At 53.8% G+C, this 57,671-nt stretch carries 38 protein-coding genes, 2 tRNA genes, 1 other RNA gene and 3 pseudogenes (2 of these 44 only partly in view); 12 read left to right on the top strand and 32 right to left on the bottom strand.

Annotated features, from left to right (window positions below):
* The 3 genes in view from PREMU_RS11560 to PREMU_RS11550 are tightly spaced (each overlapping or abutting the next) and all read right to left on the bottom strand, a layout consistent with a single transcriptional unit that may run on beyond the window.
* Window positions 1–326: the beginning of a nucleotidyltransferase family protein gene (locus PREMU_RS11560; protein WP_007575536.1), read on the bottom strand. Its footprint begins 784 nt before the window's first position; the window shows 326 of its 1,110 coding nt (coding positions 1–326); the start codon lies at window positions 324–326; the stop codon falls past the left edge of the window.
* Entirely contained in the window at window positions 289–816 is a 528-nt protein-coding gene (locus PREMU_RS11555; protein WP_050796429.1) for a dihydrofolate reductase, read from the bottom strand. The genes PREMU_RS11560 and PREMU_RS11555 overlap by 38 nt, the downstream gene beginning before the upstream one ends.
* Window positions 747–2,174 carry a methyltransferase RsmF C-terminal domain-like protein gene (locus PREMU_RS11550; RefSeq protein WP_007575533.1) on the bottom strand — a complete coding sequence of 476 codons (1,428 nt, stop codon included), beginning with the start codon at window positions 2,172–2,174 and terminating at the stop codon, window positions 747–749. The genes PREMU_RS11555 and PREMU_RS11550 overlap by 70 nt, the downstream gene beginning before the upstream one ends.
* A 168-nt stretch (window positions 2,175–2,342) precedes the next feature.
* Here PREMU_RS11550 and PREMU_RS11545 point away from each other — a divergent pair, with 168 nt between their 5' ends.
* Window positions 2,343–3,260, top strand: coding sequence for a GYF domain-containing protein (locus tag PREMU_RS11545; protein ID WP_007575532.1), 918 nt, complete (start codon window positions 2,343–2,345; stop codon window positions 3,258–3,260).
* Between the two features lie 388 nt (window positions 3,261–3,648).
* Here PREMU_RS11545 and PREMU_RS11540 read toward each other — a convergent pair whose 3' ends face one another.
* Window positions 3,649–5,043: a C10 family peptidase gene (locus tag PREMU_RS11540; RefSeq protein WP_007575531.1), complete on the bottom strand. Its 1,395-nt coding sequence runs from the start codon at window positions 5,041–5,043 to the stop codon at window positions 3,649–3,651.
* Between the two features lie 178 nt (window positions 5,044–5,221).
* Here PREMU_RS11540 and PREMU_RS14665 point away from each other — a divergent pair.
* Window positions 5,222–5,449, top strand: a pseudogene (locus tag PREMU_RS14665) (IS66 family transposase); the annotation flags it as partial.
* A gap of 508 nt (window positions 5,450–5,957) precedes the next feature.
* On the opposite strand, the gene PREMU_RS11530 reads toward PREMU_RS14665, so the two are convergent.
* Window positions 5,958–7,077 (bottom strand): IS5 family transposase gene (locus PREMU_RS11530; RefSeq protein WP_007575530.1). Its coding sequence is split into 2 segments (ribosomal slippage): window positions 5,958–6,836 and window positions 6,838–7,077, totalling 1,119 coding nucleotides; the frame shifts between segments, so codons are not numbered across the junction.
* Window positions 7,078–7,502: 425 nt separating this feature from the next.
* On the opposite strand from PREMU_RS11530, the pseudogene menC reads away from it, so the two are divergent.
* The 3 genes and pseudogenes from menC to PREMU_RS11515 form a co-directional block, all read left to right on the top strand.
* Window positions 7,503–8,522 (top strand): annotated as a pseudogene (gene menC, locus PREMU_RS15750) (o-succinylbenzoate synthase); the annotation flags it as partial.
* A gap of 12 nt (window positions 8,523–8,534) precedes the next feature.
* Window positions 8,535–9,543: pseudogene (locus PREMU_RS15745) on the top strand (AMP-binding protein).
* A gap of 233 nt (window positions 9,544–9,776) precedes the next feature.
* Complete coding sequence (locus tag PREMU_RS11515) at window positions 9,777–10,988, top strand: MFS transporter (protein WP_007575528.1); 1,212 nt, start codon at window positions 9,777–9,779, stop codon at window positions 10,986–10,988.
* 161 nt (window positions 10,989–11,149) lie between these two features.
* Here PREMU_RS11515 and PREMU_RS11510 read toward each other — a convergent pair whose 3' ends face one another.
* The 8 genes from PREMU_RS11510 to PREMU_RS11475 all read right to left on the bottom strand — a co-directional run bounded on the left by PREMU_RS11510 (window position 11,150) and on the right by PREMU_RS11475 (window position 23,957).
* A complete protein-coding gene (locus tag PREMU_RS11510; RefSeq protein WP_040558364.1) occupies window positions 11,150–11,896 on the bottom strand; it encodes a peptidylprolyl isomerase in 747 nt (248 codons plus the stop codon).
* 102 nt (window positions 11,897–11,998) lie between these two features.
* Entirely contained in the window at window positions 11,999–13,636 is a 1,638-nt protein-coding gene (locus tag PREMU_RS11505) for a beta-N-acetylhexosaminidase (RefSeq protein WP_007575524.1), read from the bottom strand.
* 16 nt (window positions 13,637–13,652) lie between these two features.
* Window positions 13,653–16,163 carry a family 20 glycosylhydrolase gene (locus tag PREMU_RS11500; protein WP_007575523.1) on the bottom strand — a complete coding sequence of 837 codons (2,511 nt, stop codon included), beginning with the start codon at window positions 16,161–16,163 and terminating at the stop codon, window positions 13,653–13,655.
* A gap of 19 nt (window positions 16,164–16,182) precedes the next feature.
* Window positions 16,183–17,547, bottom strand: coding sequence for a DUF5125 domain-containing protein (locus tag PREMU_RS11495; protein ID WP_007575521.1), 1,365 nt, complete (start codon window positions 17,545–17,547; stop codon window positions 16,183–16,185).
* Between the two features lie 30 nt (window positions 17,548–17,577).
* Complete coding sequence (locus PREMU_RS11490; RefSeq protein ID WP_007575519.1) at window positions 17,578–19,050, bottom strand: RagB/SusD family nutrient uptake outer membrane protein; 1,473 nt, start codon at window positions 19,048–19,050, stop codon at window positions 17,578–17,580.
* A gap of 12 nt (window positions 19,051–19,062) precedes the next feature.
* Window positions 19,063–22,251, bottom strand: coding sequence for a TonB-dependent receptor (locus PREMU_RS11485; protein ID WP_223918662.1), 3,189 nt, complete (start codon window positions 22,249–22,251; stop codon window positions 19,063–19,065).
* Window positions 22,252–22,372: 121 nt separating this feature from the next.
* Window positions 22,373–23,359: a FecR family protein gene (locus tag PREMU_RS11480; protein WP_007575515.1), complete on the bottom strand. Its 987-nt coding sequence runs from the start codon at window positions 23,357–23,359 to the stop codon at window positions 22,373–22,375.
* A gap of 70 nt (window positions 23,360–23,429) precedes the next feature.
* The gene (locus PREMU_RS11475) at window positions 23,430–23,957 is read right to left on the bottom strand and encodes an RNA polymerase sigma factor (RefSeq protein ID WP_007575513.1); all 528 of its coding nucleotides are present in this window, start codon (window positions 23,955–23,957) and stop codon (window positions 23,430–23,432) included.
* Between the two features lie 167 nt (window positions 23,958–24,124).
* Between PREMU_RS11475 and PREMU_RS11470 the strand changes: the two genes are divergently transcribed.
* On the top strand, window positions 24,125–25,243 hold the full coding sequence (locus PREMU_RS11470) for an IS5 family transposase (protein WP_007575509.1): 1,119 nt from the start codon (window positions 24,125–24,127) through the stop codon (window positions 25,241–25,243).
* Between the two features lie 256 nt (window positions 25,244–25,499).
* Here the strand turns inward: PREMU_RS11470 and PREMU_RS11465 are convergent, their stop codons facing one another.
* Window positions 25,500–27,470 carry an alpha-L-arabinofuranosidase C-terminal domain-containing protein gene (locus PREMU_RS11465; RefSeq protein ID WP_040558362.1) on the bottom strand — a complete coding sequence of 657 codons (1,971 nt, stop codon included), beginning with the start codon at window positions 27,468–27,470 and terminating at the stop codon, window positions 25,500–25,502.
* Window positions 27,471–27,770: 300 nt separating this feature from the next.
* Entirely contained in the window at window positions 27,771–30,359 is a 2,589-nt protein-coding gene (gene xyl3A, locus PREMU_RS11460) for a xylan 1,4-beta-xylosidase (RefSeq protein ID WP_007575505.1), read from the bottom strand.
* A 239-nt stretch (window positions 30,360–30,598) separates the two neighbouring features.
* Here xyl3A and PREMU_RS11455 point away from each other — a divergent pair, with 239 nt between their 5' ends.
* Window positions 30,599–31,996 (top strand): carboxylesterase/lipase family protein, encoded by a 1,398-nt coding sequence (locus PREMU_RS11455; protein ID WP_083819249.1) that lies wholly within the window; start codon window positions 30,599–30,601, stop codon window positions 31,994–31,996.
* 104 nt (window positions 31,997–32,100) lie between these two features.
* Here PREMU_RS11455 and PREMU_RS11450 read toward each other — a convergent pair whose 3' ends face one another.
* The 5 genes from PREMU_RS11450 to xylE form a co-directional block, all read right to left on the bottom strand.
* The gene (locus tag PREMU_RS11450; protein WP_007575502.1) at window positions 32,101–32,409 is read right to left on the bottom strand and encodes a nucleotidyltransferase domain-containing protein; all 309 of its coding nucleotides are present in this window, start codon (window positions 32,407–32,409) and stop codon (window positions 32,101–32,103) included.
* Entirely contained in the window at window positions 32,409–32,834 is a 426-nt protein-coding gene (locus PREMU_RS11445) for a nucleotidyltransferase substrate binding protein (protein WP_007575501.1), read from the bottom strand. The genes PREMU_RS11450 and PREMU_RS11445 overlap by 1 nt, the downstream gene beginning before the upstream one ends.
* A 125-nt stretch (window positions 32,835–32,959) precedes the next feature.
* The gene (locus PREMU_RS11440; RefSeq protein ID WP_007575499.1) at window positions 32,960–34,444 is read right to left on the bottom strand and encodes an L-fucose/L-arabinose isomerase family protein; all 1,485 of its coding nucleotides are present in this window, start codon (window positions 34,442–34,444) and stop codon (window positions 32,960–32,962) included.
* 72 nt (window positions 34,445–34,516) lie between these two features.
* Entirely contained in the window at window positions 34,517–36,010 is a 1,494-nt protein-coding gene (locus PREMU_RS11435) for a xylulokinase (protein WP_007575497.1), read from the bottom strand.
* 12 nt (window positions 36,011–36,022) lie between these two features.
* Window positions 36,023–37,498, bottom strand: a complete 1,476-nt coding sequence (gene xylE, locus PREMU_RS11430; protein WP_007575495.1) for a D-xylose transporter XylE — start codon at window positions 37,496–37,498, stop codon at window positions 36,023–36,025.
* A 475-nt stretch (window positions 37,499–37,973) separates the two neighbouring features.
* On the opposite strand from xylE, the gene PREMU_RS11425 reads away from it, so the two are divergent.
* Both PREMU_RS11425 and PREMU_RS11420 read left to right on the top strand, forming a co-directional pair.
* Window positions 37,974–38,846: a DUF362 domain-containing protein gene (locus PREMU_RS11425; RefSeq protein WP_007575493.1), complete on the top strand. Its 873-nt coding sequence runs from the start codon at window positions 37,974–37,976 to the stop codon at window positions 38,844–38,846.
* Between the two features lie 59 nt (window positions 38,847–38,905).
* On the top strand, window positions 38,906–39,424 hold the full coding sequence (locus PREMU_RS11420) for a hypothetical protein (RefSeq protein ID WP_040559001.1): 519 nt from the start codon (window positions 38,906–38,908) through the stop codon (window positions 39,422–39,424).
* Window positions 39,425–39,476: 52 nt separating this feature from the next.
* On the opposite strand, the gene PREMU_RS11415 is transcribed toward PREMU_RS11420, so the two are convergent.
* The 6 genes from PREMU_RS11415 to PREMU_RS11395 form a co-directional block, all read right to left on the bottom strand.
* Complete coding sequence (locus PREMU_RS11415) at window positions 39,477–40,175, bottom strand: hypothetical protein (RefSeq protein ID WP_007575490.1); 699 nt, start codon at window positions 40,173–40,175, stop codon at window positions 39,477–39,479.
* A 119-nt stretch (window positions 40,176–40,294) separates the two neighbouring features.
* Window positions 40,295–42,241, bottom strand: a complete 1,947-nt coding sequence (locus PREMU_RS11410) for a SusD/RagB family nutrient-binding outer membrane lipoprotein (RefSeq protein WP_169311321.1) — start codon at window positions 42,239–42,241, stop codon at window positions 40,295–40,297.
* A 16-nt stretch (window positions 42,242–42,257) separates the two neighbouring features.
* Window positions 42,258–45,704 (bottom strand): SusC/RagA family TonB-linked outer membrane protein, encoded by a 3,447-nt coding sequence (locus PREMU_RS11405; RefSeq protein ID WP_007575486.1) that lies wholly within the window; start codon window positions 45,702–45,704, stop codon window positions 42,258–42,260.
* 465 nt (window positions 45,705–46,169) lie between these two features.
* Window positions 46,170–47,429: an Nramp family divalent metal transporter gene (locus PREMU_RS11400; RefSeq protein WP_007575485.1), complete on the bottom strand. Its 1,260-nt coding sequence runs from the start codon at window positions 47,427–47,429 to the stop codon at window positions 46,170–46,172.
* A gap of 189 nt (window positions 47,430–47,618) precedes the next feature.
* Window positions 47,619–48,022, bottom strand: a transfer-messenger RNA (tmRNA) gene (gene ssrA, locus PREMU_RS14655).
* A 186-nt stretch (window positions 48,023–48,208) separates the two neighbouring features.
* On the bottom strand, window positions 48,209–49,078 hold the full coding sequence (locus PREMU_RS11395) for a sigma-70 family RNA polymerase sigma factor (RefSeq protein ID WP_007575481.1): 870 nt from the start codon (window positions 49,076–49,078) through the stop codon (window positions 48,209–48,211).
* Window positions 49,079–49,256: 178 nt separating this feature from the next.
* On the opposite strand from PREMU_RS11395, the gene PREMU_RS11390 reads away from it, so the two are divergent.
* The gene (locus tag PREMU_RS11390) at window positions 49,257–50,675 is read left to right on the top strand and encodes an MATE family efflux transporter (protein ID WP_007575479.1); all 1,419 of its coding nucleotides are present in this window, start codon (window positions 49,257–49,259) and stop codon (window positions 50,673–50,675) included.
* Between the two features lie 85 nt (window positions 50,676–50,760).
* On the opposite strand, the gene PREMU_RS11385 is transcribed toward PREMU_RS11390, so the two are convergent.
* The 5 genes from PREMU_RS11385 to PREMU_RS11365 all read right to left on the bottom strand — a co-directional run bounded on the left by PREMU_RS11385 (window position 50,761) and on the right by PREMU_RS11365 (window position 54,773).
* Complete coding sequence (locus PREMU_RS11385) at window positions 50,761–52,092, bottom strand: alpha-L-fucosidase (RefSeq protein WP_007575478.1); 1,332 nt, start codon at window positions 52,090–52,092, stop codon at window positions 50,761–50,763.
* Window positions 52,093–52,612: 520 nt separating this feature from the next.
* Window positions 52,613–52,686: transfer RNA gene (locus tag PREMU_RS11380), tRNA-Arg, on the bottom strand.
* 38 nt (window positions 52,687–52,724) lie between these two features.
* Window positions 52,725–52,798: transfer RNA gene (locus tag PREMU_RS11375), tRNA-Arg, on the bottom strand.
* A gap of 77 nt (window positions 52,799–52,875) precedes the next feature.
* The gene (locus tag PREMU_RS11370; protein WP_007575476.1) at window positions 52,876–53,325 is read right to left on the bottom strand and encodes a hypothetical protein; all 450 of its coding nucleotides are present in this window, start codon (window positions 53,323–53,325) and stop codon (window positions 52,876–52,878) included.
* A complete protein-coding gene (locus PREMU_RS11365) occupies window positions 53,322–54,773 on the bottom strand; it encodes an aminoacyl-histidine dipeptidase (protein ID WP_007575474.1) in 1,452 nt (483 codons plus the stop codon). The genes PREMU_RS11370 and PREMU_RS11365 overlap by 4 nt, the downstream gene beginning before the upstream one ends.
* A gap of 132 nt (window positions 54,774–54,905) precedes the next feature.
* Between PREMU_RS11365 and PREMU_RS11360 the strand changes: the two genes are divergently transcribed.
* Together PREMU_RS11360 and PREMU_RS11355 are read left to right on the top strand one after the other, a co-directional pair.
* Window positions 54,906–55,100 carry a hypothetical protein gene (locus PREMU_RS11360; protein ID WP_007575472.1) on the top strand — a complete coding sequence of 65 codons (195 nt, stop codon included), beginning with the start codon at window positions 54,906–54,908 and terminating at the stop codon, window positions 55,098–55,100.
* A 74-nt stretch (window positions 55,101–55,174) separates the two neighbouring features.
* Complete coding sequence (locus PREMU_RS11355; RefSeq protein ID WP_007575471.1) at window positions 55,175–55,777, top strand: OmpH/Skp family outer membrane protein; 603 nt, start codon at window positions 55,175–55,177, stop codon at window positions 55,775–55,777.
* A gap of 91 nt (window positions 55,778–55,868) precedes the next feature.
* On the opposite strand, the gene PREMU_RS11350 is transcribed toward PREMU_RS11355, so the two are convergent.
* Window positions 55,869–57,671: the 3' portion of a glycoside hydrolase family 3 N-terminal domain-containing protein gene (locus PREMU_RS11350; RefSeq protein WP_007575468.1), read on the bottom strand. 534 nt of this gene lie beyond the right edge of the window; the window shows 1,803 of its 2,337 coding nt (coding positions 535–2,337); its start codon lies beyond the right edge, outside the window — the gene reads right to left on this strand; the stop codon is at window positions 55,869–55,871.

Genomic DNA, 57,671 nt, shown 5'->3' with positions numbered 1-57,671 from the left:
GCGTAACCTTTGAACAACAACATCTTTATGCCATGACGGGCATAGAAAGATGCCAGCGAAGCGATGCCCGATGTATAGTTGGCGTAGTCTCGTTCCATGACCATGGCAGTGCCGATCCACAGCAAGAGAACCTTTCTGGGCGGGCGCTGCTCCTTGGAAAGACGCTCGAAAGCATCGATCATCACGGCGGTAAGGCCCTGCTGACTGGCAATATCGAATATCTCTTTCCATTCAGGCGAAGCGGGCAGAGCCGTGTCGGAGGATGTGCCTAAGCCCAACCGGAGGAGTTTAAAAAACGGAATGAGGGGGCTGATATCTATTTTCATCTTTTCTTAACCATAATGTGAAAGCGAATCCTTGACGCTGGTCCCGTTCCGTCTCGTGCCAGCCATCTGACTCAAAAGAGGGAAAGAAGGTGTCGGCCGCACGGGGCTCGGCGGATACAAGGGTGATGTAAAGCCTGTCGGCCAAGGTCAGTGCCCAGCGGTAAAGACTGGCTCCTCCAATGACAAAAACCTCTTCCGACGCATCGCAATGCCGCAATGCTTCTTCAGGCGAAGCATAGACCTCGCACCCCGGCAACTGGCAGACAGTCCGGCTCACAACGATGTTTCGGCGCCCAGGCAACGCACCATGGGGCAATGACACAAAGGTCTTCCGGCCCATGATGACGGTGTGGCCCCATGTCAACTCACGGAAACGGGCCAGGTCTTCAGGCAGATGCCAGGGCAGCTTGCCACCGCAGCCTATCGCGTGATGGGGCGACATGGCAACGATGATGCTGAGTCGGGGAGATGCGTGCTTTTGATTTTCCATTCCTGTGGATAGAGGTTGTTGGCGCGGTTACCAATGTTTTTCTCGAAGCCAAGCGGCTGTTGCCGGTAGCTGACGAGCACAAATCCGCGGGGCGTGTCAGCGGGCAGGGCCACCGCCTCCTTACGCAGGAAGCGGACGGCATCGGCATAGGTCAGGTCCACCTGAGGGAATGCCGACCGCTTCAAGGCTGTGCTCAGAGCCAGCGACGCGTCAGGGATGAGATCGCGACCCTTCATCATTCCCAGTCCCACTCCGGCGTGGACGACGTGCAACAGCTCCCTCACACGACTGTATAAAGGCTGCCACCAGGCGGGTATAGCCCGCAGGCAGCCCCTGTCCTCTGCCTCTACGAAGTCACCATCCAGCCAAAGCGCCGCATGCTCATTCCGTGAAGGCGCGCCCTGCTGACGGCCTTTCCGCTTGCTGGAAAGGGCGACGGGGCCACGGCGGGGATTGTCGCCGCGCTTCCTGAGCACCGCCATGAAGAACCCCTCGCCGCGCGTGCGGCCGGGGATAAAGCGGTAACAGGGCGATGAACCGGTGAGTGGACCTGTAATATTCCATTCCGGCCGAGTCTTCAACTCAACGAAGTCGGCTCCCAACGTCGTGGCAATCCAGGCCACATTCTCCTCGTCTTCATGGGCGTTGAAGGTACACGTGGAATAGATGAGCACCCCGCCCGCGCGCAGACAAGGCCAGATATCCTCTATGATCGAGCGTTGCAGCTGCCAGCATTTCTCCACATTGCCGGGGCTCCATTCAGCAATGGCACCGGCATCCTTGCGAAACATGCCCTCGCCTGAACAAGGCACGTCGGCAACAATCATGTCGAACGACAGGCCTGCACGCTGGTAATCGCGGGGGAAATTATTGGTCACGATGGTGTCAGGATGCCCGAATTTGATGATGTTCTCCTTGAGGACGCTGGCCCGTGTCTTCACCGGCTCATTGCTGAAAAGCAATGCCCCGTAAGGCAATACGGAGCGAAGTGCCGTGGATTTGCCCCCCGGGGCGGCGCAAAGGTCAAGGACTTGTCCGTGGGAGGCGCCCTCCTGCTCCAGGCCCAACATCGGCAGACACTGGCGGACAGCCTCGCAAACGAACATCGACGACGCCTCCTGTACATAGTAAAGACCGGCGTGCAGAAACGGGTCGAACGTAAAAGCGGGGCGGCCGTTCAGATAGTAGCCCATGGAGCACCAGGGCACCGCCTCCACGCCATCAAGGTGTGGAGAGACCTTAAAAGGGTTGAGACGGACGCTGACGGGTGCCTCCTCAGCAAGACCTTGCTCTAATTGGGAATAGAGCTCCGCACCCATCAACTGCCGTGTGTATGCTGTGAAATCTACGGGTAACATGCTTTGTGGCAGGCCTGTGCCTGCTCCGTATATGCAAATTTAAGGCTTTTCTATCTCTTACGCAAGCATTTAAGAGATAAATAACAGTCCATACGCTGCATATATTCATGAGAATTGCTAACTTTGCGCCATTAAAAGAAGAATCACATACCATTCAAGCAGAAAACAATGAAGTACTTTATTATTGTCAACAACGCGCAGCAAGGACCTTACGATCTCGAAGAGTTGCGTATGCGACAGATCTCTTCCGACACTCTCGTCTGGGCGGAAGGCATGGCGGACTGGACACCAGCCTGGAAGGTGGAAGAACTGAAGCCGCTGTTCTATGCCGACAGCACACCGAACCCGACAGCTACGCCATCCGCCCCGCCTATACCACCCTATGACAATGCACTGACAGCGGGCAACGGCGCTCCTTCCGGCGAAAAGGCACCGGCAAAGAACCATCGCAAGGCCTGGACAGTGGCCGGCATCGTCGCTGTTGTCGTATTGCTTGTCATGGCCATGACCAACCCGCCGAAAGACGAACACAAGCGGATCATCAAGGAAAACATCACGCAAGGACTCGCCAAACTGTCGGATGACGGCAGCGGCGACCCTTTCAAGGCCATCGGTTCGACCATACTCGGCACCATCGCCATGCCGATCATCAACACAGCCATCGACACCATGCTCGACTATCACAACTATCTATTCTGGTCGACAACAACCATGAAGCTGAGCGACGACAGAGAGGTGCGCACCTCTTTCGGTATCTTCGGCAAGGTGTTCTCGGCCGATGAGACCGACGTTGCACAGGCCGTATCGAAGCTGATAGAGTCGCATGTCAGTGAATCGATGCGGTCGACAGCGACTGATGACAATAGCGACGACAGCAACTACAGCGACATCGACAAGGCTGCCAACCAGGTTGCCGACAGCGCCATGGCGATAGGCGCGAAGGTCAGCAAGCATGTCATCAACCAAGTCAGCAGCGAAGTGAGCAAGGAAATGAAGAAAGAGATCGACCAGAACACAGACAGCACCACCGCAAGCGGGATCGGAAAGATCATCGATGAAGTGGAGAAATTCCTCAAAGGACTGTAAAACGCTTGCACCGACAAATAGGGGAAAGGAGGATGTACCATCATCCGATTTTATGGTAAATCCTCCGCAACCACTCCTCCCGTTGCTCTTTCATGAGGGTACTCGGGCATTCATAAGCCCTCGTGTCTTTTTTTCGGGCTTGCGACTTCATCCTTCTCTTACCTTGTTCTTTTTGTTTATTCATTTCTTGTTCTTTGTCTTTCAATTGCGTACTCACAGATTAGGCTCGACCTTGTCACGATCGGAGTTAATTTCTTCTTGTCTGCTTTTATAGGCTAAAGTACATAAATAAATAGGGGAGAATAATATATAAAAATTTAAAATATATGAGCATAGATTTCAAATTTCTATGCTCATATATGACTATGTGTCTGTAATAGTAACTATTTTATTTTTTTCTAACGCGTGTAAATAATCGAAGATTCTGGTTATACTTTCCGTTATAGAATGTTTCAAATGTCAAATTGGTTGTGTTTCGATCAACAAGATAATAGCCATCTTCATCTCCTCCCCATCCAAAATTTGCATGAACATATACGTCGTTAGCTTTAACAACGGCTCTGGTCATGGCAGGTCTTGTTCTCATTTGGCAGCCATCTAATATCCAACAATGGCCTTCAGAATTAGAGGATGAACTTCTCGTTCCAGCTTCGGCTTGTCCTGTAACGAAGACAGGGTAGCCTAAATCTAAAGATTCTACGATGCGCACTGCATTCATATCAAATCCTTCGTATTTATCCCCTGTGTCAAATGTAATTCCATTGTTGTTAAGGAAATTATATGAGTTCTTCATATTAGCACCTCCTTCGCCCCCATCACTCCATTTGGTTCCTATTCCTATTGCTACAAATTTACAAAGGTTTGCCACTTGCTTTTTAACATCCTCAGACGAGTAATATGTCGTAATTTTTGGGTTAGCTTTGATTTCTTCCCAATTAAATGAAACCCCATATGCCGAGGGTATTGTCTGATACAAAGCCACAATTTGAGAAACAGCAGTCCCTGTACATCCAACGGCATTTCTACCACCATAGTAAAAAATATTTTCACTATCAGGCGACTTTGTCGCTTCTAATGAATCATTGTATGGTGAATTCTGATTCCACTTGGTTGAAATTAAAGGTTTTACTTCCTTCCATAGTCTTCCCTCTGTTGGATTCTCAATTCCGGAAGCTCGTGTTCCTCCTATAATTCTTATTCTGTTTTTTATCTGTTCAAAATCTACCTTGTCAACTTTTAATTGTTTTCTTATTTTTTCGATAGTTCTCTCTCTTAATGAGTCGCTTATGTTTTTATACTCGCAAAGTCTTCTTTGTAAAGAAAGTTCTGCTTCTTTAAGCATATACTTAGCTCCTTCGTTTTTTGTAGTATCATTGATATTACCTTGCTCTGAATACATTAATACACAAGGATTTCTGGCATCACCAGAAACAACAGAAAAGCCACTATTTGTATTATTACTAAGTGAAACAACATAAATAGGAATTCTATTTTCCGCTTTACTATAACTTCGCGTCAAGCAATAATTATTATTTATATAATACTTATTAACGATATGTCCTGGAGGCACGCTCAAGGCTTGCGTGCTTATACCTTTTGAAAAATCATTTACGAGTTCAACTGCTTTGTCTTCTCCTATATCTGTTGAAGTCTGATCAAATGCAAGGCTAATGTATTCTGCAGGAGATAGATCTACTGTTTGATTGCTATTTACATACTCTTTATCATCAGAGCAGGCAAATACTAATAAGGCTAATGGAAGTAAAAATAATAGTTTCTTCATATTCTATATAATGTTAGTTACACAAATGCAAATATATATAATACTTGATATAACTGCAAATATATGATAGAAAATTTATCATTGTATATTATTTTTTACAGTTCTATAACATTTCATGTGGGTAATGGTAACTATATAGCATATATAGCAATACAACTTCCTTGCAGACTTTCAACATTGGGCATGGATAGCACAGACGGCATACGTAACGCTCTGCTTCCGCGCCACGGGGCGGGCCTCAAAGGTCCTTGAGGACAGGTTCGGAGACTCGCTGAAGAATATGGTGGCTGTGACCGACCGTCACAGCGCATACTTCGTCCTCGACTTCCTCGATCATCAAGTATGCCTTGCACACCTGCTACGGGAACTGGAGTACCTGACAGAGCTGGACAAGAAACAGCAATGGTGCCTATTCTATTGATGTGTTCTATTGCTTCAATCAGAAAAAAGACCATGGCTCTTACCGCGTTAAGTCTGACTCGATCTTCTTTGAATCTGATGGCGAAGGATTCCCCATCGGCACGAACCGCTTCAAATATGGTGTGAACGATTCTGTATTGTGGATGAGGATCCCCGGAAGTCTGTACCAGACTTCCTCAGACTATGACCTTCGTCTTAAAAAGAACAAATAGGAGAGTGTGTCAAAACTCTTACAATCAACTAAAAGAAATAGAGGATGCACCATAAATTCTAATTATGATACACCCTCCTTTTGCGATTAAAACCAAAAATAAAACCTACTAACCTAATACTTAAGGTAACTTCTATTAATTCATAAATTCGAGTGGAAGCTATCCCGTCCGAATCTTTCAATCGGGATTGCCTTCCTCAACAGGGAGGTTCAGCTAGCGATAGAGGTCGTTTATCCACTCATTGACTTGTTGTTTTTGACGATTTGACACGTTTGGGCGCAGTTATCCCTGCACAGAAGCCAGTGCTTCCTTGATAAGGCCAGGCTGGCAACGGCAGAACTGCTCATATCTGAAGATGTTATAGACGAGGTCTGTTAGAGCTGTGGCGGCAGCGGCGCGGAGCATTCCGATGCTTCTCACGATAGAGCCGTTCATCGCTCCCTCTACGAAGCCGAAGATGTGCTCTATGCGGCATCTCGCCTTTGACTTCTCGCGGTTGTTCGACTTCTGCTCCTCGGTCAGAGGATGGTTCCTCATGCCTTTCTCGCAGATGATGGGATTCATGCCGTGGTCCTCGACTTCCTGGTCCTTCCCGACATAGCCTGCATCCAGATAGAGATCCTGTCCTTTGTCCTTGTCTTCCAAGAGCTGACCGACAACCTTTGAGTCATGGACATTGGCGGATGTTGTGAAGTGCTTTTCGATGAGCTTGGTCTTCTTGTCTGCCTTGACATGGTCCTTGTAGCCGTAGTGAACCTCACCGCGCTTCTTTGTCCAGCGGGCTTCTATGTCCTTGTGGGACTTGACGTAGCGCTTGTGCTTCCTCTCTTTTGCAGTGTCCCCATCCTCGGGATTCCAGAGCTCATCGCCCCGGCCTTCCTTGATGGTCTTGTTCACCTCGCGGGAGTTGCGCTGCTTGGGAGCCTCTACGAACGTGGCATCGATGATCTTGCCTTCGTTGAAGGAAAGTCCCTTCTGGTCAAGAAAGGCACGGAACTCATCAAACAGCTTGTCGAATGTGCCGTTCTTGCAGAGCTTCTCCTTGCATGCCCACACCGTCTTCTCGTCAGGAACCTCAGCCACAGTATGGATGCCAAGGAACTGGCGGAAACTGGTACGGTCGACTATCTGGAACTCTATCTGGTGGTCGCCCAAGCCATAAATAACGTTGAAGGAATATGACTTTGAACATCAACACTACATCAATGGGCTTGCGGCCGGCCTGGGACTTGCATTCCTTGGTCAGCAGGGCCTCTTCCAGTATCGGGCGGAACATTTCGAAGTCGACGAGCTTCGAGAGGCGCTCAAGGGGATTTCCGAGTTTGGACAATGCGTCTAAGGTGAACTCCTTCTCAAAGAGGCTCTCACTCATCGGCTCGCGGTATATGGTTTCCTTCTGCATGATTTCGTCTGTTCCTACTTACAAAGGTGCGAAATTTTGTCGAGATATACAAATAAAACATTGATAATTAATGAGTAAATTTATAGAATATCCCATTAACTAAAACGTTGGATCATATGGTGCTCCACTTCATGCCCATAGCCTGCTATGCCTACACCGTGGCCAACAATACATTGAAGAGTACACGTGCATCTTACGGCTTATAACTATATAGAAAAATAAGAATGATGATTCATGCTTAATTTTCTTACACCCCATAAGTATATGATTAACAGTATATTATAATTGGGAAATAAGTATGAAAAGGATATAAAAGAGACTTTTAAAAGTCTTATTTTACCTTTTAAAAGTCCACGGCGGCAGCTCTGTTCGTCCTGTTACTCTGTCTAAAAAATAAGTTATAATGTCCAAAAAATAATGATTCTATGTATAAAATAACGATAACCGACCGCACACTCCACTTCAAGCAACCCGCTGGAACATCACGGGGAGTGTATTTCACACGCCATTCCTACTTCCTCACGCTCACCGACAGTGAGCAGCCTGGCATCAAAGGAGTGGGAGAGTGCGCCCCCTTACCCGACCTGTCGTGCGACGCCATCCCCGAATACGAGCGCATTCTGCGGGAGCTCTGTCGGCTCACGGAGCAGTTGGGCCACATCCCTTACGACACGTTGAGGCCCTATCCCAGTATGCTCTTTGGCCTCGAGACGGCCTTCGCACAGCTGCAAGCACAGGGCAGCAGCAGGCTTTTCGACACCCCCTTTGCCCGTGGCGAGGAAGGCATTCCCATCAACGGACTCGTGTGGATGGGCAATTATGAGGAAATGCTGCGGCGCTTGGAGGACAAGATGGGGCAGGGGTTCCACTGTGTCAAACTGAAGATTGGCGCCATCGACTTCGACCATGAATTAGCGCTCGTGCGCCACATCCGGGAACGTTTTGGCCCTAAAGAGATTGAGTTGCGCCTCGACGCCAACGGTGGTTTCACGCCCCAGGAGGCCCTGCAACGCCTTGAGACTCTCGCCCGCTACGACATCCACTCCATCGAACAGCCTATCCGGCAACACCAGTGGGCCGACATGGCACGGCTGTGCTGCGAGTCGCCCATCCCCATCGCCCTCGACGAGGAACTCATCGGCGTGAACACCACCGACATGAAAGCCTCGATCCTCGACACCATTCGCCCCCAATACATCATCCTCAAGCCCTCGCTCCACGGCGGCATGCGGGGCTCGGAGGAATGGATTGGCATGGCTCGGGAGCGTGGCATCGGCAGTTGGATGACCTCGGCATTGGAGAGCAACATTGGTCTCAACGCCATCGCTCACCTCTGTGCCAAGGTTTACGGCCCCGCCATCAGCCTCCCGCAAGGGTTGGGCACGGGCCTGCTCTTCACCGACAACATCGCCATGCCCCTCAAAATCAAGGGCGACCGGCTGTGGACGGAGGACAGCATGGACTCGTTTTTGGAGGAATGGCACGACGACAGCCCCACGGTGACAGTGCGCACAAGCGGCAGCACGGGGCACCCCAAGCCGTTGCGGGTGGAAAAAAGTCGCATGTTGGCCTCGGCCCGAACGACCTGTGACTACCTCCAACTGCAACCCGGACAGACCGCTCTGCTCTGTATGAAGATGGGATACATCGCCGGCAAGATGATGGTGGTGCGCAGTTTGGAACGCCGCCTCAAGCTCATCACCGTCGCCCCCGACGGCCATCCCTTGGCCACGCTCGTAGGACAACCAGCACCCCACTTCGCCGCCATGGTGCCCCTGCAGGTCTACAACTCGCTGCAAGTGGCCGAGGAGCGCCAGATGTTGCGCCAAATAACCCACCTCATCATCGGTGGCGGCAGCATCGACGCCGACATGGAACGCCAACTCCGCGACTTCCCCAACGCCGTGTGGAGCACCTATGGCATGACCGAGACGCTGTCGCACATCGCCCTTCGTCGCATCAGCGGACCCGAGGCAAGCCTGTGGTACACGCCCATGCGGGGGCGTCAGCGTCAGGCTCAACGCCGACGACTGCCTCGTGATTGACGCCCCCGACGTGTGTGCCGACACCTTGGTCACCCGCGACCGGGCCGAACTGCGCACCCGCACGCTGCCCGATGGCACCCGCATCCACCAGTTTCGCATTCTCGGTCGCAAAGACAACGTCATCGACTCGGGCGGCATCAAGATACAAATAGAAGAGGTGGAGGAGGCCTTGAGGCCCTTCCTGCACCATCCATTCATGATCACCCGGCGCCCGGATGCTAAGTTTGGCGAGGCCGTCGTGCTGCTCACTGAACACACGGACATGGCCGAGGTGGCTGAAATATGCATGCAGGCGCTGCCCAAATACTGGGTGCCACGCACCTATCTCCACATCCCTCGACTGCCCCTCACAGCCACCGGAAAACCCGCAAGGGCCAAAGCAGAGCTATATGCAAACAAAGCTTTAAAGGTAAAAAAGTAAAAGGGTAAAAAAGTAAAAGGGCCTTTTGAAAGGTAAAAAGATAAAAAGGTAAAAAAGTAAAACGGCTTTTTGAAAAGTAAAAAAGGAGTTTCTTGAGTGATAGAGAAGAAGAAAGTAAAAAATAAAACGGCCTTCTGAACACAAAAGGGCTCCCTGCAAGAGGCCTACAGCCCATCATTCAGCTTTCAATAGATCATCATTTAAAAATCAATAGATAATCATTTAGAACCAAAATGGATAACGTTCCAACATCCACCGCCACGCCCATCGACACTGAGCGCACTGTCTATGGCGTGCTTTTCTCCGTCTGTCTCTGCCATCTGCTCAACGACAGCATCCAAAGCATCCTGCCTGCCATCTATCCCATGCTCAAGGAAACCTTTGCCTTGTCGTTCATTCAGGTGGGCATCATCACCCTCGTGTTTCAAATCACCTCATCGCTCATCCAGCCATGGGTGGGCCGCTATGCCGACCATCACCGCCATTCGTGGCAACTCTCCGTGGCCATGCTCTTCTCGTTAGTGGGCGTGGTGCTCATTTCCTTTGCCTCACGCTATGCCACACTGCTCATCGCCGTGGCGCTGATAGGCTGTGGCTCGTCGATCTTCCACCCCCAGGCGGCCCAGATAGCGCAAGTGGCGTCGGGTGGACGAAAGGACCTTGCCCAGAGCATCTTCCAAGTGGGAGGCAACGGCGGCTATGCCATTGGCCCCATCATCGCGGCCCTCGTCATCCTGCCCCATGGCATCAGGGCATTTCTCTGGATATCGGTCATCACCTTGGTGTTGGCGGTGTTGCTCTTTTTCATTGGCCGATGGCACACCCGTCAGGCCGGCATCAGCCACAAGAAGACCCGTGCCCGCTGGACCACCGTGCGTTCCTACAGCCGCCGCCACATCTATTTCTTCATCTTCGTGCTCTTTGTTCTGATGTTCTCCAAGAACTTCTATTCGGCCAGCATGACCAATTATTTCTCGTTTTTCCTCATCGACAAATTCGGAATCTCGCAGCGGGGAGCCCAGTTTTGCCTCTTCGCCTACTTGGCAGCGCAGGTGCTCGGCACCATCCTCGGGGGCGTGGTGGGCGACAAATATGGGCGCAAAGGCATCATCTGGTTCTCCATCTTGGGCGTCTCTCCGTTCACTTTGGCCTTGCCCTACGTCTCCACACTCTTCGGCGCCATCGTCTTGAGCATTATTATTGGCCTCATCATGTCGTCCGCCTTCACGGCCATCATGGTGTTTGCCTCCGACCTCATGCCCGACAGCACAGGCAGCATTGCCGGCATTTTCTATGGTCTCTCGTTCGGTTTCGCCGGCATCGGCAGCAGCTTCTTCGGTTGGCTGGCCGACAGCACCAACATGCAAACCGTGTTTGAGGTGAGCACCCTGCTGCCCCTCATGGGCATCTTGGCCATTTTCTTGCCCAAAATGAAAAAGGAATAACAGCATGGCGCATTTTCAGAGGAGCTGCTTTGACATGGACCAGTCGGACTTGTCAGACCTGTCCGCCTGGTCCGAGAGAAAACAAGAATGAAACAATAAGGGTGGGCATCAAGCATTTGGCTTGATGCCCACCCTTGTTATTAGAATAGGAAAGAGTCTTCTCACTCCACCACAGTGACTGTCATTGTGACGTCGTCCACGGGCCTATCATCGGCCGAAGTGGCACGGTTCTGAATCTTTTCCACCACGTCAAGGCCTTCTTCCACCTCCCCAAACACGGTGTACTGGTTGTCGAGAAACGGCGTACCGCCCAAGGTGGTGTAGGCCTCGGTCTGCTCCGGCGTGAAAGCGGGGCGTCCCAAGGATTTGCATTGCGCCTTGGTTTCCTCCACGAGTTGGTCTTGCAAGGCCTGCAATCCCGCCCGGTCACGCTTGCGGCGCAGGTCGAGGATGGCATCGTGGTGCTGGCGGGCCAAGCCGTCGAACACCTGTTGTTCCTGCTGCATGGCCATCTGGCGCTCCATCTGCTTCAGTTCACCGGGCTTGTAGGTCTTTCCCCACACGATGTAGAACTGACTGCCACTGCTCTCCCGTTGTGGGTTGACCTCATCGCCAAGGCGGGCCGCACTCAAGGCGCCACGCTTATGGAACAGCTGTGGATAGACCATTTCGGCCGGCAGCGTGTAGTCGGGACCGCCGGTGCCCAACCGTTTGCCCTTAGGGGCGTTGCGGCTATCGGGGTCGCCGCCCTGAATCATGAAGTCCTTGATGACCCGATGGAAGAGTGTTCCGTCGAAATAGCCCTCACGTGCCAGCTTCACGAAATTGTCACGATGCGCCGGTGTCTCGTCATAAAGCCTCACGAGGATGTCTCCTTCCGTGGTGCTAATCTTTATTTTTGTAGGCATAAAAGTGTTGTTTTGTGATGAATAAAAATGTCGTCGCAGGGCGATGGCCCTGTTAAGGCACAACAAATTTAGCCAGATTATTTCATTGCGGCAAGCTTTTCCTTATTTTAAAAAGTCGGGCGTGCGATAGGTGAGACCGTCGTCATGCAAGAATTTAAGATGCCATGGCAGGCGATTCACAAACGAACCCCAGTCGGCCTGACGGCTCCAAGTGAGCTCGGTAAAAGCTTGAAGCGAGGGAAAGAGGTGCTCTCCCATCTTCGTTTCATTGGGAATCATTTCGGTCCAAACGCAAGCCTGATAGCCTTTGATGTTCTGACGGACGACACCTTTGAACTTCGGTTGGAAGTCGAAGTTGTAGAGTTCCTTGAGAAGCTCGTCCGTGGGGTCGGCGCTGAGATAGAAATGACCCCATTCCATGAAGATGACAGGCAGGCCACGCTGGGTCATTTCGCCCACCTCGTCGGCTTTCCAGTCTCTCCAGAATGTGTAGAGCAGCTGCTCTGGATTCGTCTCATGGAAGGCGTCGTCCCATGCCATCGGCTCTTTGCCTTTGCTGCGGACAAACGCTGCCATTTCGTGAACGAAATAGTTTTGCAGTCCATCCTCGTCTTTCAAGTTCTTCTCACGAATGAGTGCCTGGCAGTCGGGGCAGTTCTTCCATGATGTTTTCTCCACCTCGTCGGCACCGATATGGAAATACTTGCTCGGGAAAAGGTCGGCCACCTCAGAGATAATGTCCTTGAGGAAAGCGTAATTTTGGGTCTTTCCTGCACAAATAGGGTTGGAGAACTCTTCTCCCCAGCCTGTGCCACCCGTACAAGAGAGCTCTGGAAAGGCCTTGATGGCAGATGAGAAGTGGCCTGGCATGTCGATTTCGGGAATCACCTCAAGCCCCCGCTGGGTGGCATAGTTGATGAATTCCTTGAGCTGTGCCTGCGTATAATAGCCTCCATACTCATTGCCATTGCGAATGAAACGGTCGTCGATGGTATAGGAAGGGTCGGTGGCAGCCTTCTGCAAGCACTCACGGTCATATTTGTCGAACGTTCGCCAACCACCAATAGTGGTGAGCGAGGGATATTTCTTTATCTCTATGCGCCATCCCTGGTCATCGGTGAGGTGCATTTGAAGCCGGTTGATTTTATAGAAAGACAACTGGTCGACAAGCTTCTTGAGATAGTCCATCGTAAACATGTGGCGGACCACATCAATGTGGAAGGCACGCCAAGCGTTCTTAGGCTGGTCGGTGATGGAAAGCAGGGGCAGCGACAATCCCGCAGAGGAAGACTTTCCTTGGAGAAGAATCTGGCGCAAGGTCTGCACGCCCCACAGCATTCCTTGTGGCGAAGCATAGCTGATCGTGATGCTTTTGTCGGCAATGACTAACTTGTAGGCCTCTTCCTTGAGCGTGTTGTCTTTCTCCGTACGGATAAAAGCCTGCTCGTTGGCGGCAGTAGTGACGGTGGCTTGGGGCACCATCTTCGTGAGCGACTCCTTGAGCAGCTGCGCCGTAATGTCGCTGAAATCAGTTGACAGGCTCACCGATGAGGGCAGGAGCATGTCGGCCTGACCATAGTTCATGGTCACAGGCTGTGGAATGATGTCTACATGTGACGCATAAGTGCCCACGGACTCGTGGCTATCATTATCGGTACAGGCCGCCATGATGGATAGTTGCAAGGTGAAAAACAACAAGAGAAGCAGGCTTCTGCAAAATGTTTTATTGAATCTTTTCATTGTCAGTATGAGTGTTTTAAAGGTTATTAATCGTGGTGATGCCACTCTGTTGATGCAGATAGAACAGTCGTGCCTTGACGGTCTTGGCCTGAACAGCCACAGGACGTGTCCATTGGGGCGACTGGAGCGTGGGGTCAGAACCGTCGGTGGTATATCTGATGACGGCCCCCGTGAGTGGCGTATTGGCATAGAGGAGGCCCTCCTTCATGAGCAGTCCAGGGGCAGGCAAGTGGAAAGTTAGTCCCTGTTGTTGCAGGCGGGGCAACTCCTTGAGCGCTATTTTCTTATAGAAAAGAGAGAGATCTTGGTGGAAAGACTTCTCCTCGGCAGCGCCCCGAAGAGCCTCCCATGCGGGATGAGCATTCCATCCACGTTCTACCAAACCTAAGATTTTAGGGAAAATATAGGCCGTCACATTATCAAAAGAGCGGATAGTCTCGCTGAAAAGTTGGGCTTGCACTCCTTTGATATTGGCCATAGCCTCACGCTTCAGTGCCACTTTGCCTCTTGCCACAGAGTCGATGTCAATGGCACGCTCCATCAAGTCGGCACGAACAGACCGGTAGATGGAATAAGGGAGGGCTGCGAACGATTTCGACTCGTTGACCGTGCCTGCCCAATTGAGCCCTTGCTCATCGAAAAGAGGTGCATACATGAGGTCCATATAGAAGTTGCTCACATTGCAAAGCACCACTCCATAGCCCTTATTGGCCACGGTGTAGGGCACGACATCACCGCCCCACTCGGGCACGGTGTTCCAGCAATACACATTCTCCACACGGGGAAGAAGCTGACGATCGCCCTCGGCCGTGTTGTGGAGGCCCACCTCTTCCCAGCCAGAAAACTTGACACCACACTGCGCTGCCAGCTGGCCCATGCGACGATAGAAGTACTCAAACAAGTCGTGTTGCCCACCGAAACGCTGCCGCTCCATAAGTTGGCGACACCGCGGAGAGCCCATCCACGCACCCTTGGGCACCTCGTCGCCACCCAAATGGATGTTGGCCAAGGTCTGTCCGGCATCAGCATACATGCGCTGAACCTCCGAAACGACCTTCTCCATGAATCTATAAGTGGAGGGAAGGGCCACATTGATGACATTATCCGTGTAGGACTGGGCCGAGACATAGCGAGAGGTGTCCTCGGCTTCGCTCAAGAGAAACTCCTCGGCCTTGGCCCTGTCGGTGGCTTTATACTTATTGTAGCGTGCCTTCATGGCCACGATGGCGGCCCGGGCGTGGCCTGGAGCCTCTATCTCGGGGATGACCTGAACGTGGCGTTGCGCCGCATACTTGAGGAGATTCACAAAGGCTTGACGACTGATAAAGCCATTGCCAGAGGTCGACGCTGTGGGATCGAAGTTGCCGTCATAGCACGGATAGAGCCACTGGGCCTCATCCAGTGTGTGACCCCGATGGGCTCCCACGGCGGTAAGTTCCTCCAATCCCGGAATCTCCAAGCGCCATCCCTCATCGTCTGTCAAGTGAATGTGAAGCTTATTGATTTTATAAGAGGAGAGAACGTCTATGATTCGCTTGATGTCTTGTGGCTTCGTGAAATTTCGGGCCACATCGAGCATGAAGCCGCGGTAGCTCATATCGGGATAGTCGGTTATCTTTTGCCAAGCCAACCGCTTTGTGGCATGAGACTGCTGGAGCATTGCCAACAAGGATTGGGTGGCATTGAAAACGCCATGAGGAGTGGCACTGACGATGTCGATTCCCCCTTTATGCACCCGAAGGACGTATTTTTCGGCACAGTTTGTCAGCGCACTATCTTGAGAAAGGCGCAACGAAATGACACAGGAGGCGCCTGGGTGAACCTTTAGATGATGGTGCTCCTCCAATTGCTGTTTGAGCAATAGGGCCTCGTTCGCTAATTCGGGCTGTGATTGCAAGGCCACCTCGTTCTTTATTTCCAAGTAGCCCTCTTCCTTATCGGCCTCCACTTGCTTGACAGAAGGCAGGATGTCGGAAGCCGTGAGGGCAGGAACTGGGCTGAACACGGCATTATTCTGATAAATAAGGCGTGCCATACGGTTAAGCTTCGCTGCCTCCCATTCGGGTTTGACGACATGCAGATTAACCGCCAAAGGCTTACCCTCGCCTCCCTTATGGCCAGCCACCCAATAGGCTTCTTCGGGCACCTGCGAGATTCCTTGGGTGGAACTGGTAGACTCATAACGAATCACTAACGAATCGCCAGGGCGCAACGACCGAAAGGCCGATGTGGGGCTAAGTTGAAAGAAGTTGGCATTGACCGCCTTGATGGTCACTTGTGGGGTCAACACTCGGCTGATGTTCTTGGGCATTTGTGAATAATAAATGGCCCAATCTCCATCAACCGAGGTTGAGGAAACATTCTTGAGGATAAACGCATTGCGCTTGATGGCACTGTCGGCCGTCTGCGAATCCATTTGCCACGTGAGTACCAAAGGAGCCTGGCGAGGGGTCACACTACATGAACTTCCTAAGCACAACAGTGCCAATAGGCTCATATTGAAAGGTTTGTTTAAAGAAAATCTCATCATGAAAGGGCTTTTAGGATTAATAGCTCAAGCGCTTGATGTTCAGCGTTTCGTGGCCCACACCCTTAGAAGTGTCGAAGGTGAGACGGAAATAGCCCGGAACAAAGCCATCATCAGAGGTGATACCATTCGACTTGGAAATCTTGATGCCCTCTATGTCACCGCTCAACGAGCCTTCTTGAAGGAGCATTCCCTTGTCTTTTCCCCATGCCAAATCGGAGTAGATTTCCATTTCGAAGGAGCCCCACTCATGGTTGTTGTTGAGATAAACGGTGGTTTGATACTTATTGTCGCCCACTTTCGCGATATAGCCCAAGCGGAAAATGTCTTCCAGTCCCCAGCCACCAGTAGCATAGTCCTCATGCCAACGGGGAGCGGCAGTGAAACCATGACCAACGAGCCAATAGGCCACAGGGGCCACATCGCTCATACGAGCCACCCACATATAATTGTAAGTGGGAGAGTAATAGATGTCCCATGTGCCCGAAGCACCTGTGAAAGTGAGGCTGTTGTCAGAGGAATTATAATTGAAGAAGTCACGATTGTAGGCTTTCTCAAGGCCGGTGATGCCTGTAAACGTCACACGGGCGTTTTTCTCTAAATTGATAGAAGTCTTGTAATAGCCACCGGTCTTGGCCATTTCCACACCGTTGATCATCAGTTTCTGATAGAAGCCGACGGCACCCAACTTGAATGTATAGGTGTTGAAAGTGACCTGGTGCACCTCCCAATCCTTGTAATCAAAACTAAAAGTGCCACCCGTGGAATTGATAAGCGACGCATAACCAGCTGTCTCGGCAAAGCCCCAGACGTATTTCGACTGAGCGATGTCCTTTTCGGTGGATATCTTTCCGTTGAATGACTCGGGGAAAGAGCCCTCTGGAGTGGCATAGACATAGGGATTGTCCGTTTGGCGATGCATTTCCACCACCTCATCATCATAATGCAGGAAGAGTGTTTCGGGCAATTGAGGTCTGACCAGTTGGATTTGTTTCGTCACCTGTTGCTGGCCTCCCTCCACATTGATGGCTGTGAGGGAAAGGGTCACCCCGGCGTCTTCCTGGTCTGTATTAAAGGGCACGCATAGACCATGATGGTCGATGGTGGCTGTGTTTCCCTTGGTTCTGATGGACTCTTTGTAGAGTTCACGCCCATCGGCGGTCAAGGCCACTTCCAACGTGGAGAGCGGTGTCTCGGGATTATTGATTTGCAAAGAGAAATAAAGACTGTCGCCATAAGCCAACTGGCGGTCGGCGGAAAGCTTTAGTCCGGAGACTTGGGGGGTGGAATAAGGATAGACCGTGCGGCTCGTCTCCTCATTGCAGGCCGTGAGCAACAGCGTGCCACAGGCCATCACCATAGATAATATATGATTGATTTTCATGTGATTTCAGTGTTAGGGGATAATTGTTGTTTAATAACCTTCGTTCTGTTTCAGGTTGGTATTCTTGTCCAATTCGCTTTGCGGCACGGGCCACAGCACCCTAAATGACTTCAAGTCGGGGAAGAGTCGGTTGCCATTCCGGTCCTTATGGACTCTCATCACCTCGAGTGCGCGGTCGTTTCTCAACAGGTCATACCAGCGCTGGCCCTCCATGTAGAGCTCAAGTTGGCGCTCGTTTTCCACCGCTTTGCGTGCCTCGGCCTGGGGCATAGCGGTGTTCAGCAAATTAGAGGAAAGGCCGGCACGCTCCCTAATCTTGTTGACAATGCCGATGGCCTCGGCTGTCTGCCCAAGTTCCACAAGGGCCTCGGCCTTGAGCAGCATGATATCAGCCAAGCGCATGAGGATGATGTCGGAGTTTTTCTCCCTGATTTTATAGGAGAAAGGATAGTTGTCGGCATTCCAATAAGCATCATAAGGTGCCTTCTTCCACTGTATGCTGGCCGCAAAACGCTTATCATTGGGGAGAAACTTGCTCACGAGCTCATGGGTAGGGGTGCAGTAGCGACGCCAAGTAACCGAACCGTCATCTTCCTTCAGCAACGTCCAATAGGCCCAGTTGGGGGATTCCGTGGTGTAATACACCTCAAAAATGCTCTCACTGGTGAACTTATTATCCGGATTCCACAGGTCATCGAAGTTGCCTACAAGCTGATAGCCCTGCGCCATCACCTTGTCACAATATTCCACCACCTTCTTATAATCGCGATCACCCTTGGCTTTGTAGGTGGCATAGACCTTGGCCAACAAGCCATAAGCGGCACCCTTGGTGGCTTGGAACGCACCAGCGTTCTTGGAAGGAAGGGCCGCAATGGTTGTAGCGTCCAAGTCCTTGAATATCTGCTGATACACTTCTTCCACGCTGCTACGCTTGGGATACATCACAGGATACCAAGTGTCAAGATTCTCGGCAGTAATGGTGGGGATGAGCTGCAGCACCAATGGCAGGTCGCCATAGAGGCGAACCATATCGAAAAGGGCCCAAGCACGAATGAACTTAGCCTCAGCCATCACCTCTTGAAGCCCTTTGTCGGAAGCTCCTCCCTTCATCAATCGCACGTTCTCAATGACATTCGTGGCATTGCCCGCCATGGCCATATACTGCGACCACACCAGCGCTACCTTGGCATTGGTGGCTGAAAGCTTGAAAATATCTACCGCCGCCTCATTCGTACCATCACCACCTACATAGCAATTATCCGACTGCACATCGTTGATCATGTAGTTTTCTTGTTGGAAAATATCATTCTTGAAACTGTTGTAAGCTCCCTGCAATTCCGCACGGGCATCGGCAATGGTGTTATATTTCGAGACGATACTGTCGCTAACAGTGGCTTCGGCCGTGAAATCAGACTGCGGACGCTCCTCCAAAAAGTCATTGCATGACGCCAACAACAGCCCTCCGAAGAGCACACCGGCCATATATATTCTATTTGTTTTCATCGTTTTAGTGTTTTAAAATTCAACATTCAATCCGAAGATAACAGCTTTCGACTGTGGATAAGTGCCATAGTCAATGCCAAGCTGCACGGCATTGGAGCCATAGGCATTCACTTCGGGATCGTAGCCAGAGTACTTGGTCAGTGTCAAAAGGTTTTGACCGGTAACATAGAGCTGAAGTTTGGCAAGTCCCCATCGGCCTATCAGCCGCTTGTCGAATGAATAGGACAAAGTGGCGGTCTTGAGTCGTAGATAAGAACCGTCCTCCACGAAGCGTGTGGAGTTGTGTATGTTCTCATCATTGCCCACCCGAGGAATATCGGTCACCATGCCTGGTCTGCGCCAACGGTCGAGCACGGCCTTCGACTGGTTGCGGAAATCCATCATTCCCTCAGTGTCTATACGGGTAGCATTATAGATATCGTTGCCCTGACTGCCCTGTAGGAAGAGCGACAAACTGAAGCCTTTGTAACTCAAAGTGTTGGTCATACCATAAGTGAAATCAGGTTGGGCACTGCCAATGATGGTGCGGTCGCCTGGGTCGGTGATACCATTGTCGTTGAAATCCTCATAAATGATGTCGCCAGTCTCTGGGTCCACACCCTTGGAAACATATCCAAAGAAAGAACCTAAAGGCAGTCCTTCTTTCAGAATGATGGCTGGTTCCTTTGTCTCATACATTTCTCCATAGTAATAAATCTTGTTGAGACCAAGTTTGGTGAGGCGGTTCTTATTGAATGAAATATTGAAATCGGTGTTCCATTGGAACTTTCCCTTGATGTTTTGAGACGAAAGATTGAATTCCACACCTTTGTTCACCATCTGTCCATCATTACGAGTGATGCCTCCTGGCAGGTTCACATAGTCGGGAAGGCTTACGGTGAGCAGCAAGTCAGTGGTCTTCTTATAATAAGCATCGGCCGAGAAAATAAGTCTGCCGTTCCACATCGTGAGGTCAAGACCCATATTCCATTGGGCTGTTTTCTCCCATGTCAGTTCCTTGTTGGCGGCTGTGCTGGCCGTAATGGCCAACCCTGGATAGAGGTTGTCGGCCGTAGGCGCCACCTTGCTCACGCTCATTCTCGCTAAATAAGAGTAGTTTCCTATGCCTCCTTGGTTACCGTTCATACCCCAGCTCACACGAAATTTGGCATCATCCACTATGTTTTTCAAGCCTTTCATAAAGGGTTCTTCTGAAAAACGCCAACCTGCTGACACGGAGGGGAACACGCCCCAGCGGTGACCTCTGGCAAAACGTGACGAACCATCCGCACGGAAGTTCATCGTCAACAGATACTTGCTATCGTAATTATAGGCCACACGACCCAAGAAAGAAGACAACGACCATGCTGAGGCACCTGCTCCGGTGGCGTCCTTATCAATCTGATTGGCCGCTGCCATGTTGTGTATGTCGGGATAGGATTCGGAAAGGTCGAAGCCTGCCATCCATGATCCTTTGTATTGGGCGTGCTGTTGTGTGGCACCACCCATGAGCGACAAGTTGTGCTTATCGAACGAAACATCATAGGTCAGTATGTTTTCCAAGAGCCATTCAAAGTTTCTTGAGCTGCTTTCCTCGACCCGTCCCTTTGTGGAGCGGCCGTCAGAGGTCGATGTCGGGTCAAGATAATAGTTCCATCGCTCATTGTTAAGGTCTATTCCGAAGGTTGTTTTCCATGTCAAACCTTTGGCTATATGAAGAGTAGCGCCGAAAGCGCCCTTCACATAGTCGGTTCCCGTCTGGTTATCAGCCGCATTGGCTGCCAACGGATTCAAGATGCGTGAGCCATAGGCCTGCTCATCATACCAATCAGGATGGGTGCTGTCCCACTTCTGCATGAAAGGGGGAGTGTTGATAACCGACAGGATGGAGCCTGCTCTCATGGAACTACTGCTCTCCCGAACCCACTGTCCATCGGTATGCGCATAGGAGAAATTGAGCGACAGATCGAGCCATTTGGTCTGCTTACTGTCGATGTTGGCACGGAAATTATAACGTTTGAAGTGAGACTTCTCCACGATTCCTTCTTGGTCGGTATAGCCTCCGGAAATGAAATATTGCAGTTTCTCACTGCCATTCTGCAATGACAATTGATAGTTTTGCTCTATACCCGTCTTGAAAAACAAGTCAGTCCAATCGGTATAGCGGTGCTCGGTCTCGGGAATGGAGGGCGCCACATTGGACACTTTCTTCAAATCAGCCATCAACTCCTTGTACTCCTCTGTGTTGAGGGCATCGAGTTTGCGACCCAAAACGGAAAAACCAGCATAAGAACTCAACTTCACACGAGGGGTGCCGGCCACACCACGCTTCGTCGTTATCAGCACAACACCGTTGGCGGCACGGGCACCATAGATGGCTGCCGATGAGGCATCCTTGAGCACTTGCATTGTTTCAATATCATTAGGACTGATGTCTGAAATATTATCAGTGGGCATACCGTCCACCACATAGAGCGGTTCGTTGGAAGCTTGTACCGACGTCGCGCCACGCACCCTGATACTCAGTCCTGTGCCGGGGGCTCCAGAAGGCTGCACCACCTGAATACCGGCGGCCTTGCCCTGTATGGCTTGCGCCGCCGACATGAGCGGACGCTCGTCAAGATCTTTCGTTGACACCACAGAAACGGCCGTGGTGATATCCTTGCGTTTCATCGAGCCATAGCCCACAACAACCACCTCATCGAGCAGCGTATTATCTTCATGGAGCACAACATTATAAGTTTCACCGCTGCTCACACGAAGCTTTTGGCTTTGAAAGCCCACATAGGAATAGTGCAACTGTGCTCCCGGGGCGACCTCGAGCTGATAGCGACCATCCACATCGGTCACGGTGCCATTGTTGGTGCCCTCAATCGTCACACTGACGCCAATGAGTGGCTCACCTTTGGCGTCCTTGACAACACCTTTCACCTGCTTGCGCTGGGGAACTGTCGTGCTCTTTTTCACACGCCACGTCAGCACAATCTGCTTGCCAGCCTCTATGCGATAGTCAATGTCGGTGGCTTGCAGCAAACGGCTCATCACCTTCTCAATGGGCTCATTGTTCGCCGTGAAGTTGACTTTCTGCTTGAGTCCAGGCAGTTTGTCATTATAAAAAATACTGTAACCAGCCTTGCGTTCAATCTGTTGCAGCACCTGTTGTATAGTCTGGTTTTGCGCCTTGAACGTCACCTGGGCATTCAATGGCAACAGTGCCACCATGGCGAGATAAGCACTGACTATACATTTTCTCTTCCAATTAGAATAATGCATCTTCATAAAATAAAGGTTAATAATATATGGTATAAGGTTTTTATTGCTTTAGGAAAAGCCCTCGGCGCCACTACTTACGCCTCAAGTAGATGGTATTGTCGTGCACCTCATAGGTCAGCGGATAGGTAAGGCTGATGACATGGAACACGTTTTCAAGGCTATTATTGCGAATGGTACCCGAGAAGGTGGCCTCGGCTAGGTCATTAGAACTAAAGACTATCTTCACATCATACATGCGTTCGATGGTCTTAGCTATGTCGGCAAGCGTCGTGGCGTTGAAGTAGAGGATATTCTTCTTCCAGAAATCAGCCTCATTGAGGTTGTCCACCTGCGCCACGGCAAAAGTATTCGACTTCTTATTATAAATGAGTTGCTGGTTGGGTTCGAGGATGATGCCCGACTTTTTATCCGACACCCGCACTCTTCCTTCCATCAACGTGGTGGTCAAGGTAGAGTCCGTGGGATAGGCTTTCACGTTGAATGTGGTGCCCAACGCTTCCACATTGACACCTCCACAATCCACGATGAAAGGTTTGTCCTTGTTCTTCGCCACCTCAAAATAGGCCTCACCACTTAGTTTCACCACTCGCTCATCCATGTTGTAGGCCCCATTATAGGTGAGACTACTATAAGAATTGAGCCACACCCGGGTGCCATCAGGCAGCGTGAGTTGGGCTTTCTTCCCCTTTTCCACCTTGTTTTCCACCACCTCGGCCACTCTGTCAGCCATGGCGCTGCGTGTGTTATAAACATAACCACCCATTCCCAAGGTCACCAAGAGGAGCCCTATGGCCGCTATCTTGTAGAAATTAAAACGCTGTGGCTTCTGTTCCACCACCGTGTTGTCGATGTTGGCCATGATATTGGTGAGCATAGCCGACTCCACTGTGTCATTGGCCGCAGTCGGCGTGTTGACCCACAGCGTGTGGCACATGTCGTCAAAACCTTCATTGGCCTCGGGATGATCGAGCCATTCGTCAAGTTCCTCCGCTTGCTGCGACGTGAGTTGGCGTTTGAAGAGTTTCTCTATCAGGGGGCGATATCTTTGGTATTTCATGACAAATCTTTTGATTGTTCTACGTTTGAAAAGCTATTCCACAGCCTGCGTCTCACGCAGGATTCATGGCTTATGAGTCCATTCTGGATTTAAAGTACTTGAGAGAACGCTGCACTTGGGTGGCCACGGTTTTCTCAGAGATAGAGAGCCGCTCGGCGATTTCCTTATAGGTGAGTCCCGATTTCCAGTAAAGCAGCAATATATTCTTGCGGGCGTCGGGCAGATGCTCCGTGAGTTTGAGGATGTAGTCCTCCATCAACGACTGGTCGATGGCCTTCTCCACATTCTCCGTTTTCTGTTTTTCCTGTGCGAGTCGCTTCAGATATTGTTGCCTGAGAAGCTCCCTGCGTATGTACTGGAACACCATGTTGCGGGTGATGCGGAAGAGATAACCCTCAAAATTATTATCATCTTCAAGATGCTCCCGATAGTTCCATAGTTGCAAGAACACATCTTGCGTAATGTCTTGGCTCACCGCGGCGTCCTTCACAAGGGAGAAAACAAAATTATAAACCCACCCATTATATAGGTGGTAAATAGTCTCAAAATGGCTGCGGCTGCCATTTCTCAGTCCGTTTATAACTTGCTTATTTATCATTCGGATGAAGGTTAACTATTAATGTATAGTATTTGCCGGCAAAAAAGTATGACAGCAACATGAAAAAAATGAAGGGATGTTCTATAAATTTACTCATTAATTATCAATGTTTTATTTGTATATCTCGACAAAATTTCGCACCTTTGTAAGTAGGAACAGACGAAATCATGCAGAAGGAAACCATATACCGCGAGCCGATGAGTGAGAGCCTCTTTGAGGAGGAGTTCACCTTAGACGCATTGTCCAAACTCGGAAATCCCCTTGAGCGCCTCTCGAAGCTCGTCGACTTCGAAATGTTCCGCCCGATACTGGAAGAGGCCCTGCTGACCAAGGAATGCAAGTCCCAGGCCGGCCGCAAGCCCATTGATGTAGTGTTGATGTTCAAAGTCATATTCCTTCAACGTTATTATGGCTTGGGCGACCACCAGATAGAGTTCCAGATAGTCGACCGTACCAGTTTCCGCCAGTTCCTTGGCATCCATACTGTGGCTGAGGTTCCTGACGAGAAGACGGTGTGGGCATGCAAGGAGAAGCTCTGCAAGAACGGCACATTCGACAAGCTGTTTGATGAGTTCCGTGCCTTTCTTGACCAGAAGGGACTTTCCTTCAACGAAGGCAAGATCATCGATGCCACGTTCGTAGAGGCTCCCAAGCAGCGCAACTCCCGCGAGGTGAACAAGACCATCAAGGAAGGCCGGGGCGATGAGCTCTGGAATCCCGAGGATGGGGACACTGCAAAAGAGAGGAAGCACAAGCGCTACGTCAAGTCCCACAAGGACATAGAAGCCCGCTGGACAAAGAAGCGCGGTGAGGTTCACTACGGCTACAAGGACCATGTCAAGGCAGACAAGAAGACCAAGCTCATCGAAAAGCACTTCACAACATCCGCCAATGTCCATGACTCAAAGGTTGTCGGTCAGCTCTTGGAAGACAAGGACAAAGGACAGGATCTCTATCTGGATGCAGGCTATGTCGGGAAGGACCAGGAAGTCGAGGACCACGGCATGAATCCCATCATCTGCGAGAAAGGCATGAGGAACCATCCTCTGACCGAGGAGCAGAAGTCGAACAACCGCGAGAAGTCAAAGGCGAGATGCCGCATAGAGCACATCTTCGGCTTCGTAGAGGGAGCGATGAACGGCTCTATCGTGAGAAGCATCGGAATGCTCCGCGCCGCTGCCGCCACAGCTCTAACAGACCTCGTCTATAACATCTTCAGATATGAGCAGTTCTGCCGTTGCCAGCCTGGCCTTATCAAGGAAGCACTGGCTTCTGTGCAGGGATAACTGCGCCCAAACGTGTCAAATCGTCAAAAACAACAAGTCAATGAGTGGATAAACGACCTCTATCGCTAGCTGAACCTCCCTGTTGAGGAAGGCAATCCCGATTGAAAGATTCGGACGGGATAGCTTCCACTCGAATTTATGAATTAATAGAAGTTACCTTAATACCAATAATAACTAATGATCATCTTAAAAACAAAACCAAAACGAATATCTGTTCACTACTGTTACAAGCTGTTAGCTAATACCACAATATCCACTAATAGCTCAATACATTGATAGAATAAGGTGCCAATTTTATCTGGAATGCTTTCCCTGTCTTTGTCTTTGTTGTTGCCGGCACAATGGCTCTGGGACGGTCTATGCTGTTGGTGTCCTCCGGTTTGGCTGATTTCAGCACCGTCCAGACACCCTTGCCACCGACCTTGCCACCGATATGCTCAACCGTAAGCATCACCGGCGTACTGCCACCGTTGACCAGTTTCAAGTAGACCCTGCCGGTTCTGGCCTCTCGTGTAGCAGTATAATAGACCTGGTCAAGTCTGGATCCGTTGACGTTCATCTGGGGCAGGCCGTTGACTTCCACCGGCACGATCCTGTCACCCACATTGCCTGCAAACATGCACTGGGCATAGTAGGACGGCGAACCGTAGGCCGTGAGGGCATCGTAACCAATGAGGTCGCTCTTCCACTGCATGCCGTGAGGGTTGACGTTAACGAAGAGCGGCGCATAGCAATGAGCCACCACGATGTCAGAGTTACGCTCCATGCCCGCCATCCAGGCAGCGTCGCCGAGGGCGGCATTCATATTGGTGGTGGGCTCACCCTCACGTGAGGCCCACTCGCCGCAGAAGATCTTCGGACCCTTGCGGTCGTAAGCATCGTACTGATGAAACGCGCGGTACATCTCTGCCGTGTTGCGATAATAGTGCTCGTCAATGAGGTCATACTTCACGTCCTTCACGCACGTCTCGGCAGCCTGCCGCTCCATCATCCTGGCATCGACAGTGGAGATGACCTGCAACTGCGGGTAGCGGGCCTTGATGGCGTCGTAGAACTTCTTGAAACGTGAGGGATAACTGCCCGACTTGTCGAAGAAATCCTCATTGCCCACCTCTATATAATGGAGCGGGAAAGGCGCGGGATGGCCGTCGCGCACACGCTGTGCGCCCCAGTTGGTGCCGGGACCGCCCGTGATGTACTCTATCTCGTCCAGGGCATCGCGCACGAACCCGTCAACATAGTCGCCCGTGACATAGTCGCCACTCAGCGTGTAGCCGGCAAAGACTGCCAGCAACGGCTCGGCGCCGACGTCCTCGGCCCACTCCAGAAATTCCAAAAGACCCATGCCGTCGGTGCTGGGATAGCCCCACGGGCTCATATGGCCCGGCCGCTCATCAGGATTGCCCACGGTGCGCTTCCAGTCGAAACGGTTGCGGAAATCATTGCCTTCAACATAGTTGCCTCCCGGGAACCGCAGAAACTTTGGGTGCATGTCACACATCATCTGCATGAGGTCGCGGCGCATGCCGTTGGGACGGTTGTTGAAAGTCTGCGGGAAGAGGGTGACACGCGTGAGCCAATATTTGCCGGCTTCATCGGCCGTGACGCAGAATTTCACATCTTTGGTGGCCTTCACCGACGCGGGCGCCGTGAGCGTAAAGGTGTGACGGCTCCACTTTCTGCCGATACCGTCTACCGTTGTGACGGCATAGACCGTCGAACCGTCCGTACTGACGAGCGATACCGTGAGCTTTGCCGGTGCGTCTCCAGCCGTCTTGGCGTAGAATGCACCTTCATATTTCTCTCCTGAACGTACGGGAAAGCCCCAATATCCGTCGTTGAGCAAACGCGAGCCCTTGGCAGCGTCCCAGCGGAGCGACTTAGGATTGGCGCGGTTGATGCCGTCGTTCAGCTCAATGGCAATGTGGCTCGCCACAGTGTCAGAGAGCGTCCAGAACTTCGGGCCGCCGGTTTTCCAGGGCGTCCACGGGTTGGGCTGCTGCCCGTTCTTGTCTTCTTTGAACGAAGTGTTGCGGATAAGCTGGGCGTAGAGACCACCCTCGTATGAGAAATTGATTTCCTCGGTCATCAGTCCGTAGAGCGTAGGACTGACGGTTTTGTCTGCCTTGTCCAGTCTGAGCGTGAGCTTCGGCTGAGCCGTCGCCATGCCGCCCCACACCAATCCAGCCGCAAGGACGATTGCCTTTAATCTTTCAGTTATCATCATATCAATTGTTTCAAATAGTGTTGCAAAGTTATGGAAACATCACTATATCCTCGTGAGAAAATGTCTCAAAAACATAGAGATTTATTCCAACATGAGAAAAAAACAGCGAAAAAGCTTGTCAGACAGGAAAAGACGCCTGTAAAGCCCGTCCTTTTTATAACAAACGGAGAAAGAGAGGACCATGAAATAAGTTGAAATCTCTTGGCGACAGGCAAGCACGGCAAAGTCATCGTGATGCGCTAACTTTGCCGTGTCTTCATCAGCTGCGGCGGTAAGGAGAATTCCAAGGGCGTGAAGGCCTCACTCAATGGTCATGGACAGTTGCTTCAGGTCGCTGTCACGCGAGCTCGTGCCGTAATAGACGACATATTTTCCAGGCTTTGTACGCACGGTGTTGGAAGCGCTGTCGAAGAGGCTGAACGTCTCGGCGGTCAGGGGAATGGTGACCTTCCGGCTCTCGCCCGCTTTGAGACTGACGCGGCGGAAAGCCTTCAGCGACTTCAGCGGACCGTCGGCATCATTGACATCCCTGACATAGACCTGCACCACTTCATCCCCCGTGCGCTTGCCTACATTGCTGACGGGGACGGTGAGCGTGACCTTACCGTCGGCCTTCATGGCCGGAGCGGAGAGGCTGCCCTTACCGATGGCGAAGCGGGTATAGCTCAGTCCGTAGCCGAAGGGGAACAGCGCGTCGGAGAAATAGCGGTAGGTACGGCCCTTCATCGAGTAGTCGTCGAAAGCAGGCAGCTGCGTAGTGGAGCGGTAGAACGTCACTGGCAGCTTGCCGCCAGGGTTGTAGTCGCCGTAGAGCACGTCGGCCACGGCCCTGCCACCCTCTTCACCGGCATACCAGGCCTGCAGGATAGCGTCGCAACTCTCCACCTCAGGTGTCAGCGCGATGGCGGATCCGGAGCAGTTGACAAACACCACCGTCTTGCCGGCAGCCTTCAACGCCTTGAGGAAATCGCGCTGCACAGCGGGCAACTCAATGCTCGTGCGGTCGCCGCCCTTGAAGCCTTCCACATGGACAGGCATCTCCTCGCCCTCGAGTTTCGATGAGATTCCGCCCACGAAGACGACGGTCCTCACGCCCCTGAGCTGCCTGATGGCCGTGGCATAATTGATGGGCGACTCGTGACCGAGGTCGAGACTGAGGTTCGAGCCCCATCCGTTGACATAGTAATAATTGAGCACAATATGGTAAGTCTTGCCCTTCTCCACCTTCAACGGCACGTTCACGGGGTCGGTGCGCCACGTGGAGTCGCCCGCCACCTGCTTACCATCGACACTCACGTCGAAGCGCCCTGTGTACTGTATGCGGATGAGGTCGTCGGCCGTCTCCTTCGGTGTGAAGTCAGTCTCATAGCGTGCGGAGAAGTTCTGCATGAGCACGCCGTCGGCAAAAGTGTGCTGCCCATAGGTCGTCACGTTGACGGGATCGCGCAGCCACTCCGTCGTGACGGGCTCGCCGTGCTGCGAGATATTGTTCCAGAAGGAGGCCTTGATACCTTTCCGGCCGTCCTTTTCGCACTCGGCAAGCAGGCTCGTGAGCACGTTCTTGTTGACGAGATCACAGCCCTGCAGATATGGGATGTCCTTGCCTGCCTTGGCACGGATACCCTCTAAGATGGTGGTGGTGCGGCTCGGTGTACCGTTGTAGTTGCCCCAAAGCATCGGTCCGTCAGCGGCATTGGGCCCCACGACGGCGATCTTCTCGCCCTTAGCCAGGGGCAGCACGTTGTTGCGGTTCTGCAGGAGCGTCATGGTCTGACGAGCCATATTGAGTGCTAACTGTCGGTGCGCGTCGCTGTCGACCACCTTTGGCGATATTTTCGTCCAGGAAACAAGCTTGGGATCGTCCATCACGCCAAGCTCGAAGCGCCCTTTCAACAGCCGGATGACATGCTTGTCGACCTCAGCTTCAGAGACGAGTCCGCGCCTGACGGCCTCGGGCAGTTTCATGTAAGCATAGCCGAAGCCACACTCCACGTCGGTACCGGCCAGCGTACCCTTGGCGGCTGCGTGCACGGCATCGGATGAGACGTGATGGTTGGTGTAGAAGTCGGCGATGGCGCCGCAGTCGCTCACCACCATGTGCCTGAAGCCCCACTCGTCGCGAAGGATCTGCTGCAAGAGGCGGGAGTTGCCGCAGCACGGCTCATCGTCGAGGCGCTGGTAGGCACACATCACCTCGCGCACACCGGCCTGCTGCACCGTAGCCTTAAAGGCGGGCAGATAAGTCTCCCACAGATCGCGCGGCGAGATGTCGGCCAGGTTGGCGGTGTGGCGCGTGTACTCGGGACCACTGTGCACGGCGAAGTGCTTGGCACAGGCGTAGAGCTTGCGGTATTTCGTCGACTCCGGGCCCTGCAGGCCCTTGACCACCTCCACGCCCATGACGCTGGTCAGGTACGGGTCCTCGCCGTAGGTCTCCTGTCCTCGGCCCCAGCGTGGATCGCGGAAGATGTTGACATTGGGCGTCCACACCGACAGACTATGAAAACGCGTGTCTTCCTTGCCCTCGGCCATGGACTGATTGTACTTGCCGCGCGCCTCATCGGAAGTGGCTGTGAACACCTGGTAGACCATCGTGGGGTTGAACGATGCCGCCATGCCGATGGGCTCGGGGAAGACAGTGACGTCGCCGTTGTTGGCATAGCCGTGCAACGCCTCGCTCCACCAGTTGAACGGCTTAATGCCCAGACGGGGAATGGCTGGCGAGACGTCGCACATGAGCGACGCTTTCTCCTCCAGCGTCAGGCGGGAACAGAGGTCTTTGGCACGTGCCTCAAACGAGAGGCCCGGATCTTGATAAGGAGACTGCTGCGCGTTGACTCCGACAACGCACATCAATAAACAGCCTGTCAGCAATGAACGTAGTTTCATGTCTCTATAAGTGTTTTTAGATTGAATATCAAACAGCACACCGGAGCTGGTCCCAGTGCTTTTCACCGCAAAGATAATGCTTTTTATAAAGATACGACCTGCCTATTTGTATCAATCTCATTTCAAATTGTAAAAAAAACGATTCTAAAGACAGAAAATAAACAAAAAAAATACGTTTTGAAACTTTTGGAAGGCAGAAAAAGGCTAAATTTGCACAGCAAGAACTTTTAAACGCTACTATGATGAAAAACCGATTCTTCGTGATTCTCGCGCTGCTGTCGGCCGCCACGCTCTCCGGGCATGCCGCCGGCTTCAGCGCCGCAGTATTCTCCGACGACGTCGTGACCACGCCTTCGGGCCGTGTGGAAGGTGTGCTGACCGACTCATCTGACGTGATGGTCTTCAAGGGCATCCCTTATGCCGAGCCGCCCATCGGTTCCTTGCGCTGGCGTCGCACCATACCCGTGAAGCCCTGGAAGGGTGTGCTGCGCGCTGACCACTTCCGCGACATCGCCTTGCAGACCGATCAGGACAAAGGCTCGTTCTATGAGAAGGAGTTCTTCCGCTTCGGCATGCCCCACTCCAGCGAGAACTCGCTCTACCTCAACATCTGGGTGCCCAGGCGGGCTCTCAACAACCCCGCGGCGCGGATGCCGGTCTGCATGTGGATTCACGGCGGAGCCTATCAGAACGGCTACAGCTACGAGATGGAAATGGATGGTGATGAGTGGGCCCGGCGCGGGGTGATTCTCGTCACCGTGGGCTACCGCATGGGCATCACCGGCTTCCTCTGCCACCCGGAACTCGCCAAGGAGAATGCCGACGGACAGTCGGGCAACTACGGGCTCTACGACCAGATCACGGCGCTCAAGTGGATTCACGACAACATCAGTGCCTTCGGCGGCGACCCTACCAACATCACCGTCATGGGTCAGAGCGCAGGCGGCGGCAGCGTGAAGAATCTTGTGGCCTCGCCGCTGTCGCGCAGCCTCATCGCCAAAGCCATCATCGAGAGTGCCGGCGGACTTGGCAACTTCCTCTCCGGCAACGATCCTGTCGACTATATGCAGCACACGGGCAAGATGCTGATGGACTCGCTCGGCTTCACCACCGTGGAGAAGATGCGCGATGCCCGCTCCGACGAGGTACGCGACCCGTGGTCGATCTGCCGCCGACAGGGCATCAACACCATGCAGGTCTTTGCTCCGCACACCGGCGACACGGCGTTGCCCGAATCGTTCGACAACGCGGTGACCGACAACAGCGTTGCCGACGTGCCCTACCTCATCGGCTACACCGCCAACGACATGCTGCCCATGGACGAGGCCATCAACCGCTTCGTCGACAAGCGCGCGGAGTACAGCCGGCAACCCGTCTACAGCTACGAGTTCACGCGGCGGCTCCCAGGCGACGACGCAGGGGCGTTCCATTCCTCCGAACTGTGGTACACCTTCGGCACGCTCGCACGCTCCTGGCGACCGTTCACGCCGGCCGACTACGCGCTGAGCAAGGAGATGCTCGACTTCTGGACCAACTTTGCCAAGTACGGCAACCCCAACGGCACGTCCAGACGCACCGTATGGAAACAGTCCACACCCAAGAAGCATTTCTTCATGAAACTGGACATCAAAAAATAAGCTTTGGGGCCGGCTACGCCTCTACGCCGTAATGGCATTGCCTTTACACTGCAATGGCAATGCGTCTACACTGTAATGGCATTGCCATTACGGCGTAGAGACTATCAGTTGCCACGACGGTAGAAAACGACACCGTCACGAAGGATGTTATTGACAAATGGCCGGCTGCGAAGATGAGAGAAGATACTGGTGTCGCAGAGATAAGGCAGGCGCGATGCATAAAGCTTCTCCCGCAGAAGAAAGAGCTGGCGGTCGGTAAGGTGCTCACCCTTGAGGGTCAGATCTATGTCGGATGTAGGCTTGTAATCTCCACGGGCACGCGACCCATAGATGACGGCCTCTTCTATCTCCGGAATGGAGGACAAGATGTTCCGCAGCTCTGATAAGTATCTTTCCTCTATGCCAAACTCCATCAGTCCTTATTTTCTAAATCGGTGAGCGACTGCTGCAATTCGCAGAGAATGGGATAAAAGGTCACCATTATTTTATCAATGACGTCTTCCTCCGTGTCCTCATCGTACACATGAGAGGTCTCATTCCGGCTTTCCAACATGTCAAACCAGGGATCCGTATTTGCAATAATACCCATGGCAAAAGCCTGCCGGATGGTGTCACGCGAGCCGCCAAGACGTATCTCACCCTGGTATTCCAAATAGTTTTTCAGCACCTTCCAAGCCAATTCCTGAGTATATTCGAAGCGTTGCACCATTCCGTCCTTCTCCAAAGCGGTGAGGGGGCGCGTCCGATGCAGTTCCACCACTTCTCCCAGACGTGCGAGCGCCTTCCGGAAAGTGGCCAAACGCTGATGCCAGCGGGGTTCTACAGAATCATTTGTCATCTTCTACAGTTGATGGAAACCTATATGTCTCCACAGCGCAAAGATACACTTTTCAAGCGTATTGGCAAAAAGAAAGAGCAAAAAAAAAACAGGGACGGCACCGCTGTGCCGTCCCCGCCTGTGGATTATTCAAACGGATTCTCCGTCGGATAAGGAAGATTTCTGGGTTGATTGTAGGCAATATCCTGAATGCCGAGGTAGCGGAAGACGTTGTAAAGCGTCTTGCCCACGTGGGCGAAAGCCACGGCGCCGTGGTGCGGATAGTGCTTCTCGATGAGCACGTGACGATAGAAGCGGCCCATCTCGGGGATGGCGAAGATGCCGATGCCGCCGAAGGAACGGGTCGGTACGTCAAGCACCTCACCCTGTGCGATGTAGGAGCGGAGGTTGCCCTCACTGTCGCACTGCAGGCGGTAGAACGTGATCTGGCTCGGAGCGATGTCGCCTTCAAGGGTGCCGCGCGTGAAGTCGGGCTTGCAACCGCACTCAAGGATACGGTTCTGAATGAGCTGATATTTGATGGCACGGCCGGAGCACATCTTGCAGGACGGCGTGTTGCCGCAGTGGAAGCCCATGAAGGTGTCACGGAGCGTGTACTTGTCGCCGTATTTCTTCACGATGTCCTCGTCGTAGATGTACTTCGGTGTGGAGTTGTTGATGTCGAGCAGGGTCACGGTGTCGCCGCTGGCGCACATGCCGATGTACTCGGAGAGGGCGCCATAGATGTCTACCTCGCAGGCCACGGGGATGCCACGGCTCACCAGACGTGAGTTGACATAGCAGGGCTCGAAGCCGAATTCCTTCGGGAAGGCAGGCCAGCACTTGTCGGCAAATGCCACATACCGGCGGCTGCCCTTATGCTCCTCGGCCCAGTCGAGAAGGGTAAGCTCAAACTGTGCCATACGGGTGAGCAGCTCCTCATAGTAGTGACCCTCGCCCATCTCCTGGCGCATGCTCTCGCAAACCTCCGGGATGCGCTTGTCGTCCTTGTGGGCACGATAAGCCACGAGGAGGTCAAGCTCCGAGTTCTCCTCTATCTCGACGCCGAGCTCATACAGGCCTTTGATGGGCGCGTTGCAGGCGAAGAAGTCCTGCGGACGCGGACCGAAAGTGATAATCTTCAGGCCTTTCAGTCCAATGACGGTGCGGGCCACGGGAATGAAGTCCTCTATCATCCTGGCAATGTCGTCTGCCGTGCCCACGGGATAGGCGGGGATGTAGCTCTTCAAATGGCGCATGCCGAGGTTGTAGCTGCAGTTGAGCATGCCGCAGTAAGCGTCGCCGCGGCCGTTAATCATGTCACCGTCGCCCTCGGCAGCAGCGACGAACATGCAGGGACCGTCGAATTTCTGGGCGATGAGCGTCTCGGGCGTCTCGGGTCCAAAGTTGCCGAGGAACACCACAAGGGCGTTGCAGCCTGCGGCCTTTACCTCGTCGAGAGCCTTCTGCATGTCGGCGTCGTTCTCTACAGTGGTCTGACAGTTGAAGATCTCACCCTTGTAGGCCTTGACGATGTTCTCGCGGCGCTGGGTGGAGAGCTTAATGGGGAAACAGTCGCGGCTCACAGCAATGATACCGAGCTTGACTGAAGGAATGTTTGTGCTTGTCATATGCTTAATTTTTGAGTTGATGAGTATTTGAGTTTGTAAGTGTTCAGTTGATAAAGAGGTGTCGCGGAATCATCAGCGCTCCTTTGCCAGCACGGCTTTCCAGCGCTCGTAGGCTTCCTTATAGTCAGCTTCGAGACGGCTGTCCGGCTCAATGACGGCGAGTTTCCTCAAGGTGGCGAAGGCCTCGTCGTGGTCTTTATAGATGCCAGCGCCCATACCCGCGCCCTTGGCTGCACCCACACTGCCGTCAGTCTCATAGAGCTCGATGGTGGCGCCCGATGTCGTGGCGAGGGCTTCGCGGAAGACAGGGCTGAGAAACATGTTGGCCTGACCCGCGTGAATGGTGCCGATCTTCATGCCCATCTGCCGCATGACCTCCATGCCATAGCAGAAACTGAAGACGATGCCTTCCTGCGCGGCGCGGATGACGTGCCCGCGCGTGTGCTTGTTGAAGTTGAGTCCATGAACGGAGCAACCGAGATTCTGGTTCTCCAGGACGCGCTCGGCTCCGTTTCCGAACGGGATGACAGTCACACCGTCGCAGCCTATGGGAATGTTGGCGGCCGCATCGTTCATCTGCGGGTATGTCATGCCCTCGGGTGCCACATTGCGCCGCACCCAGGAATTGAGGATTCCGGTGCCGTTGATGCAGAGCAGGACGCCCAGGCGCGTCTCCCTGGCACTGTAGTTGACATGCGCAAAGGTGTTGACACGGCTCTTGGGATCGTAGTTCACCTCTCCCAACACACCGTAGACCACGCCCGATGTGCCGGCCGTAGAAGCAATCTCGCCAGGGTTGAACACATTGAGGCTCACGGCATTGTTGGGTTGGTCGCCCGCGCGGTAGCTGATAGGGGTGCCCGCTCTCAGCCCCGTCTCGGCGGCTGCCTGACGGCTCACCTCGGCCTGGACGGAGAAAGTGGGCACGGTGTCGGCCAGCAAGCTGCGGTCGAAACCGAAGTAATCGAGCAGGAACTGCGCGGGCTGCCGTTCCCTGAAGTCCCAGAACATGCCCTCGGAGAGGCCTTCCACCGTAGTGTTGACAGTGCCACTGAGGCGCATGGCGATGTAGTCGCCGGGCAACATCACCTTGTCGATTCGGGCGAAAAGCTTCGGTTCATTGTCCTTGACCCATGCGAGCTTGGCGGCTGTAAAGTTGCCGGGCGAGTTGAGCAGGTGGCTCAGGCAGCGCTTCGCGCCGAGATCGCCGAAGGCTTTCTCCCCATAGGGCACGGCACGCGAGTCGCACCAGATGATGCTGTCGCGCAATACTTGCTGCGACTTGTCCACACACACCAGACCGTGCATCTGGTAAGAGATGCCGATGGCCTTGATGTCGTTGCCCGTGGCGCCGGTGTCGGCCATCACTTTGGCCAGCGACAGCCTGGCATTGTCCCACCACATCTGCGGGTCCTGCTCTGCCCAGCCGGCCCTGACGGCCTTGATGGGCGCCTCGTTGCCGGGGAAGAAGGCCGTGGCCGCGATGGCGCCGCTCTCCACCTCCACCAGCGAGGCTTTCACACTGCTGCTGCCTACGTCGAGGCCTAATAGATACTGCTTGCTCATTTGCTTATAGTTTTATTGTTCTTTTCTCCACAATTTTGTCATGTCTTCAAGGGTTTTACCTTTGGTTTCAGGCACAAGCTTCCACACGAAGAGCGCGGCCACGACACAAATAATGCCGTAAAGACCGTAAGTGAACCAGTGACCGAAGTTGTCGCCCTTGCTCAGGTGCATGTTGAACATGGGGACAAAGGTCGAGGAGACGATGAAGTTGAAGATCCACTGAAACGCCACGGCAATGGCTGTGGCCTGACTGCGGATGGTGTTGGGGAAGAGTTCAGCCATGTAGACCCAGCAGATGGGGCCCCACGAGAACATGAAGCTGGCGGAATAGACCATGATGGAGAGCATCGTGACGGTGCTCAGGGCCGCATTGCCAAAGGTCAGGGCCACGCCGAAAGCGCCAATGGCCATGCCGACGGAGCCGCTGATGAGCAGCGGTTTGCGCCCGAGACGCTCCACCGTGAACACGGCGACGAGCGTGAAACTGATGTTGACCACGCCCATGATGACGGTCTGCATCATCGGATTGTCCATACCCATGTCGGCAAAGATGCGCGGCGCATAATAGAGCACGGCGTTGATGCCGACGGTCTGCTGAAAGACGGAGAGCATGATGCCCACGAAGACGCACATGAAGCCGAAGGAGAAGAGCTTCTCCTTCTTCTCGGTGATGGTGTTCCTGATGTCGGAAAGGGTCTGTTTGGCCACCGAGATGCCGTTGATGCGCGAGAGAATGGACAGCGCCTTGTCGTCCTGTCCCTGCATAACCAGGTAGCGCGGGGTCTCCGGCACCAGGCAGATGAGCAGGGTGAACAAGCCCGCCGGCACGCATTCAGAACCGAACATGTAGCGCCAGCCCGTGCTGATGGTCCACGGATCACTGCCCGGCAGCACGGCCGAGAAGCCCTGACCGATGGACTCGATCAGCGGATTGGTATGGTCGCCAAGGATGAGAAAGTTGACGAAATAGACGACAAGCTGTCCGAAGATAATGGCAAACTGGTTGAAACTCACCAGCATGCCGCGGATATTGCTGGGGGCGATCTCGCCGATATACATCGGGCAGATGGCCGACGCCATGCCTACGCCGATGCCGCCGAGGACACGATAGAGATTGAACGCCACCAAGAGAGAATAGGTGGGCTTGCCATAAGGCAGCAGGCCGAACGTCTCAGGTTTCATACTTCCCCATGCCGAGATGAAGAAGCACATGCCGGCAAAGACCAGCGACCGCTTACGGCCGAGACGCGAGGCAAAGAGACCGGAGAGACCCGAACCGATGATGCATCCAATGAGCGCCGACGACGACGTGAAGCCGTGCATGAAGTCAGTGTACCGGAAATCGGGCGCGCCGAGGAAGAAAGCCTGCAGGCCCTTCTCAGCGCCAGATATGACGGCCGTGTCGTAGCCGAAGAGCAGGCCGCCCAAAACCGCGACCATCACGATGGCAGCGAGATAGCCACGGCTGCCGTTTTGCTGATATTCCATTTGCTTTTAGGTTTGTCAATTTTTACCTTGCAAAAGTAATGGTAATGTCCGTATGTTGCAAACGTTTTTACCTTAAATAACATCATTTGAAACATTTGACACATGCACATGCAACAAATAGAAATGTCAAAGACGCGTCTTGGCAGGTTCCACCGCTCCGCGTCTACACCGTAAAGGCAACACGATTACGCCGTAAAGGCATTGCGATTACGCCGTAAAGAGATCGCGATTGCGCCGTAAAGGCAACGGGCAAATAATTTTTTTGCCACAAAATGTTGGAGGGTAACGAAAAATTGTATAATTTTGGGGGGAGACATCATTCAGGCCATTAACGACAGAACACATTGGTGCAATGCGCGGCAGGCTGATGCTCAGACAGCTCCCATAAAATAATCATACAATCATGAAAAAGCTATTACTATTTATCTTCGCATGGATGAGCACGATGATGCTCCATGCATAGGCTAAGGTGTATATGACGAAGGAAATCAGTCCTGCGTCGCTGGTGAGAATCTACAAGGCGTTGGGCGTACCCGTCCATGGCCATGTGGCCATCAAAATCAGCTCTGGCGAGATGGGAGGAAACAACTATCTCAAGCCGACCCTTATCCGCGGCCTGGTGGATGAGGTCAACGGCACCCTCGTGGAGTGCTGCACGGCCTATGGCGGAAGCCGTCAGGACGTGGGCAAGCACTGGGAGACCATCCACGCCCACGGCTTCGACTCCATCGCCGCCGTAGACCTGATGGATGAGTTCGGCCAGATGCGCATACCCATCAAGGACAAGAAACACCTGAAGTACGACATTGTGGGCGACCATTTAGCCAACTACGACTTCATGATCAACCTGGCCCACTTCAAGGGTCACGCCATGGGCGGATTCGGCGGCGTGTTGAAGAACCAGAGCATCGGCGTCGCCTCAACAGCCGGAAAAGCCTACATCCACTCCGCCGGATTCTCGGATGTGCCTGCCGTGGCGTGGAAAAATCTGCCCAAGCAAGACGACTTCTTAGAGAGCATGGCGGCCGCAGCGCAGAGCGTGGCCAACTATTTCGGAAATGGAAACATCATCTACATCGACGTGATGAACAACATGAGCGTGGACTGCGACTGTGACAGTCATCCTGCCGACCCGAAGCTCAAGGACATGGGCATACTCGCCAGCACCGACCCTGTGGCCCTCGACAAAGCCTGTGTAGACCTTGTCTTCAACCATCAGGGGCAGCCAGGCGACGACGAGAAGCCGCTCATTGAGCGCATCAACCGCCAGCACGGCACCTATATCATCGATTATGCCGAAAAGATAGGGCTGGGAAACAAAAAATACAAGCTCATCATGGTCGAATGACAGTACGCGAAGCAGAGGCCGCCAAAGGCACACGCAACTGCCTGCCAACACACAAGCACATGGAAAGAACAATTCGGAAGGCTATGGTCTGGGACCTGCCCGTCATACGCTGGCTCATCGAGAGTGGTCGGAAACTGATGCGCGAGAACGGCAACCCCCTGCAATGGGGAGACCATCACCCCAGCAACCAGCAATTCCAACACGACATCGCACAAGGCTACAGCTACCTCTTGCTGCAGGACGGCACACCCATCGCCACCTTTGCCTTCATGCCGGGACCCGAAGCCACCTACGCCAAGATTTACCAGGGAAGCTGGCTGGAAGCAGGCAGGCCGTACCATGTCATCCACCGTGTAGCGCGAGAGCACGGGGTCCATGGGGTGATGCACGACATTCTTGACTATTGTTTCTCCGTCGCCGACAATATCCGCATCGACACCCACCGCGACAACACACTGATGCAACGGGCTCTTGTCCACGCGGGATTCAGCTACCGCGGCATCATTTTCCTGTCCGGCGGCGATGAGCGTCTGGCCTATCAGAAAATCACCGGCCGCCAGCCAGCCGCGGCCCTCTGAGAAGGGTCAGCCGCGGCCAGCACTGCTAACGGCCACAGACTTCCATGGCAGCCTATGGCAACGATTGCAGGTAGTCGATGACCGCTAACGCATTTTCTGCCGTGAGCATGTCGAGATGATGGTCAGAAAAGTACTGCCTCATCTCGTCTTTACGGTCGGGAAACGCCTTGTAAACCTGCTTGATGGACTTGATCTTGTATTCTTTCGCGCCTTTGGTGAAATAATACACGTTGCTGTTTTTGTTGTGCCACACGTCCATCATATTGCTGCTGCCCACTTGGTCGTTGACGCCGAACGAGCCATTGTACATGCCTCCGCCGCTGTCGCCAGTAAACGATCCCATGCCGAAATTGCCGCCGAGCTCTACCTTCTGGGTGGGAGCCTGCGAGACAGTACCCAGCGCACCCTCATAGCCCACCTGTATTTTCGTCATGTGCCAACCGATGAGCGTCTCCGCTCCCGATGGCCTGCGGATGACTTCACAGAACTGTCCGTCGTGGAATACCCACTTACGGCCTCCGGTGAAAATGGTGTCGACGAGCTGTGGATGGGTCAGTTCCATGAGCTGTCCGTCCTGCTGATACATCATTTTCTGGTTGGCCACATCGTAGTTGGCCTGCACACGGTAGGTGGCACCACCCTGATAGACGATGCGGGTAGGCAGGAAATCAGGGAAAAAATACAAACGTTTCTCCTGTCCCATCACAGCCATACAGAGGCCGAGAAGCAGGAATGTGAGATATTTACGCATGGTAAAAATGACTAACAGTTGTTTAAGATCATGACCGAATGAGAAAAGTCGGAGCCCGCGAAGGCCCCGATTTTTCAGTTATCGCGGTGAGAATAGCCTTTCAGGCCATCTCTTCGGGCCTATTCTTTCGGCGTGCCCCACTGCGGTGCGTTCTTGTCTTGCCAGAGCCGCTCGACGTTCAGGGGTGCGTTTCCGCCATTGTACTGGCTGCCCTGACTGTTGGTTCCGAAAGTCTTAAAGCCTTCCTCGGCATAGGCTGCCTCCTTCACGGCCTTCATCCGGTCGGTGACAAGCGGTGCGGTAATGACGAAACGGCGCGGGATGGCCGACAGAGCCACCTGGTCAAACTTCACGAACGGCAGCAGCGTGGAGCCCACCTTCGGATAGCCTGAACGGCGGGCCGTGACAAACTGGTCGTCGGGCTGCTCGCTGAAATGAATGAGGAGCTGCAGGTAGACCTTCTCCAATTTCTCACTCTTCGTGCCGGTCAGCTGCACGTCGGGCGTAGCGAGCATGGCGTCAATCTCCCCTGCCTGCAGGTCGATAGGCTTTTCGTTGGGGTCATAGTTATAGGTGGTGCCGTAGTAAGGAATCTTATTGTCGGCAGCTAACTTATTGAATTCCTCCACCGAAGCGCGCACACCGGCGTTGTACCACTCCTCAGCGCTCTTGCCTGCAAAGCGGCCACCGTTGAGCAGCGCGAACTCAGCCAGGTAGAGGTTCACCTCACCCGCGCCGAGATACATCTGGTAGAGCGGGTTGTCCTGCGTGTCCTGGATGATGTGCATGTTCACGGAGCCATCGGCGTTCTTGGTCATTGCCGTCGGCAAGGTGAAGTCAACGCGTCCCCGCCGCATCTCGTTGGTGTAGTAACTGAAGGGGTTATACGACTTCTGCTTGCCGGCAATGTCGATCAGATAGCGTGTGCCCGAGTTCCAATACTCCTCGTAATCCTCATCAGAGAGCAGCTTGCTGTCGTGAGAATTCTTAGGCTCATACTGTACCGGCAGGGCGGTATAGCGCACCCAGGGCTCTCCCATTCCGCCCCAAGCCTTGAAGTTACCGTTCTCGTCACGGATGACATTCTTCTTCACATCCGTCGGCAGCTTGTCCCACTTGCCGTTGTCGATGAAGCTCTGTACGACCTTGGAGTTGTAGGAGTTCTTGGCATAGATGAAGCGGATGCGCGGGTCTTTGCTGTCGAGCATGAACTTGAAGACGTTCTTTGTGGCATAGACCGTGCTCAAGCCGTTGCCTGTACCGTAGACCACATCGGCGTTACCGGAGTTGACATCCGTGGCCTTGCAGAACAAGAAGTCATCATCGGTGGAGAGAATGAGGCCTGCAGAGTTGGCGGCAGCTTCCTCTGCGATCTTGGTTGCCTTCGCGGGATCGTTGTTGTAGAGGCGCACAGCAATCTTCAGCTTTAAGGAGTTGGCCAGCTTAGCCCATTTAGCCCAGTCGCACTTGTAGGCGGCATCCTGCTTGGCGTTGCTGTTAAGGCCACTGGCCTGCAGCATCTTGATATAGCTGTTAAGCTCATCCATCCAGGTGTCGTAAAGCGTCTGCACATTGTCATACTTCGGTGTCAGGATGCCCTTGTCGTCGTAATGGGCAGCCTCTGAATAAGGCATGGAGCCATAGATGTCTGTATCGAAGATGCCGAGATAGACGGTGAGGATGCCCGTAGCAGCTAAGTATCCGTTGTCGGCAACATCTTTTTTCTCATTGATGTACGTCTGCAGCCGGTTGCGCAGACGGAGCGTAGCAAACGTCTGGCTGCCCTGTCCGCCGTCCTCGGCCATGCCGGTGTAGTCGTTTGAAAAGCCTCCACCGGGCGTGCCCATTTGGTCCCAGCGCGTGAAATAGGGCGTATTGTAGAACCACAGCAGATAGTCGGTGGGTTGAAACTGGTTGATAGCCTGAGCCAGAATGCCGTCAGGGATGGTCTTGGTGACATTCGACGGGTCATTATTCAGGTCTTTGAAGTCGTCCCGGCATGAGGTAGCCGTTGCCAAGCCTGCAATCAAGACTCCTACAATAAATAGTCTATTCAATTTCATCATTTTCATCTTTTTACAATTAGAAAGTGGCCTTGATGGTAAATGTGAAGCTTGTGGTGACACCAGCGAACTGGCGGACACGGAACTCCGCGGCGTTGGTACCTGCCACAGCCTCGGGATTCTCATGGTTGGGCATTGAGTTGAGCAGATAGCCGAGGTTGTGTGCCTGTGCGGCAAGGGTCAACTGCCGGGCTCCAATCAGGCTGGCCACATGTGAACTGAACTGATAAGAAAGCGAGAGATCGCGGAAAGCGATGTAGTTAAGCGTCTTGAACCAGCTGTCGTTGATGACGCCCTGGCCCCATGAGTTCTGGAAGTAGGTCCATCCGGCAGCATTGGCAGGCTGGGCGTGTCCGGCGGCCACGAGTTCGGCATAGGTCTCACCCGTGTCATACTGTCCGGTGCCAACGGTGTAGGCAGAGCCGTCAGGCTGCAAGATTTTCGTACCTGTGAGCACGATTCCGTTGGGGATATAGCCATTGTCGTAAGTCTGCTTGGATCCGAATCCCGATGTATAGGTGACGCCGCCGTGGCTGGCATCGCGTGCCATGAGGGAAGTCTTGGTGTAGCCATTGGCCGTGCCATAGCGTGATCCAAACGAAGCCACCTTACCTCCGAAGCGCATGTCGAAGCTGGCAGAGAGTGCCCACCGCTTGTAACGCAAGGTGGTATTGACGCTGCCAAGGAAGTTGGGGACGGAGTTGCCCACCTTCTGCACCTTGCCGCTGCGTGCCATAACCGGGGTCATGTAGCCGGCATTGTAGTAGTTCATCCTCAGCACGGGCAGGCCAGAGTGCTGCTTGGTGTCTGAAGGATCGCTCTCATCCTTGGCATCGAGCAGCGGGGCGGAATCGGACCACAGCTCTCCATATGTGCCGCCGACCTTAGCCACGGAGCCCACACGGTAGTTGCCATAGTCGGGCGTGCCGTTGAGCGTGATGTAGTTGGTCACCAGGTCAGAGAGCACCTTGATCTTGGAATTGTTTTTGGTGTAAGTGAAGTTGAGGTCCCACTGCCAGTCTTTGTTGACGAAAGGCGTGGTGTTGAGGGCTATCTCCACGCCGGCATTCTGGATGTTTCCGGCGTTGATGAGGGCGTTGCTGTATCCGCTGGCATAAGGAATAGCCACTGTCATGATCTGGTCGGTGGTGTTTTCCTTATAATAAGTGACGTCCAGGCCGATGCGGTTGTTGAGGAACCGGATGTCGGTGCCTATTTCCCACGATTTCTTTCGCTCCGGCTTGAGGTCCTGGCTATAGGTAGTGTTTGAGAGCGATGTGGCGTAGATGTTGTTGTCGCCAAGCTTGTAGCTCTCCAGGCCGTAGGCTGAATTGATGGTGTAGGGATCGGTATCGTTACCCACCTGCGCATAACTGGCGCGCAGTTTCCAGAAGCTGATCCATTTCGGAAGCTCATTACGCAGCGTGTTGGATATCAGCCATGAGGCGTTGACAGAGGGGTAGAAGTAGCTGAAATGACCGTGTCCGTCGGCATAGACAAGAGCCGACGACCAGTCGTTGCGGCCTGTGACATCGAGGAACACCTGGTCTCGCCAGCTCACGCCGACCTGTGCGGCAACGCTCTGAATGGTCTTGGTGTTGGAAACTGTGGCTGAAGCCGTGTAGCCCTTCACGCCATTGTTGAGGAAGTACTGGTTAGGCACGATGAGGTCGCCCTTGGTAGAAGCTCCGTTGTAGGCGCCGTAGCTGTTGTAAAGCTCATAGCGGAGGAAGCCATTGAGGCGCCAGTCCTCATTGAGCTGCTTGTCGACCATGAGGTTGGTGTTGACATTGATCTGCTCTTTGCGGCTTTGCGACAATTCGTAGCCGCCGCCCTGGTTGCGGTAACCGGAGCCGGGGTACTTGCCTTCACCCTGTACGAAGTAATAGTTGTAGTTGGCTTCAGAAATCCACTTGAGCCAAGGCAGGAAGTTCACCGTCAGTTTCAGGTCGGGACGAAACACGGTTTCCTTGCGATAATAGTTGTTTTCCCAGATGCTCCACCAGGTACCTCTTCCGGGTACGAAGCCCCAAGTGTCACCGTAAGTCGTCGAGGCCAGTCCTCCCTGCTCGCCTTTGTACTTGTCGCGGTAGTATTTGGCATCGTACATGCGGTCCCAGGTGCCGTTGATAAAGTTCTCACCGATGTTGAGCTGTGCGTTCCGGGGCCTTGAATAAGCATAGGTCATGCTGGCCTCCACCTCTACATCCTTCGTGATTTTGTGCGAGGCCTTCGCCAGGAAGCTCAGTCGACGGAAGTCGTTGTTGGGCAGCGTGCCATTGTTGTAACGGTAGGACAGCGAGGTGTAGAACGTGGTGCGGTCGTTGCCGCCAGATATGGCGACGTTGGTATTGGTGCTGAAACCGGTGTCATAGGCATCCTTGAAGTTGTTCTTGTAAGCCTTGGCATCGTAGAGTTTTCCGTCGTAAAGCTCCATCTTTCCGTCTTTGGCGTTCTTGCTGATATAGTCGAACGACGGTCCGAAAGCCGTACCCGTCTCCCCGTAGTTGCTCAGGACCTTGTAAGAGACATAGCCGTCAGCGTTGGTCCAGTACAGATCGTTGTAGTTGAGCGCGTCGGTGTGGCTGGAGTTATAGAAGAAGCTCTCCGCGTATTCGTTCTGCAGATCGGGCTGGTGTGTGACTTTATCGAAGCCGAAGGTCTGCGTGAAGTCGATGCCCAGACCTCTCTTTCCCTTTCCGCTCTTGGTGGTGATGACGACGGCACCGTTCAGACCGCGTGAGCCGTAGAGAGCCGTGGCTGCGGCACCTTTCAGCACAGACACTGACTCGAAGTCGTCGGGGTTGAGATTTTTCAGTTCGTTTCCGTAGTTCTGTGCGCCGCTGGCCCAGTCAGCATCGTTGTCCACGACACCGTTGTCAAGAATCACGCCGTCAACGACATAGATAGGCTGATTGTTCTTGTTCAGGGTCGAGGCGCCGCGGATCAGGATTTTCGAGGCGCCAAACATACCGCCGTCGGAGCTCTCCACTTCCACGCCGGCCACTTTGCCCTGCAGTGCCTGAACGGGGTTGATAAGGTTAGCGTCAAGCTGATCGCCCTTGAGCTCGGTCATGGCGTAGCCCAAGGCCTTGACATCGCGCTTCATGCCGAGAGCGGTGACCACCACTTCGTCGATGCTCTTGGAGGCGTCTTTCAGCGTGACGGTGAAGTGGTTGTTCAGCCCGCTCACTGCCAGCGACTGGCTCACATAGCCGATGGAGGAGATCACAAGGGTGCTGCCCTTGGGGGCACTAAGCGTGAACTGACCATTGGCATCACTGACCGTGCCATTCGAGGAGCCTTTCTGGAGAATCGTGGCACCGATCACCGGCTCACCGTTGGCATCCATCACAGTCCCTTTCACGCTGACGCTCTGAGCTGATAGCGACACAGCCATGAACATCATCATAAAGACAAGAAGTACCCGAAGGCAAGGCTTGACAGTCTGGTGTTCTTTATTCATTACAACATAATTTGAAGGTTAAACAATGTGTTAATTAAAAAGGCATTTTAAATCCCTCTTATCGAGAGGGACTTATCTATAATTTACCAAATCATTGGCTGGCAACATATTATGTCAAGTAAATAGAACTATCTCAGTTAAACAGTTTCGTGTTTATGTGCAAAAATAAGAAAATAAAAAGAAACTAACCTGTTTTTTAAGAGATTTTTTTTGAAAAGAGGCAAAAAAAATGATGTAGAGAACCGGCCGAGGCTCTTACACCATAATTAAAGAGAAGAAGCATCCGCCTGTGTGCAAATCGCAGTCTTCAGGCGTCTCAACTTCTCCGTTTTGCGTCTACGCCGTAATCGTGATGCGTCTACGCTGTAATGGCATCGCGTCTACGCCGTTAAGGCATCGCGTCTACGCTGTAATGGCAATGCCTTTACGCCGTAATGGCAATAAGGAAAAAGAGACATGCCGGGCCTACAGGCTCTCTACTAACAGCCATACATTCAGCACCGTAACAAGCAAGGCGATGGCATAGAGGAAGCATGTGTTCCACCGGCTGTTGGCATACTTGCCCATGACCCGTTTCGAAGAAGTGAGCGACACCTGGAGGAAAACTGTAAACGGCAACTGTATGGAAAGAAACATCTGCGAGTAAAGCAGTCCCTGAAAAGGGTTGCCGATAACAAAGATGAGCAGCAGCGCTACACCCAATGACAGCACGATGCCCACCACGGAGTGAGTGTCCTTGATATTGTATGACTCGCTGAATAGGCCTGAGAAGATGCTTCCTGCCGCCATACCGCTGGTGATCGTGCTGGAGATGCCTGCCAGGAGAAGAGCAATGGCGAAGATGTTGGCGGCATTGTTGCCGAGCAGCGGCTGCAGCAAGGCCTGTGCCTGTGAGAGCTCTTCCACATGTTCGCCGTGGGCAAAGAAGGTGGAGGCTGCAAGAATGATCATCGCCGAGTTGATGGCCCAGCCCACAAGCATCGAGAAGAGCGTGTCAAAGAACTCATAACGGAGCATGTAGCGGATGCGGTCGTCTCCCCGAAGATGGATCTCACGGCTCTGGATCACTTCGGAGTGAAGGTAGAGATTATGTGGCATGACCACGGCACCCAATACGCTCATGATAACCAACAGAGAGCCCTGGGGCACGGAAGGCACAAAGGAACTGAATGCCGCCGACTTCCAATCAACATCCACAAGGAAGAGCTCGTAGATGAATGAAAGACCGATAAGCGAGACGAAACCGATGATGGCGCGCTCCATGCGCTTATAGCCATTGGTGAAGAGCATGATGAGCACGGCGACCGTGGTGAGCACAGCTCCCATGGGAAGGCTCATGCCAAAGAGCATCTGCATGGCGATGGCTCCACCGAGAATCTCTGCCAATGATGTGGAAATAGAGGCCAGAATGGCACTCACCACGATAGGCCGTCCCACCCATCGCGGCGCATACTTCACGGCTGCTTCGCTGAGACACAAACCCGTGACAATGCCCAAATGGGCCACGTTGTGCTGCAGGGCAATCAGCATGACGGTGGAGAGGGTCACCACCCACAGCAGGGCATAGCCATAATCAGAGCCCGCGGCGAAATTCGTAGCCCAGTTGCCAGGGTCAATGAAGCCCACAGTGACAAGCAGTCCTGGACCTATATACTTAAAAATGTCAAGAGCTCCCAGCACACGGGGATGGTCGCGACGCGAGAGTTCCTTAATTAAATTCCACATTTTTGACGACGGTTATAACACCCTCCCGCTCCTTAACCCAGGCTAAGAGAAGGCGTACACGCCTCCTCTTAGCCTCGTTTTTCCTGAACTGTAGAAGGCCACTCACGCAACCGTTCCTGTCTTTCAGACTAAAGTCGTGAACTGTTGCCATAATTGCCTTTCTTAATGATGGTGTTGATAAAAAAGAGAAAGTGGACCTGCGGGGAGTCGAACCCCGGTCCGAACAAGGAAGCCATATGCTTTCTACACGCTTATTCCGGCCTTCATTTTCGTACGACAGCAAGACCCGGACCACCAACTGCCGTCTTATCCCCTAAAAGCATTTCATCAGGGGTGTGGGGCCACCCGTGACTATTCCCGATTGAATTCTGCACCGCTTACTCTCCGGATTCGGAAAAAGATCCTCGGAGCGATGTCCCGTCCCCGCGCCTGGCGCAGGGATTAAGCCAGTAATCTACTGTACTTCGATTAGGCAGCGAGAGCGTAATTGTTTTCGCCAATTAAATTGTTGTTCACTCAGATTATGGAGCAAGCCAACGAGGCTCCGCGTGCTTACATACAATTTCGTCTTGCCGTCAAATCCATACAAGCCCAGAATTGAATGAAGTTTTGGCAAAGTTACGCTCTTTCAACGTAACCGCCAAACTTTTTATAAAAAAAATGTTTGTGCTGACATTTATTGCCCTGTCCGACTGTTTCCTGACAGCATGGCACCGGCCAGGCCTGCCCGCACCCGCACGGGCAAAGGCCACAAAGCCGCTGCCGCCATGTCGGAGCGCTCAACCGAGATACTTTGAGAGGATGCGGCTGTATCCGCTCTCACGGATTTTCTCAATACTCCTCTCCTTGATTTGCCTGACGCGCTCGCGGGTAAGGCCCAACTGCGCGCCGATCTCCTCCGGTCCTTCCTCCTGACAGCCGATGCCGAAGCTCTTGTACAGGATGACGGTCTCCCGCGGCTTGAGCACCTTGTCACATACAGCTTTGAGATCCTCGTCGATGGCTTCCTTCTCCACGATGTTGTTCAGGGTGTCGTCAGATGAGGGCAACAGGTCGGCCAGCGAGTTGTCATCGCCGTCTGTGAAAGGCGCGTCGATGCTCATGTGGCGCAGGTCGGCGTTGATAGTGTTCTCGATACGGTCGGAGCCGATGTTGGTGATGTCGGACAACTCCTCTGCCGAGGGCCGGCGGTGGTTCTTCTGCTCAAACTTCTCTATCTCGTTATTGATTCTCGTCAACGCACCCACCTGGTTGAGCGGCAGTCTCACCATGCGGCTCTGCTCGGCGATGGCCTGCAGGATACTCTGCCGGATCCACCACACTGCATAACTGATAAACTTGAAGCCGCGGGTCTCATCAAACTTCTCAGCCGCCTTCACCAGGCCGATATTCCCCTCGTCGATGAGGTCGGTGAGCGACAGGCCTTTGTGCTGATACTGCTTGGCCACCGAGATGACAAAACGGAGATTGGCCGCTATCAGGCGGTTTTTGGCACGCTCTCCGCGCTTGCCTCCCTGACGGATCTCATCAGCGAGCTGTGTCTCCTCGTCAAGATTCACCATCGGTATGCGGGATACCTCACCGAGATAACGATCCAATGCCTCACCCTGACGGTTGGTAATGCTATGTGAAATCTTAAGTTGTCTCATTTTGAAATTTCCTTTCTATACCATTCAGCAACGTCATAAGCAAAAAGCATACCAAAACATAAGACCGGCCACGAGACGGTCTCCGCCACAGCTGTAAAGGGGTGAGACACGAAAAAAAACGGGAGAATCCTTCCCTCATTGCAGGATTTACCTTACCTTTGCGATCAAGAAACGCCGCATGACAGCAACGACTGTCAGCGGCGCCAACCCAGAGAAGAGGCCGGCACACGGCGTGCCCGCCCCCAAAAAAGAAGCCATGCTCCCTATCGACAAAGAGATTCTACACCTCGCCATACCCTCCATCGTAAGCAATATCACCGTGCCGCTGCTTGGCCTGGTCGACTTGGCCATTGCCGGGCACTTAGGATCGGCGCGCTATATAGCGGCCATCTCGGTGGGTTCCATGATTTTCAACATTATCTATTGGCTCATGGGCTTCCTGCGCATGGGTACGAGCGGCATGACAGGGCAGGCCTTCGGCGCCGGCGACGCTGAGGGCCTCCGTCTCCTCCTGCGCCGTTCGCTGACGCTCTCGCTCTGCATTGCCGCGGCCTTCCTCGTGCTGCAATGGCCGCTGCGCGAGGCCGCCATGGGCATCATCCACCCTTCCGCCGACGTGTGGCCGCTGGCCACAGCCTATTTCGACATCATCATCTGGGGCGCACCGGCCATGCTCTCGCTCTACAGTCTCAACGGCTGGTACATCGGCATGCAGGACACACGCGTGCCCATGGCCGTGGCTATCTTCCAGAATGTCGTCAACATTGCGGCCTCACTGCTCTTCGTCTTCGCCATGGGCATGAAGGTGGAAGGCATCGCCTTAGGCACCCTCATGGCGCAATGGAGCGGCGTCGCACTCTCCGCCGCCCTGCTGCGCCGCAAGCTGCGGAGCCTACAGGCACCGGCCGGCAAGCGCCCTGCCGACCGCACGGAGCGCTATTCGTGGCGCGTCTTTTTCCGCACCGACCGCGACATCTTCCTCCGTACGGTCTGTCTCGTGGCTGTCAACCTCGCCTTCACCTCAGCCGGCGCGCGGCAGGGCGACGTCATGCTCGCCGTCAACACGCTGCTCCTGACCTTCTACTCGCTTTTCTCCTATGTCATGGACGGCTTCGCCTTTGCCGGTGAAGCCATGGGCGGAAAGTATGTCGGTGCCGGCGACAGCGCCGGCCTCAGCCTCGTGACGCGCCGCTTGCTCTTCGGCTGGGGGCTGTGGCTGGCCCTGGCGTTCACCGTGGCTTATGTCTTCGGAGGCCAATGGCTCGTGGGACTGCTCACCAACGATGCCACTGTGCGTACCGCGGCCGGAGCCTTTGCCTGGTGGACGTGGCTCATCCCCCTGGCGGGCTTTGCCGCTTTCGTCTACGACGGCATCTTCATCGGCCTCACCGCCACGCGCGGCATGCTGCTGTCGAGTGCCACAGCGTCGGCGGCTTTCTTCGTCATCCTCGGCACAGTCTTACTCTTGCCCAGTCGCGTGCAAGGCTCACCGGTGGCCAACCACATGCTGTGGCTCGCCTTCATCGTCTATCTCGCCCTTCGCGGAGCCATCCAGCATGTGCTCATACGGCGTAAGGGCATTGCCACTACGCCGTAAAGGCGATACCTCTACACCGTAAAGGCGATGCCTCTACACTGTAAAGGCAATGTCTCTACAGTGTAAAGGCAAAGGGTCGGAAGATTTACTCGATTTCCAGCTTCAGCACCTGGATGGAGCCGTCGCGGAAGACACCGTCGGGAATTGCCAGGCTGACAGAGCCGCCACTGGTGGCAGTGCAGTCCACAGGCTGCCCCGTCTCCAACACCTGACAGCCGCCGACAGCCTTCACAGGAAGGGTGAGCTGGCTCATGGGCCGTGTCAGGAAGACGTAGAGCCAGTGCTTTCCGTTCTCCGTCTTCTGTGAGAGAAAGACGTCGGCGGGTGCCTCGATGTGTACGGGCGACGTGCCATAGACGGCCTCGCCGTTGGCCGCCATCCACCCGCCCATCTCGCGCAGGCGACGCACAGCCGGCAAGGGCAGGGTGCCGTCGGCCTTCGGGCCGATGTTGAGCAGATAATTGCCGCCTTTCGAGACGTTGCTCACGAGATAGGTCAGCATCTGCCTGGCCGGTTTCCAGTTGTAGTCCCTGGCATGGTATCCCCAGGATTGCTGCATGGTGGCGGGCGTCTGCCAGGGCCTGTCCTGCAGGGCGGCAGGGTACTCATTGTCCATCATCTCTAAGAAGTCGACATCGTCACCGGGATTGGTATAGCAGATGCGGCCGTTGATGAGACATTTCTTGCTGTAGGTGCGCACCAGACGGATGAGCTCGTCGCGCCGCGCGGGCGTGAGCAGCGTGCTCTCAGAGCCCCACGTGTCAAACCACAGCAGGTCGGGGTCGTAGTTGACCAAGAGCTCCTTCACCTGCGGCAGGCTTTTCTCCTCCCAGTATTTCTGGTACTCGGCGTCGGTGGGCTGCTTCTCCCACTCGGGCTTGGCCCCGCCGGGATGCTCCCAGTCCTCCCAGTGAGAATAATAGAATCCATATTTCAGTCCGTATTTCCTGCAAGCCTTCACCAACGGCGCCAACAGGTCTTTCTTGCCGGGCGTGAGCTCCACGTCGAAATGGGAGACCTTCGAGTCCCACAGCGCAAAGCCGTCGTGATGCTTGGCCGTGATGACAAGATAGCGCATACCGGCCTCTTTGGCCAGGCGCACCCACTCGTCGGGATTGTAACGGGGCGTGGAAAACTCCCTGGCCTTGCCCCGATAGACCTTATCGGGGATCTGCAGCCGCTTCTCGGCCCACTCGGCATACCAGCTCCTGCCGTTGGGCAGCGTGGCATCGGGGAGCGTGTGACCGTTGTAGCTGCCGGCGAAGATGGAATAGAGGCCCCAGTGGATGAACATCCCGAACTTGGCTTCGCGGAACCATTGGGCCTTGGCAGGGTCGAGTTTCAACGAGACGTCCTTCTGCGCGACTGACGGAAGCATCAGGACGAGAAGGGTGATAGCAATGAATAGTCTTTTCATGATGCGTAATACATGAGTCAAATAAAAACGCTGTTCAAGCGGAGATGGGGAAGGGTTATTGTGCGCAAAGGTAAGGCAAAATACTCAGAAGAGAGAGCGAAAGTAAAAAAAACAAGTGTTGGCTGTCACAAAAACGGGGACACCTGGCTGTAAATCAAGTGCAGGGTGGCCCCCCGTGGGCCACCTAAAATAACGTTCGACCGATTAGGGACCATGAATTCAAGTGCAGGGTGGCCCCCCGTGGGCCACCTAAAATAATGTTCGACCGATTAGGGACCGTGAATTCAAGTGCAGGGTGGCCCCCCGTGGGCCACCTAAAATAACGTTCGACCGATTAGGGACATCATTTGTGGTAGGGCACAGGGCCCTACCCTGCACTGCAATGTTCGACAATTCCTATTGGTTAGGACATTGCTTGTGGTAGGGCACAGGGCCCTACCCTGCACTGCAACGCGGAGATACAAAAAGAGGAGTCACCCGAAGGAAACTCCTCTTTTTGCCTTGTTGGCCTTTGTAATAGTGACTCCGCTGGGATTCAAACCCGGAACCTTCTGATCCGTAGTCAGATGCTCTATTCAGTTGAGCTACGGAGCCAAACCATCTCTAAAAATATGCGTGCTAACGAAAAGAAGTGACTCCGCTGGGATTCAAACCCGGAACCTTCTGATCCGTAGTCAGATGCTCTATTCAGTTGAGCTACGGAGCCATACTTTTTTGTAAGTGTCTGCAAAGTTACCGCGAAAAAATGGAATGACCAAATAATTTCGTGATTATTTTTCTAAGCTATTTCACCATGGCTGTACGCTTCACGCCGACAATGCCTGTGAGCTGATCGTCGAGATAGAACGTAGCCATGAGCGTATCCTTCCCTACGGCATATTTCAGCGTAAGCATTCGCAACTTCGCCGTGCGTGGTTGATAGGCGGTGCCGGGCTTGACGAGCTGCGTCTGCTCCGCCGTGCGGCGCATCACCTGCAGCATGGAGTCGGTGAGATGATGTGTGGAGTCAAGGTCCGACCACGCGATGCGGTCGGCCTGCTCCAGCGACATCGGCCCTTTCATGAACTGCTCCACATGACCCTTGGCCCTATGGACCTCGCCACAGGACGTAAGCGTCAGGACAAGAAAGCCCAGGCCCACGGCGGCCGTGTGCAGCAACTGCCGGCCCGCGAGCAAGCCGTATAGGGCTGCGGGCAGGCCGGTCATGGGTCGTGCTGACTTCCCGATTCTCATTTCTTCGGAATGTTCTTCAGAATCTCCAACAGGTGATCCCACACCATCTGCACGGTAGGAATGTAGAGGCACTCGTCCGGTGTGTGCACATTGCGCAGCGTGGGTCCGAAGCTCACCATGTCGAGGTTGGGGTATTTCTCCGAGAAGAGTCCGCACTCCAGTCCGGCATGGATGCCGCGCACGACAGGGTCTTTTCCGAAGAGCTTACGATAAGTCTCCTTGGCAATGCGCTGCAGCTGCGAGTCGTGCTTCGGCTGCCAGGCAGGGTAGCCGTCGGTCTGCACCACATCGGCTCCGGCAAGCACGTAGGCTGCCTCCACCGTATTGCAGATATTGTCAAGATTAGAGGTGACGTTTGAGCGCTGCGAGCTCACCACCTCCACCTTGTCGGCCTCGCTCTGTACGCTGGCCACGTTACTGGAGGTCTCCACCATCCATTCCAACTCCTTGTCCTGGCACATGGCGAAGACACCGTTGTCCACGGCCTGTAGTGCGCTGACAAGGTTGCGGCTCACCTTTTCGGGCATGACGCTCTGCGCCTCGGTGCTCTCCAGATGCCACTTCATGTGTGTGTCGGTGACGTGATACTCGTCCTCTACCTGCGCGGTGAAGACGTTCCAGTCTGCTTTCACCTGCTCTTTCTTGTCTTCAGGTACGGCGAAGATGATTTTTCCATCGCGCGGGATGGCATTGTGCATCTTGCCGGAATTCCACTGGGCCAGGCGCACAGGCATCTTTTTCTGCTCCAGATAGAGGAACCGTGCGAGCACCTTGATGGCATTGGCGCGTTTCTTCTCAATATCGTCACCGGAGTGTCCGCCATTGAGTCCCTTGAGCGTAGCCTGCAAGAAGAAGAATCCCGCAGGAGCGTTCTCGCGCTGGAAATGGAATGTGGCGATGGTGCTTCGGCCGCCGGCACAGGAGATGAAGATTTGTCCTTCGTCCTCCGAATCAAGGTTGATGAGGTAGTCGCCGGTCATGAAACCGGGCTTCATGCCCAGCGCGCCGGTGAGCTGTGTCTCCTCATCACGGGTGAAGACACACTCGATGGGTCCATGCTCAATGTCGTCGGAATCGAGGATGGCTAACTCGATGGCGTCGCCGATACCGTCGTCGGCGCCGAGAGTGGTGCCTTTGGCGTGCATCCAGTCACCCTCGACATAGGTCTGGATGGCGTCTTTATGGAAGTCGAACTCCACATCCACCAACTTGTCGCAGACCATGTCCATATGGCTCTGCAGAATAGTGGTGGCGCGGTCCTCATAGCCTTTGGTGGCGGGTTTGCGGATGAGCACGTTACCGGTCTCGTCGACAATGGTCTCTAAATGGTGGCGCTGGCCAAAGTCCTTGAGATACTCGATCATTTTCTCCTCATGCTTCGACGGACGCGGTATCTTGTTGATAGCCGCGAATTGCTCGAATACGCGGGCGGGTTTTAATTCTGCCATAATCTATACTATTTAATATTGAATTTTTTGGTAATAAAACTCTAAATTGTTGCGTTATCTCTTTGTCATTTGTTTATTTAACGCTATCTTTGCAGCGCATAACACATAAATCCACTGCAAATTTAGCAAAATATGATAGAAATGTTGCTCCTCTCGGTGTTAATAATTGCTATATCGATAGCACTTCTCTCCGTGAAGGTCCTATTGCAGAAGAACGGACGCTTCTCATCGATGCACATCCATGACTCCCAGGCTATGAAAGACAGAGGCATCCATTGCGTCATCGATGAGGACCGTGAGATGCGGGCAGCGGGAAGGTTCAGATAATTAAATGTCTGAAAGAAGAGTGAGAAGGAAGAAGACGGTAGTGAATCATTAGAACTCAGATAATACACAGAAATATGAAGAAGAACATTCTCTTCGCCGTGGCTTTCGCCGTGGTCACGACGTTTGGGCTGACATCTTGCAACAAGAGCGCGCCCAAGATGGACGAAAAGACGACGACAACGCAGACGAAGGCTGCCAGCACAAAGATTGCTTACGTGGAGGTAGACTCCATCATGACGCAGTATCAGTTCTGCAAAGACTACTCCAAGATTCTCAATCTCAAGGGCACGAACATTCAGAAGACCCTTGCCAGCCGCCAGCAGGCACTGCAGGGCGCGGCTGCCAACTTCCAGCAGAAGGTGCAGCAGAACGCTTACACGCGCGAGCAGGCTGAGGCTATTCAGGCCGGACTGCAGAAGCAGAGCGGTGATCTGCAGGCTCTCAACCAGCGCCTGAGCAACGAGTTCCAGGCTGAGACCGCAAAGTACAACCAAGCATTGCACGACTCCATCCAGCACTATCTCGCCGTGTTCAACAAGGATGGCAAGTATGGCATGATCTTCGCCAAGCAGGGCGACAACGTGCTCTACGCCGACAAGGCCTACGACATCACCACAGAGGTTGTGGCAGGACTCAATAAGGCTTACAAAGGTAAGCCCGCAACACAGAAAAAGTAATAAGAAGATCTGGGGACTGGCATGTGACATGTCGGGACCCTAACTATTAGATTTATTTTTGGCAGCCCAGCGGGGCTGCTTTTTTTATGTCTTATTTCACCGCGAAGCGCTCTCTGAGGGCGATATGGTCGCTACTCGGGCCCACCATGACAGTGAAGTCGCCGGGCTCCACCATCTCCCGCATATCACGGCCTACAATGCTGAGCTGCTCTGGGCCTATATGGAAGACGAAGTGCTCGGTCACCCCTGCCCGGATGAAACGGCGGTCGAAAGCACGGAGCTGCATCACGGGCTGCGCCACCGACGCCACCTCGTCGCGGAGGTAGAGCTGCGGCACATCATCACCGTCGCGGCTGCCGGTGTTGGTCACGTCGAACGACACGTCAAACTGTTGCGGCCCACGCTGCGTGATGTGGAGATTGGAATAGCGGAACGTGGTGTAGCTCAGGCCGTAGCCAAAGGCATAAAGCGGCTGTCCGGACATCTCGACATAGGACTGCGCCACGGCCTTCTTGTTGTAGAACACCGGCAGCTGTCCCACGGCGCGGGGCACGGAAATGGGCAATCGTCCCGCGGGATTGTAAGCGCCGAAGAGCACGTCGGCAATGGCGTCGCCGCCTTCCTGCCCGGGATAGTAGGCTGTGAGCAGGGCGTCGGCATGCTCCGCCGGCCAGTTCTTCAGCAGCGGGCGGCCCTCTATATAGACCACCACGAGGGGCCTGCCTGTCTCTTTCAGCTCACGGAGCAAACGGTCTTGCAGGCCCAGAAGTCCGAGGGTGGCACGGTCGTAACCTTCGCCCGACTCCATATCGCTCAGGATAGCGGCACCGACCGTGGCGGCACCGGTCGCCTGATAACTTGTCTTGAAGTCGCGCGCGCTGCTGCCTCCCACACAAGCCACTACGACATCGGCCTGGCGCGCCGCCGCCACTGCCGCGGCAATGCCATTGGCCGTGGTGTCGCGGATGGCGCAGCCTTTCACGTAACTCAGCTGTGAGTCGGGCAGATAACGGCGCAGACCGTCGAGCACGGTCTTCACGTTGCCCGCATCCTGCGGTGCCGTGTAATCGCCTAACATATTATATACGTTGTCGGCATTAGGCCCCACGAGTACCACTTTGAGGTTGCGGGCGAGAGGCAGCACGCCGTTGTTCTTCAGCAGCGTGACCGATTTCAGAGCCACCTCACGGGCCACCCCTACGTTGTCGGGAGTGCGCACGCCGGCGACAGCCTTTGCGGGGTCTACATAAGGATGCTCGAAGAGGCCCATCTCAAACTTCATGCGCAGCACGCGGGCACACGCTGTGTCAATGACGGCCTGCGTGGTGAGCCCACGCTGCAGAGCCTCCTCCAAGTGGGCATAAGAGCGGCCGCCGAGATCCACGTCGACGCCGGCGTTGAGTGCCATCGCCGCAGCCTCCGTGAGGTCACACGCCACACGGTGATTCACGGCAATGCCGTCAACACTGTACAGGTCGGACACGATGAAACCCTTGAAGCCCCATTCCTGCCGCAGCACACCCTTGAGGTAGCCGTCGTCCATCGTCGAGGGCACGCCGTCGAGACTGTTGTAACTCGTCATCACCGACAGGGCACCCGCCTTGATGGCCGTGCGGAAAGGCGGCAGAAAGAACTGTCTGATCTCGCGTTGACCCAGACAGGTGGGTGCGCCATTGTGTCCACCCTCGGTGGTGCCGTAGCCGATGAAATGCTTCAGGGTGGGAAGGGTGGCATAGGGCTTCGACAAGTCACCGCCGCCGAGGCCTTCTACCTCCGCCGCAGCGATGTCTCCGGCCAGCACAGGGTCCTCACCCATATTCTCCTCCACCCTGCTCCACCGTGGCTCACGGCAGAGGTCGATGACGGGTCCATAGCTGATGTGGGCGCCTTGGAG

This window comes from Hallella multisaccharivorax DSM 17128, from assembly GCF_000218235.1.
In the GTDB taxonomy this organism is placed as follows: Bacteria; Bacteroidota; Bacteroidia; order Bacteroidales; family Bacteroidaceae; genus Prevotella; species Prevotella multisaccharivorax.
The sequence above is the reverse complement of the archived record's forward strand: the minus strand, read 5'-3'. Positions and strand labels throughout refer to the sequence as shown.

Excerpts from the sequence above, each read along its gene's own strand:
- PREMU_RS11555 (WP_050796429.1), bottom strand. The coding sequence starts at position 816 with ATGGAAAATCAAAAGCACGCATCTCCCCGACTCAGCATCATCGTTGCC.
- PREMU_RS11550 (WP_007575533.1), bottom strand. The coding sequence starts at position 2,174 with ATGTTACCCGTAGATTTCACAGCATACACACGGCAGTTGATGGGTGCG.
- PREMU_RS11545 (WP_007575532.1), top strand. The coding sequence starts at position 2,343 with ATGAAGTACTTTATTATTGTCAACAACGCGCAGCAAGGACCTTACGAT.
- PREMU_RS11540 (WP_007575531.1), bottom strand. The coding sequence starts at position 5,043 with ATGAAGAAACTATTATTTTTACTTCCATTAGCCTTATTAGTATTTGCC.
- PREMU_RS11515 (WP_007575528.1), top strand. The coding sequence starts at position 9,777 with ATGGATAACGTTCCAACATCCACCGCCACGCCCATCGACACTGAGCGC.
- PREMU_RS11510 (WP_040558364.1), bottom strand. The coding sequence starts at position 11,896 with ATGCCTACAAAAATAAAGATTAGCACCACGGAAGGAGACATCCTCGTG.
- PREMU_RS11505 (WP_007575524.1), bottom strand. The coding sequence starts at position 13,636 with ATGAAAAGATTCAATAAAACATTTTGCAGAAGCCTGCTTCTCTTGTTG.
- PREMU_RS11500 (WP_007575523.1), bottom strand. The coding sequence starts at position 16,163 with ATGAGATTTTCTTTAAACAAACCTTTCAATATGAGCCTATTGGCACTG.
- PREMU_RS11495 (WP_007575521.1), bottom strand. The coding sequence starts at position 17,547 with ATGAAAATCAATCATATATTATCTATGGTGATGGCCTGTGGCACGCTG.
- PREMU_RS11490 (WP_007575519.1), bottom strand. The coding sequence starts at position 19,050 with ATGAAAACAAATAGAATATATATGGCCGGTGTGCTCTTCGGAGGGCTG.
- PREMU_RS11485 (WP_223918662.1), bottom strand. The coding sequence starts at position 22,251 with ATGGTGGCACTGTTGCCATTGAATGCCCAGGTGACGTTCAAGGCGCAA.
- PREMU_RS11480 (WP_007575515.1), bottom strand. The coding sequence starts at position 23,359 with ATGAAATACCAAAGATATCGCCCCCTGATAGAGAAACTCTTCAAACGC.
- PREMU_RS11475 (WP_007575513.1), bottom strand. The coding sequence starts at position 23,957 with ATGATAAATAAGCAAGTTATAAACGGACTGAGAAATGGCAGCCGCAGC.
- PREMU_RS11470 (WP_007575509.1), top strand. The coding sequence starts at position 24,125 with ATGCAGAAGGAAACCATATACCGCGAGCCGATGAGTGAGAGCCTCTTT.
- PREMU_RS11465 (WP_040558362.1), bottom strand. The coding sequence starts at position 27,470 with ATGATGATAACTGAAAGATTAAAGGCAATCGTCCTTGCGGCTGGATTG.
- xyl3A (WP_007575505.1), bottom strand. The coding sequence starts at position 30,359 with ATGAAACTACGTTCATTGCTGACAGGCTGTTTATTGATGTGCGTTGTC.
- PREMU_RS11455 (WP_083819249.1), top strand. The coding sequence starts at position 30,599 with ATGATGAAAAACCGATTCTTCGTGATTCTCGCGCTGCTGTCGGCCGCC.
- PREMU_RS11450 (WP_007575502.1), bottom strand. The coding sequence starts at position 32,409 with ATGGAGTTTGGCATAGAGGAAAGATACTTATCAGAGCTGCGGAACATC.
- PREMU_RS11445 (WP_007575501.1), bottom strand. The coding sequence starts at position 32,834 with ATGACAAATGATTCTGTAGAACCCCGCTGGCATCAGCGTTTGGCCACT.
- PREMU_RS11440 (WP_007575499.1), bottom strand. The coding sequence starts at position 34,444 with ATGACAAGCACAAACATTCCTTCAGTCAAGCTCGGTATCATTGCTGTG.
- PREMU_RS11435 (WP_007575497.1), bottom strand. The coding sequence starts at position 36,010 with ATGAGCAAGCAGTATCTATTAGGCCTCGACGTAGGCAGCAGCAGTGTG.
- xylE (WP_007575495.1), bottom strand. The coding sequence starts at position 37,498 with ATGGAATATCAGCAAAACGGCAGCCGTGGCTATCTCGCTGCCATCGTG.
- PREMU_RS11425 (WP_007575493.1), top strand. The coding sequence starts at position 37,974 with ATGACGAAGGAAATCAGTCCTGCGTCGCTGGTGAGAATCTACAAGGCG.
- PREMU_RS11420 (WP_040559001.1), top strand. The coding sequence starts at position 38,906 with ATGGAAAGAACAATTCGGAAGGCTATGGTCTGGGACCTGCCCGTCATA.
- PREMU_RS11415 (WP_007575490.1), bottom strand. The coding sequence starts at position 40,175 with ATGCGTAAATATCTCACATTCCTGCTTCTCGGCCTCTGTATGGCTGTG.
- PREMU_RS11410 (WP_169311321.1), bottom strand. The coding sequence starts at position 42,241 with ATGATGAAATTGAATAGACTATTTATTGTAGGAGTCTTGATTGCAGGC.
- PREMU_RS11405 (WP_007575486.1), bottom strand. The coding sequence starts at position 45,704 with ATGAATAAAGAACACCAGACTGTCAAGCCTTGCCTTCGGGTACTTCTT.
- PREMU_RS11400 (WP_007575485.1), bottom strand. The coding sequence starts at position 47,429 with ATGTGGAATTTAATTAAGGAACTCTCGCGTCGCGACCATCCCCGTGTG.
- PREMU_RS11395 (WP_007575481.1), bottom strand. The coding sequence starts at position 49,078 with ATGAGACAACTTAAGATTTCACATAGCATTACCAACCGTCAGGGTGAG.
- PREMU_RS11390 (WP_007575479.1), top strand. The coding sequence starts at position 49,257 with ATGACAGCAACGACTGTCAGCGGCGCCAACCCAGAGAAGAGGCCGGCA.
- PREMU_RS11385 (WP_007575478.1), bottom strand. The coding sequence starts at position 52,092 with ATGAAAAGACTATTCATTGCTATCACCCTTCTCGTCCTGATGCTTCCG.
- PREMU_RS11370 (WP_007575476.1), bottom strand. The coding sequence starts at position 53,325 with ATGAGAATCGGGAAGTCAGCACGACCCATGACCGGCCTGCCCGCAGCC.
- PREMU_RS11365 (WP_007575474.1), bottom strand. The coding sequence starts at position 54,773 with ATGGCAGAATTAAAACCCGCCCGCGTATTCGAGCAATTCGCGGCTATC.
- PREMU_RS11360 (WP_007575472.1), top strand. The coding sequence starts at position 54,906 with ATGATAGAAATGTTGCTCCTCTCGGTGTTAATAATTGCTATATCGATA.
- PREMU_RS11355 (WP_007575471.1), top strand. The coding sequence starts at position 55,175 with ATGAAGAAGAACATTCTCTTCGCCGTGGCTTTCGCCGTGGTCACGACG.